This window comes from Streptomyces sp. Y20, from assembly GCF_043195475.1.
Lineage (GTDB): Bacteria > Actinomycetota > Actinomycetes > Streptomycetales > Streptomycetaceae > Streptomyces.
The window spans coordinates 1-55743 of the sequence record NZ_JBIDDP010000014.1 but is presented as its reverse complement, the minus strand read 5'-3'; the positions used below and the strand labels follow the sequence as shown (position 1 = coordinate 55743).

General features: G+C 73.8%; 54 protein-coding genes and 1 riboswitch (1 of these 55 only partly in view). Of the genes, 31 read left to right on the top strand and 23 right to left on the bottom strand.

Going from position 1 to position 55743, the window contains the following annotated elements; translation table 11 throughout:
• From ACGFT1_RS28840 to ACGFT1_RS28820, 5 genes are all read left to right on the top strand, one after another.
• A protein-coding gene (locus ACGFT1_RS28840; RefSeq protein ID WP_356820636.1) for a hypothetical protein crosses the window boundary here: on the top strand, nt 1–77 show its final stretch. It extends 163 nt beyond the left edge of the window; 77 of the gene's 240 nt are visible here — the last part of the coding sequence; its start codon lies off the left edge, out of view; its stop codon occupies nt 75–77.
• Between the two features lie 44 nt (nt 78–121).
• Nucleotides 122–1465 carry an NYN domain-containing protein gene (locus ACGFT1_RS28835; RefSeq protein ID WP_373911912.1) on the top strand — a complete coding sequence of 448 codons (1344 nt, stop codon included), beginning with the start codon at nt 122–124 and terminating at the stop codon, nt 1463–1465.
• A 211-nt stretch (nt 1466–1676) separates the two neighbouring features.
• Nucleotides 1677–2714, top strand: coding sequence for an NlpC/P60 family protein (locus tag ACGFT1_RS28830; protein ID WP_373911911.1), 1038 nt, complete (start codon nt 1677–1679; stop codon nt 2712–2714).
• Nucleotides 2715–2955: 241 nt separating this feature from the next.
• Nucleotides 2956–3966: an NlpC/P60 family protein gene (locus tag ACGFT1_RS28825; protein WP_373911910.1), complete on the top strand. Its 1011-nt coding sequence runs from the start codon at nt 2956–2958 to the stop codon at nt 3964–3966.
• Between the two features lie 26 nt (nt 3967–3992).
• Nucleotides 3993–5195 carry a hypothetical protein gene (locus tag ACGFT1_RS28820; protein WP_373911909.1) on the top strand — a complete coding sequence of 401 codons (1203 nt, stop codon included), beginning with the start codon at nt 3993–3995 and terminating at the stop codon, nt 5193–5195.
• Here the strand turns inward: ACGFT1_RS28820 and ACGFT1_RS28815 are convergent.
• Nucleotides 5176–5709 (bottom strand): PadR family transcriptional regulator, encoded by a 534-nt coding sequence (locus ACGFT1_RS28815; protein WP_373911908.1) that lies wholly within the window; start codon nt 5707–5709, stop codon nt 5176–5178. The genes ACGFT1_RS28820 and ACGFT1_RS28815 overlap by 20 nt on opposite strands.
• A gap of 91 nt (nt 5710–5800) precedes the next feature.
• Between ACGFT1_RS28815 and ACGFT1_RS28810 the strand changes: the two genes are divergently transcribed.
• Nucleotides 5801–7123, top strand: coding sequence for an MATE family efflux transporter (locus tag ACGFT1_RS28810; protein ID WP_373911907.1), 1323 nt, complete (start codon nt 5801–5803; stop codon nt 7121–7123).
• On the opposite strand, the gene ACGFT1_RS28805 is transcribed toward ACGFT1_RS28810, so the two are convergent.
• Nucleotides 7084–8319 (bottom strand): glycosyltransferase 87 family protein, encoded by a 1236-nt coding sequence (locus ACGFT1_RS28805; RefSeq protein ID WP_373911906.1) that lies wholly within the window; start codon nt 8317–8319, stop codon nt 7084–7086. The two genes, ACGFT1_RS28810 and ACGFT1_RS28805, sit on opposite strands and share 40 nt — an antisense overlap.
• Nucleotides 8320–8462: 143 nt before the next feature.
• Here ACGFT1_RS28805 and ACGFT1_RS28800 point away from each other — a divergent pair, with 143 nt between their 5' ends.
• Complete coding sequence (locus ACGFT1_RS28800) at nt 8463–9605, top strand: glycosyltransferase family 4 protein (RefSeq protein WP_373911905.1); 1143 nt, start codon at nt 8463–8465, stop codon at nt 9603–9605.
• Nucleotides 9606–9764: 159 nt separating this feature from the next.
• Here the strand turns inward: ACGFT1_RS28800 and ACGFT1_RS28795 are convergent, their stop codons facing one another.
• Nucleotides 9765–11561 (bottom strand): long-chain fatty acid--CoA ligase, encoded by a 1797-nt coding sequence (locus ACGFT1_RS28795; protein ID WP_373911904.1) that lies wholly within the window; start codon nt 11559–11561, stop codon nt 9765–9767.
• 340 nt (nt 11562–11901) lie between these two features.
• Between ACGFT1_RS28795 and ACGFT1_RS28790 the strand changes: the two genes are divergently transcribed.
• From ACGFT1_RS28790 to ACGFT1_RS28765, 6 genes are all read left to right on the top strand, one after another.
• The gene (locus tag ACGFT1_RS28790; RefSeq protein ID WP_373912064.1) at nt 11902–12657 is read left to right on the top strand and encodes a metallophosphoesterase; all 756 of its coding nucleotides are present in this window, start codon (nt 11902–11904) and stop codon (nt 12655–12657) included.
• A 123-nt stretch (nt 12658–12780) separates the two neighbouring features.
• A complete protein-coding gene (locus ACGFT1_RS28785) occupies nt 12781–13224 on the top strand; it encodes an SRPBCC family protein (RefSeq protein WP_373911903.1) in 444 nt (147 codons plus the stop codon).
• A 44-nt stretch (nt 13225–13268) separates the two neighbouring features.
• On the top strand, nt 13269–14441 hold the full coding sequence (locus ACGFT1_RS28780; RefSeq protein ID WP_373911902.1) for an ArsA family ATPase: 1173 nt from the start codon (nt 13269–13271) through the stop codon (nt 14439–14441).
• A 57-nt stretch (nt 14442–14498) separates the two neighbouring features.
• The gene (locus ACGFT1_RS28775; RefSeq protein ID WP_373911901.1) at nt 14499–14996 is read left to right on the top strand and encodes a DUF5304 domain-containing protein; all 498 of its coding nucleotides are present in this window, start codon (nt 14499–14501) and stop codon (nt 14994–14996) included.
• A gap of 67 nt (nt 14997–15063) precedes the next feature.
• Complete coding sequence (locus ACGFT1_RS28770) at nt 15064–16017, top strand: ROK family glucokinase (protein WP_356820662.1); 954 nt, start codon at nt 15064–15066, stop codon at nt 16015–16017.
• Between the two features lie 481 nt (nt 16018–16498).
• Complete coding sequence (locus tag ACGFT1_RS28765; protein ID WP_373911900.1) at nt 16499–17251, top strand: endonuclease/exonuclease/phosphatase family protein; 753 nt, start codon at nt 16499–16501, stop codon at nt 17249–17251.
• Nucleotides 17252–17270: 19 nt separating this feature from the next.
• Here the strand turns inward: ACGFT1_RS28765 and ACGFT1_RS28760 are convergent, their stop codons facing one another.
• On the bottom strand, nt 17271–17894 hold the full coding sequence (locus ACGFT1_RS28760) for a hypothetical protein (protein WP_373911899.1): 624 nt from the start codon (nt 17892–17894) through the stop codon (nt 17271–17273).
• On the bottom strand, nt 17887–18666 hold the full coding sequence (locus tag ACGFT1_RS28755; RefSeq protein WP_373911898.1) for an alpha/beta hydrolase: 780 nt from the start codon (nt 18664–18666) through the stop codon (nt 17887–17889). Before ACGFT1_RS28755 ends, ACGFT1_RS28760 begins: the two co-directional genes overlap by 8 nt.
• A 105-nt stretch (nt 18667–18771) precedes the next feature.
• Here ACGFT1_RS28755 and ACGFT1_RS28750 point away from each other — a divergent pair, with 105 nt between their 5' ends.
• The 4 genes from ACGFT1_RS28750 to ACGFT1_RS28735 all read left to right on the top strand — a co-directional run bounded on the left by ACGFT1_RS28750 (nt 18772) and on the right by ACGFT1_RS28735 (nt 22663).
• Nucleotides 18772–19557 carry a lysophospholipid acyltransferase family protein gene (locus tag ACGFT1_RS28750; RefSeq protein ID WP_373912063.1) on the top strand — a complete coding sequence of 262 codons (786 nt, stop codon included), beginning with the start codon at nt 18772–18774 and terminating at the stop codon, nt 19555–19557.
• Nucleotides 19558–19616: 59 nt separating this feature from the next.
• Nucleotides 19617–20852: a MacS family sensor histidine kinase gene (gene macS, locus ACGFT1_RS28745; protein WP_373911897.1), complete on the top strand. Its 1236-nt coding sequence runs from the start codon at nt 19617–19619 to the stop codon at nt 20850–20852.
• On the top strand, nt 20849–21526 hold the full coding sequence (locus tag ACGFT1_RS28740; RefSeq protein WP_373911896.1) for a response regulator: 678 nt from the start codon (nt 20849–20851) through the stop codon (nt 21524–21526). Before macS ends, ACGFT1_RS28740 begins: the two co-directional genes overlap by 4 nt.
• 108 nt (nt 21527–21634) lie before the next feature.
• Entirely contained in the window at nt 21635–22663 is a 1029-nt protein-coding gene (locus tag ACGFT1_RS28735; protein WP_373911895.1) for a 6-phosphofructokinase, read from the top strand.
• Nucleotides 22664–22751: 88 nt separating this feature from the next.
• On the opposite strand, the gene ACGFT1_RS28730 is transcribed toward ACGFT1_RS28735, so the two are convergent.
• Together ACGFT1_RS28730 and ACGFT1_RS28725 are read right to left on the bottom strand one after the other, a co-directional pair.
• A complete protein-coding gene (locus ACGFT1_RS28730; protein WP_373911894.1) occupies nt 22752–24641 on the bottom strand; it encodes an anthranilate synthase family protein in 1890 nt (629 codons plus the stop codon).
• A gap of 99 nt (nt 24642–24740) precedes the next feature.
• The gene (locus tag ACGFT1_RS28725) at nt 24741–24797 is read right to left on the bottom strand and encodes a trp operon leader peptide (RefSeq protein WP_373912062.1); all 57 of its coding nucleotides are present in this window, start codon (nt 24795–24797) and stop codon (nt 24741–24743) included.
• A gap of 105 nt (nt 24798–24902) precedes the next feature.
• On the opposite strand from ACGFT1_RS28725, the gene ACGFT1_RS28720 reads away from it, so the two are divergent.
• Together ACGFT1_RS28720 and ACGFT1_RS28715 are read left to right on the top strand one after the other, a co-directional pair.
• Nucleotides 24903–26255, top strand: coding sequence for a class II 3-deoxy-7-phosphoheptulonate synthase (locus ACGFT1_RS28720; protein WP_373911893.1), 1353 nt, complete (start codon nt 24903–24905; stop codon nt 26253–26255).
• A 118-nt stretch (nt 26256–26373) separates the two neighbouring features.
• Nucleotides 26374–26640 (top strand): bacterioferritin-associated ferredoxin, encoded by a 267-nt coding sequence (locus tag ACGFT1_RS28715; RefSeq protein WP_373911892.1) that lies wholly within the window; start codon nt 26374–26376, stop codon nt 26638–26640.
• Between the two features lie 12 nt (nt 26641–26652).
• Here ACGFT1_RS28715 and bfr read toward each other — a convergent pair whose 3' ends face one another.
• The gene (gene bfr / locus ACGFT1_RS28710) at nt 26653–27132 is read right to left on the bottom strand and encodes a bacterioferritin (RefSeq protein WP_373911891.1); all 480 of its coding nucleotides are present in this window, start codon (nt 27130–27132) and stop codon (nt 26653–26655) included.
• Nucleotides 27133–27306: 174 nt separating this feature from the next.
• Here bfr and ACGFT1_RS28705 point away from each other — a divergent pair, with 174 nt between their 5' ends.
• Nucleotides 27307–27939 (top strand): sulfite oxidase-like oxidoreductase, encoded by a 633-nt coding sequence (locus ACGFT1_RS28705; protein WP_373911890.1) that lies wholly within the window; start codon nt 27307–27309, stop codon nt 27937–27939.
• A 20-nt stretch (nt 27940–27959) separates the two neighbouring features.
• On the opposite strand, the gene ACGFT1_RS28700 is transcribed toward ACGFT1_RS28705, so the two are convergent.
• From ACGFT1_RS28700 to thiO, 6 genes are all read right to left on the bottom strand, one after another.
• Entirely contained in the window at nt 27960–28463 is a 504-nt protein-coding gene (locus ACGFT1_RS28700; protein ID WP_373911889.1) for a DUF4396 domain-containing protein, read from the bottom strand.
• Between the two features lie 75 nt (nt 28464–28538).
• Complete coding sequence (locus tag ACGFT1_RS28695) at nt 28539–29420, bottom strand: deoxyribonuclease IV (protein ID WP_373911888.1); 882 nt, start codon at nt 29418–29420, stop codon at nt 28539–28541.
• A 57-nt stretch (nt 29421–29477) separates the two neighbouring features.
• Nucleotides 29478–31406, bottom strand: coding sequence for a Stk1 family PASTA domain-containing Ser/Thr kinase (pknB, locus tag ACGFT1_RS28690; protein WP_373911887.1), 1929 nt, complete (start codon nt 31404–31406; stop codon nt 29478–29480).
• Between the two features lie 149 nt (nt 31407–31555).
• The gene (locus tag ACGFT1_RS28685) at nt 31556–32350 is read right to left on the bottom strand and encodes a thiazole synthase (RefSeq protein WP_373911886.1); all 795 of its coding nucleotides are present in this window, start codon (nt 32348–32350) and stop codon (nt 31556–31558) included.
• Nucleotides 32351–32353: 3 nt separating this feature from the next.
• On the bottom strand, nt 32354–32566 hold the full coding sequence (gene thiS, locus ACGFT1_RS28680) for a sulfur carrier protein ThiS (protein WP_373911885.1): 213 nt from the start codon (nt 32564–32566) through the stop codon (nt 32354–32356).
• Nucleotides 32563–33732, bottom strand: coding sequence for a glycine oxidase ThiO (gene thiO, locus ACGFT1_RS28675; RefSeq protein WP_373911884.1), 1170 nt, complete (start codon nt 33730–33732; stop codon nt 32563–32565). Before thiO ends, thiS begins: the two co-directional genes overlap by 4 nt.
• A riboswitch (TPP riboswitch) is annotated at nt 33730–33841 on the bottom strand. (Overlaps the previous gene by 3 nt.)
• 53 nt (nt 33842–33894) lie before the next feature.
• Here thiO and ACGFT1_RS28670 point away from each other — a divergent pair.
• From ACGFT1_RS28670 to ACGFT1_RS28645, 6 genes are all read left to right on the top strand, one after another.
• On the top strand, nt 33895–34245 hold the full coding sequence (locus tag ACGFT1_RS28670) for a hypothetical protein (protein ID WP_373911883.1): 351 nt from the start codon (nt 33895–33897) through the stop codon (nt 34243–34245).
• A 32-nt stretch (nt 34246–34277) separates the two neighbouring features.
• Entirely contained in the window at nt 34278–35525 is a 1248-nt protein-coding gene (locus ACGFT1_RS28665; protein ID WP_373911882.1) for an NAD(P)/FAD-dependent oxidoreductase, read from the top strand.
• Nucleotides 35526–35634: 109 nt separating this feature from the next.
• Complete coding sequence (locus ACGFT1_RS28660) at nt 35635–36000, top strand: Rv2175c family DNA-binding protein (protein ID WP_361984823.1); 366 nt, start codon at nt 35635–35637, stop codon at nt 35998–36000.
• A gap of 88 nt (nt 36001–36088) precedes the next feature.
• On the top strand, nt 36089–36739 hold the full coding sequence (gene thiE / locus ACGFT1_RS28655) for a thiamine phosphate synthase (RefSeq protein ID WP_373911881.1): 651 nt from the start codon (nt 36089–36091) through the stop codon (nt 36737–36739).
• Nucleotides 36740–36884: 145 nt separating this feature from the next.
• Nucleotides 36885–37808: a methylenetetrahydrofolate reductase [NAD(P)H] gene (gene metF / locus ACGFT1_RS28650; RefSeq protein WP_373911880.1), complete on the top strand. Its 924-nt coding sequence runs from the start codon at nt 36885–36887 to the stop codon at nt 37806–37808.
• Nucleotides 37809–37861: 53 nt separating this feature from the next.
• The gene (locus ACGFT1_RS28645) at nt 37862–38821 is read left to right on the top strand and encodes a hypothetical protein (RefSeq protein ID WP_373911879.1); all 960 of its coding nucleotides are present in this window, start codon (nt 37862–37864) and stop codon (nt 38819–38821) included.
• Between the two features lie 46 nt (nt 38822–38867).
• Here the strand turns inward: ACGFT1_RS28645 and ACGFT1_RS28640 are convergent, their stop codons facing one another.
• From ACGFT1_RS28640 to ACGFT1_RS28620, 5 genes are all read right to left on the bottom strand, one after another.
• Entirely contained in the window at nt 38868–40379 is a 1512-nt protein-coding gene (locus ACGFT1_RS28640; RefSeq protein ID WP_373911878.1) for a phytoene desaturase family protein, read from the bottom strand.
• A 58-nt stretch (nt 40380–40437) separates the two neighbouring features.
• Entirely contained in the window at nt 40438–41040 is a 603-nt protein-coding gene (locus ACGFT1_RS28635; protein ID WP_373911877.1) for a DUF4126 domain-containing protein, read from the bottom strand.
• A gap of 407 nt (nt 41041–41447) precedes the next feature.
• Nucleotides 41448–42077, bottom strand: a complete 630-nt coding sequence (locus ACGFT1_RS28630) for a TetR/AcrR family transcriptional regulator (protein ID WP_361984805.1) — start codon at nt 42075–42077, stop codon at nt 41448–41450.
• Nucleotides 42078–42124: 47 nt separating this feature from the next.
• Entirely contained in the window at nt 42125–44209 is a 2085-nt protein-coding gene (locus ACGFT1_RS28625) for a YhgE/Pip family protein (RefSeq protein ID WP_373911876.1), read from the bottom strand.
• Nucleotides 44181–45068, bottom strand: coding sequence for an ATP-binding cassette domain-containing protein (locus tag ACGFT1_RS28620; protein WP_373911875.1), 888 nt, complete (start codon nt 45066–45068; stop codon nt 44181–44183). Before ACGFT1_RS28620 ends, ACGFT1_RS28625 begins: the two co-directional genes overlap by 29 nt.
• A gap of 145 nt (nt 45069–45213) precedes the next feature.
• On the opposite strand from ACGFT1_RS28620, the gene ACGFT1_RS28615 reads away from it, so the two are divergent.
• The 3 genes from ACGFT1_RS28615 (at nt 45214) to ACGFT1_RS28605 (ending at nt 47515) form a co-directional block, all read left to right on the top strand.
• Nucleotides 45214–45798, top strand: coding sequence for an SAV_6107 family HEPN domain-containing protein (locus ACGFT1_RS28615; protein WP_373911874.1), 585 nt, complete (start codon nt 45214–45216; stop codon nt 45796–45798).
• A gap of 233 nt (nt 45799–46031) precedes the next feature.
• Nucleotides 46032–46859, top strand: a complete 828-nt coding sequence (locus ACGFT1_RS28610; RefSeq protein ID WP_373911873.1) for a class I SAM-dependent methyltransferase — start codon at nt 46032–46034, stop codon at nt 46857–46859.
• A gap of 278 nt (nt 46860–47137) precedes the next feature.
• Nucleotides 47138–47515 (top strand): DUF3040 domain-containing protein, encoded by a 378-nt coding sequence (locus ACGFT1_RS28605; RefSeq protein ID WP_356820718.1) that lies wholly within the window; start codon nt 47138–47140, stop codon nt 47513–47515.
• A 614-nt stretch (nt 47516–48129) separates the two neighbouring features.
• Here ACGFT1_RS28605 and ACGFT1_RS28600 read toward each other — a convergent pair.
• From ACGFT1_RS28600 to ACGFT1_RS28585, 4 genes are all read right to left on the bottom strand, one after another.
• Complete coding sequence (locus ACGFT1_RS28600) at nt 48130–50511, bottom strand: DUF3488 and DUF4129 domain-containing transglutaminase family protein (protein ID WP_373911872.1); 2382 nt, start codon at nt 50509–50511, stop codon at nt 48130–48132.
• Complete coding sequence (locus tag ACGFT1_RS28595; protein WP_373911871.1) at nt 50508–51866, bottom strand: DUF58 domain-containing protein; 1359 nt, start codon at nt 51864–51866, stop codon at nt 50508–50510. Before ACGFT1_RS28595 ends, ACGFT1_RS28600 begins: the two co-directional genes overlap by 4 nt.
• Nucleotides 51866–52942: an AAA family ATPase gene (locus tag ACGFT1_RS28590; RefSeq protein WP_373911870.1), complete on the bottom strand. Its 1077-nt coding sequence runs from the start codon at nt 52940–52942 to the stop codon at nt 51866–51868. Before ACGFT1_RS28590 ends, ACGFT1_RS28595 begins: the two co-directional genes overlap by 1 nt.
• 259 nt (nt 52943–53201) lie before the next feature.
• The gene (locus ACGFT1_RS28585) at nt 53202–53813 is read right to left on the bottom strand and encodes a beta-class carbonic anhydrase (protein ID WP_373911869.1); all 612 of its coding nucleotides are present in this window, start codon (nt 53811–53813) and stop codon (nt 53202–53204) included.
• Between the two features lie 355 nt (nt 53814–54168).
• On the opposite strand from ACGFT1_RS28585, the gene rsmH reads away from it, so the two are divergent.
• Both rsmH and ACGFT1_RS28575 read left to right on the top strand, forming a co-directional pair.
• Entirely contained in the window at nt 54169–55125 is a 957-nt protein-coding gene (gene rsmH, locus ACGFT1_RS28580) for a 16S rRNA (cytosine(1402)-N(4))-methyltransferase RsmH (RefSeq protein ID WP_373911868.1), read from the top strand.
• Between the two features lie 97 nt (nt 55126–55222).
• Nucleotides 55223–55743, top strand: a 521-nt coding sequence (locus ACGFT1_RS28575; protein ID WP_373911867.1) for a septum formation initiator family protein, incomplete at its 3' end; no start/stop codon positions are given.

Here is a 55743-nt window from a genome sequence, read left to right as displayed (position 1 = left end):
TCGAGTCGGTGCGCTGCCGCTGGTGCAACGCGGTGGACCAGGTGGAACTCGTGGACAGGCCGGGCAACGGCTCCTGAGCGGAGCGGTCCCGGGGTGGCTTTTTCGGTTTGGGGTGTGACGGATGGCGGAGACCGCAGGCGGGGGGCCGGGCGACGGCACCGCCGAGGTGCTTGACCGTCCGCTGCCCGACGGCGTGCGCCGGCGGGTCGTGCAGATCGTCTCGGACGCCTTCGGCGGGCTGACCGTGGCCGAACTTCCCGCCCAGCTGCGGCAGTACGCCCGGTTCGCCCCGAACCGCCGGGCCAAGTTCGCCGGCAACGCGATGGCGGCGGCGCTGGAGACCGATCCGCTGTTCCGGCAGCGGATCGGGGAGAAGTTCAGAGAGACGCAGCCGGAACTCGCCGGCGCCCTCGACTCCGGATCGCCGCCCCCGGCCGCGGACCCGCTCGACGTGGCGGCCGCGGCCTACGTACTGCGCCCGGCGGGCTGGGTGAAGCTGGTCACCGCGGCAGGCGAGGAGGCCCAGCGCGCGGACGCCGAGCGGGCCGGCGAGGAGAGCCGCGCCGAGCTGGAGCGGCTGCGCGCGGAGCTGGCGCAGGCCCGCGACCACACCCGCGCCGAGACCGAACGGCTGCGTACGGAGCTGGAGTCGGCGAAGAAGGAAGCCGACTCGCTGCACCGCAAGCTGCGGGCCGCGCTCAGCGACGTCAAGCGGGGCGAGGCCGCGCTGCGCAAGGCGCACGGCGAGATCGACGCCGCGCGCGCCGAGGCGCACGCGCGGGTGTCGGCCGCGGACAGCGAGTCCCGGCGGCTCAAGGCCCGGCTGAGCGAGGCCGAGGCCGCGCTGGAGGCCACCCGGCGGGCGGCCCGGGAGGGCCGCAGCGTGGAGGACATGCGGGTACGGCTGCTGCTCGACACCCTGCTGGAGGCGACCCAGGGCCTGCGGCGCGAACTCGCCCTGCCCCCGGTTTCCGTGCGGCCGGCCGAGACGGTCGACGCGGTGGAACCGGGCCGGATGACCCCGAAGGACATCGCGGCACGCGCCCTGTCCGAGCACGATCCGGCCATCCTTGACCAGCTCCTGGCACTCCCGCAGGCTCATCTGGTCGTCGACGGCTACAACGTGACCAAGACCGGCTATCCGCAGATGCCGCTGGAGAAGCAGCGGCTCCGGTTGCTGGGCCAGCTCTCCGCGCTCGCCGCGCAGACCGGGGCCGAGGTGACGTGCGTCTTCGACGGCGCGGAACTGGCCGCGCCGGTGCTGCTCGCGCCGCCGCGCGGGGTGCGGGTGCTGTTCTCCAAGCCGGGCGTGACGGCCGACGAGCTGATCCGCCAGCTGGTGCGCGCGGAGCCGCCGGGGCGTCCGGTCATCGTCGCCTCCACGGACCGCGAGGTGGCCGACGGGGTCGCCAGGGCGGGCGCCCGTCCCGTGGCTTCTGCGGTACTTCTGAAGCGGCTGTCCTGAAGGTCCAACGGACGCCGGCTGTGCCCGAATTGGGCGTTGTGTCGCACAACGCTGCGTCAATCCGCTCTCACTACAGGTGAGTTAGTGTAAAGAATGCACGGCGTGACAGGGTTTTTTCCTGTGAGGATTTGAACTGATCACAACTGTGTCACTAGGGTCTGGGCTCGAACCTCCGAACGGGTGATCACTCACAAGAAGGAGTTCGTCCTCCGTGGCGTCCCACCGTCGACCCAAGCAGCCCAGTCGCACCCGTGTGACCGTGCTGACCACCGCAGCCGCCGCTGCCGTCGCGCTCAGCGCGAACGCCGCCAACGCCGCCCCCAGCGAGAAGCTGAGCAAGGACGAGGTGAAGGCCAAGGTCGACAAGCTCTACGAGCAGGCGGAGCAGGCGACCGAGAAGTACAACGGCGCCAAGGAGAAGCAGCAGAAGCTGCAGAAGGACATCTCCACCATCCAGGACGACGTCGCCCGCGGCCAGGAGGAGCTCAACAAGCTGCGTGACGGCCTGGGTTCGCTGGCCACCGCCCAGTACCGCTCCGGCGGCATCGACGCCTCCGTCCAGCTCTTCCTGTCCTCCAACCCGGACGACTACCTCGACAAGGCGTCCACCCTCGACCAGTTGAGCAGCCAGCAGGTCGACGCGCTGAGGAAGATCCAGGACAAGCAGCGCGAACTCGCCCAGGAGCGGGCCGAGGCCACCGAGAAGCTCAAGGACCTCGCCGCCACCCGCACCGAGCTGGGCAACAAGAAGCAGGAGGTCCAGGGCAAGCTCGCCGCCGCGCAGAAGCTCCTGAACACCCTGACCACCAAGGAGAAGGCGCAACTCGCACAGGAGCAGCAGCGCGCCAACCGCTCCTCCACCGAGCGCGTGGACCTCGGCGACAAGACCCCGCCCGCCTCCGGACGCGCCTCGGCGGCCTTCTCCGCCGCACAGAGCCAGATCGGCAAGCCGTACGTCTACGGCGCCACCGGCCCCTCCTCCTTCGACTGCTCGGGCCTGACCTCCTGGGCCTACGCCCAGGCCGGTGTGTCCATCCCGCGCACCTCCGAGGCGCAGGCGAACATCGGCACCCGGATCGGCTCGGTCGGTGACCTGAAGGTCGGCGATCTGGTCTTCTTCTACGGCGACCTGCACCACGTGGGCCTGTACGCCGGCAACGGCCAGGTCCTGCACGCCCCGCACACCGGTGCCGTGGTCCGCTACGAGGCCATCGGCAACATGCCCTTCCAGTTCGGCGTCCGGGTCTGACCCCGCACGACGCGGACACGGGGGCGCCCGAACGGGCGAATCCCGGTGACCGGAACTGACGTCACGCCCCGCCCATGACCTGCGTCAGCGGCGGGGCGTCACTCTGTGTTGACTCCGCGGTCTTTGGTCCGGACCCCTCCGCACGGCTACTGTCTGCCGCGTTTCCCCGGCGCCGGGGTTTCCCCGTCCCCGGCGCCGGGCGGACGCGTCCTGTAGGCCAGCGGAAGGAACACGGCTTCTCGTGGGCTCTCATCGCCGTCTTGCCCCGCCCGGCTTCGACCGGGGCTCCGTCGCCCTGTGCGTGGTGTCGGCCGCGGCAGCCGCGCTCGGCGCCGTACCGGCGCACGCGACACCGGACGCCGACACCCGCGCCGAGGTGGACCGTCTGTACGAGGCCGCCGAGAAGGCCACCCAGGCCTACGACCGGGCCGGGGAGCGGGCCGGGGTGCTGCGCCGGGAGGTCCGTGACGCGCAGGACCACATCGCCCGCCAGCAGCAGCGCATCAACGGCCTGCGGGAGCGGCTGGGTTCGCTGGCCGGCGCCCAGTACCGCGCGGGCGGCATCGACCCGGCCGTCGCCCTGCTCTTCTCCGACGACCCCGACGACTACCTCGACAAGGCCTCCACGCTCGACCGCATCGGCAGCCGGCAGGCGGGCCAGCTGAGGCAGTTGCAGTCCGCGCTGCGCGATCTGGCCCAGGAACGCGCGGAGGCGACCGGCAAGCTCGCCGAACTGGAGCGCAGCCGCAGGGCCGTGGCCGCCCACAAGCGGACCGTGGAGCAGAAGCTCGCCCGGGCCCGGCAGCTGATCAACGCCCTGCCCGCCGCCGCGCGCGCCGCCTACGACCGGGCCTCCCGGGGCAGCCGCGCGGGCCTGCCCGACCCGGCCGGTGCCGTCGCCGCCGACGGCCGCGTCGCCGCCGCCCTGGCCGCTGCCCGCTCCGCCCTCGGCCGGCCCTACGTGTGGGGTGCCAACGGCCCCTCCGGATTCGACTGTTCGGGCCTGATGCAGTGGTCGTACGCGCACGCGGGCATCCACCTGCCGCGCACCTCGCAGGCGCAGCGCTTCGCCGGCCGGCAGGTCCCGCTCTCCCAGGCCCGCCCCGGCGACCTGGTCGTGTACCGCTCCGACGCCAGCCACGTGGCGATGTACGTGGGCAACGGCCAGGTCATCCACGCGCCCTACCCCGGCGCCCCGGTGCGCTACGACCCGGTCGGGATGATGCCCGTCTCCTCGGTCACCAGACCCTGACCGCCCGCTCGCCGTACGATCGGGAAGTGGCTGGTCGCAGGCGGGCGTGGGGTGTCGGAGCGGTGGGACTGGCTCTGCTGCTGCCCCTTGCCGGGTGCCGCGGCGGGCCGGCGGCCGACCCGGCCCGGGCCGAGGTGCAGCGGGTGCTCGACCGGCGGGCGGCGGCCCTGCTGGGGCACGACGAGACGGCGTACGGCGCGACGGGCGCCCGCACGGAGTACGCCCGGTTGCGTGCCCTTCCGCTGGCCTCCTGGAGCTACCGGGTCACCGGCCTGCGCCGCACCGGCGCCGGCGCCACCGCCGACGCCGACCTGCGGTACCGCGTCGCCGGCTACGACCGGGCCCCCGTCGGCGCCCGCCGTACCCTCACCCTCTCCCGCACCGCCGGCGGCCGCTGGTACGTCACCGCCGACAGGCCCGCCGGCAGGGCCGGGCAGCAGCTGTGGGACCAGGGCACGGTGACCGCGGTCCGGGGCGCGCACAGCCTGGTGCTCGGCGCCGGCGGGTCCGCCGCCGGCCTGCGGACGTACGCCCGGCTGGCCGACCGCGCGGTCCCGGCCGTCTCCGGGGCCTGGGGCGCCGGCTGGAGCCGCCGGGTCGTCGTCCTGGTCCCGCGGTCCCTGGCGGGGATGGCGGCCCTGCTGGGCTCGCCGGCCGCCACCTACCGGGGCATCGCCGCCGTCACCACCGGCGAGGTGAGCGCGACCCCGGCCGGGCCCGCCGGCGCGGCCCCCGCCGACCGGGTGGTGGTCAACCCGGAGGCGTACGCCGTCCTCGGTGACCTCGGCAAGCAGGTCGTGCTCACCCACGAGACCACCCATGTCGCCACCCGGGCGCAGACCACCGCCGCCACCCCGCTGTGGCTCTCCGAGGGCTACGCCGACTGGATCGGCTACCTGGACACCGGGCGCACCCCGGCCGAGGCCGCCCCGGAACTCGCCCGGGCCGTCCGGCAGGACGAGCTGCCGGCCACCCTCCCCGCGGACCGGGACTTCGGCTTCACCAGCGATCCCACCGAGCTGGCGCGCGCCTACGAGGGCGGCTGGCTGGCCTGCCGGATGATCGCCGGGCAGTGGGGCACGGCCCGGCTCGGCGCCTTCTACCGGGCCGTCGGCGCCCACGGGAAACGGCCGGGGGCGGTCGAGGAGGCGCTGCGGGAGGTACTCGGCACGACCCGGCGGGACTTCACCGCACGTTGGCGGCGGTACGTCACGGCACAACTGGACTGAGCCGCCCCACAACCTCCCGCAACCACTCCCGCTCGGCGTTCCCACCGGCCCGGGCCACCCGCAGCATGCCCTCCCGGAACAGATCCCCGGCCTCCTCGGCCCGTACCGGCTTCCCCTCCCGGTAGAAGAAGCTGGCCGGGGTCTCCAGGAACGCCAGCCGGCGGCGCAGCACCGCGGCCTGGCCGGCGGGGTCGTCCAGGTGCCGCAGGAACGCCAGGACCGTGTTGAAGCGGACGTGGTCGGTGATCTCGGTCTGCTTGGGATTGCGCAGCCGCCGCAGCAGCTCGGCGCGGCCCTGTTCCGTGAGGGAGAGCACCCGGCGCGGGGCGGCGCCCGCGCCCTCCTCGGTGTGCTGGTCGAGCAGTCCGGCGGCGAGGAGCCGGTTGATGGCGGGGTAGAGGGCGCCGTCGCTGACCGGGCGGACATGGCCGCTGAGCGCCTTGATGCGCTCCTTGAGCTCGTACCCGTGCAGTGGTTCCTCGGCGAGGAAACCGAGGATCGACAGCTCCAGCACGCGCGTTCCTCCTGCTTGCCGTGGACCGGAGAACCATGTTACCTCTTATCGTGCTACCTCGAAACGAGGTAACACGTTTCGAGGAGTCCCAGTGAGTGCCCACCGCAAGCAGCTCGTCGCCCTCGCCCGCCCCGTCTACTTCTCCCTGCTCGCCCCGGTCGCTTCCGGGGTCATCAACACCCTCTGGGTCTCCCGGCTCGGCGGGGCCGCCGTCGCGGCCGTGGCTGTCGCCGGCAACACCGAGAACGTGCTGCTCGGCGTGGCGCTGATCTTCGCCTCCGGCACAACTGTGCTGGTCGCTCACGCCCGCGGAGCCCGGGACCCGGCCGCCGTCCGGGCCGCCGTGCGCGGCGGCTGGGCCCTGTGCGCGGTCGTCACCCCCGTGGTCGCGGCCGGCGGCTTCCTGGTGCGCGCCCCGCTGGCCCGCCTGGTGCTCGGCTCGGGCGACGACGCGGCCTTGCGCCTGACCACCGCCTACTTCGCGATCTCCCTGCCCGGCATGACCGTCTTCTTCGCCCAGCAGCTGGTCGACGGCATCCTCAAAGGTGCCGGTGACACCCGCACGCCCTTGCGGCTCGCCCTGCTGGCCAACGGGCTGATCCTGCTGTGCGACCCGGTGCTGATCCACCGCTACGGCGTCCGAGGCGCCGCCGCCTCCACCGTGCTGTGCCGGGCGGTGGCCCTCGTGGCCGGTCTCCTCGCCGTGCGCCGCACCGCCCTGCTGCGCACGGCCGGCCGGGTCCGCCCCGCCGGACCGGCCGGGGCCGCCCCTCGCCGCACGTTCACGACCGGGCTGCCCATGTCCGCCGACTTCACGGTGCGGCAGGGCGGCGCCCTGGTACTGGTGGCGATCGTCGCCCGGCTCGGCGTCACCGCGGTGGCCGCCTACTCCATCGCCTACAAGGTCCTCTACGTCGCCACCATGGCCTTCTACGCGGTACGGCAGGCCGCCGCCATCCACACCGCGCACGCCCGGGGTGCGGGCGACGACGCCCGCCGGGACATCGGCCGGCAGGCGGTCCTCGTCTCCGGCGCCCTGGGCCTCACGGCCACCGCCCTGTTCGCCGTCACCGCCCCCTGGGTGACAACCGTGTTCGGCGCCGGTCCCGAGGTCGCCCATCAGGCCGTGCTGTTCCTCCGCTGCATCGGTCCCTACTTGCTGCTGATGGCCTGTTTCATCGCCCTCGGCGGGGTCTTCGAAGGCAGCGGGTCGGCGTCCGCGCTGCTGCGGGTCACCCTGCTCGGCACCGCCGTCCAGCTGCCGCTCGCATACGCCCTCTCCGGACTCGGGCTGCCCGGCATCTGCCTGGCGCTGGCGCTCGCGATGGCCGTGCAGTGCGCGGTCGTGGCGGCGCTGATCTGGCGCGCCGGGCGTCAGGGGGTGACCGGGGTTTCCTCTGTGCGGGTGGTCTGAGGGGGGACGGGGGCGGTGGGTGTGGTGTGGGGGACGGTCGAGGACCACAGGCGGCGGGCCGCCGTCAGGGCGGCCGCGAGCAGCAGGCCGTCGCGGACCGCCAGCAGCGCGACGCCGTACCAGTCGCTCGCCACCACGTGCGAGAAGCCGAGCGGGAACTCCAGGACCGTCACGAAGGATGCGAGGACGACCAGCAGCGCGGGCGCCGTCATGCGGCTGGCCCGGTGCGACAGGCACACGGCGGCCAGGCCGACCAGCCACACCAGGTACTGCGGGCTGATCACCCGGCTGGTCACCGTGAACAGCAGCACCGCCGGGAGGGCCGCCTCGGCGAGGACGTGCGCGGGGAACCGGCCCGCCCGCAGCCGCCACAGCAGCAGCCAGCCGAACGCGGCCACGGTCAGCGCCAGCGCGGCCGTGCTGACCCGGGCCACGTACGGGCCGAGGAACTCGATCGAGCCGTAGTTCGGCAGCACCTGACCCTCCCAGCCGAAGTGCCGGGCCACATGGAAGACCAGCGCGCCCAGCGACTCCACCTCGGTGCCCCGCTCCCGCTGGAAGGACAGGAACGCGAACGCGCCCGGCATGGACACCGCGAACAGCGCCGCGAGGCCCGCCGCGGTCACCGCCGCCGTCCGCCAGGCGCGCCGCACGGCCCCGGCCAGCAGCAGCACCGGCCACACCTTCAGCAGCGCGCCGAACGCGGCCAGCGCGCCCAGCATCCGTGGGCGCCGGGCCCCGGCGAGCAGCGCCGCCACGGCCACCGCGGTCACCATCACGTCGTAGCGGGCGTACACCGTCGGCCCGAGCAGCGGTACGCCCGCCACCCACACCCAGGCCCCGCGCGGCGACCGGCCGGGGCGCCGGCCCGCGACGAGCAGCGCGGCCAGCACGGCGGCGTCGGCGAGGAAGGCCAGCAGGAAGAAGGCGTGCGGGTAGGACAGGAACGGCAGGACGGCGGGGGAGAGGACGGCGAGAGCGGCGGCGGGCGGGTACTGCCAGGTGACGTCGTCCAGCGGAAACGTGCCGTGGCGCAGCACCTCGTACCAGCCGCGGTAGATCACCGACACGTCCGAGGTGACGTCCGGGCCCGGGAAGGCGTACACCCCGAAGACGAACAGCAGCAGCACCGCGCGGGTGACGCCCCAGGCCGCGAGCGGCCGGGCCAGGGACCACCGGACGGCCTTCGTCTCCACGTGAACCCCTGTCGTCCGTCCCCGGCACCCGGGCGCGCCGTTCGATTCCGCCTCGGGCGACCATGATGTCCTGCGCACCTGTGCGATGCCACAGACCCGGCCGCGCCCGGCGCCGGACGGGCGATTCGGTAGGGTCGGCGGCGATGCGCAAGACCCTGATCGTCACCAACGACTTCCCGCCCCGCCCGGGCGGGATCCAGGCCTTCCTGCACAACATGGCGCTGCGCCTGGAACCCGACCGGCTCGTCGTGTACGCCTCCACCTGGAAGCGCGGCCCGGAGGGCGCCGAGGCCACCGCCGCGTTCGACGCCGAGCAGCCCTTCACCGTCGTCCGCGACCGTACGACGATGCTGCTGCCCACCCCGCGGGTGACCCGGCGGGCGGCCGGGCTGCTGCGGGAGCACGGCTGCACCTCGGTGTGGTTCGGGGCCGCGGCGCCGCTCGGTCTCATGGCGCCCGCGCTGCGCGGGGCCGGCGCCGAGCGGCTGGTGGCCACCACCCACGGGCACGAGGCCGGCTGGGCCCAGCTGCCCGCCGCCCGGCAACTGCTGCGCCGGATCGGGGAGAGCACCGACACGGTCACCTACCTCGGCGAGTACACCCGCTCCCGGATCGCCACCGCGCTCACCCCGGCGGCGGCCCGGCGGATGGCGCAGCTGCCGCCCGGGGTCGACGAGAAGACCTTCCACCCGGGCTCCGGCGGCGGCGAGGTCCGCGCGCGGCTCGGCCTCACCGACCGGCCGGTCGTGGTCTGCGTCTCCCGGCTGGTGCCCCGCAAGGGCCAGGACACCCTCATCCGGGCCATGCCCCGCATCCTCGCCGCCGAGCCGGACACCGTGCTGCTCGTCGTCGGCGGCGGCCCCTACGAGCAGGACCTGCGCCGCCTCGCCCACGAGACGGGGGTCGCCGCCTCGGTCCGCTTCACCGGGGCCGTGCCCTGGGCCGAGCTGCCCGCGCACTACGGCGCCGGGGACGTGTTCGCGATGCCGTGCCGCACCCGCCGCGGCGGCCTGGACGTGGAGGGCCTCGGCATCGTCTACCTGGAGGCGTCCGCCACGGGCCTGCCGGTCGTCGCGGGCGACTCGGGCGGCGCGCCGGACGCGGTGCTGGAGGGGGAGACGGGCTGGGTCGTCCGAGGCGGCTCGGCCGAGCAGACCGCGGAGCGGATCGTCGTCCTGCTCCAGGACCCCGAGCTGCGCCGCCGCATGGGCGAGCGCGGCCGCCGGTGGGTGGAGGAGAAGTGGCGCTGGGACCTGCTGGCGGAGAGGCTGAAAGCCCTGCTGTGAACCGCCCGCCCGCCCGGCCGTGATCCCCGGTCCCGCCCGCCCGGCTGGGAACGGGGACCCGCCGCCGACGCGCGTGCCACCGACCGGAGCCGACGCGCCGTCAGCCGGGCAGCGTGACGGCGCGGGTCCTCACCGGGGACACCGCGCCGTCGAGCGGGCTCACTTGGCGTAGATGGCCTCGATCTCGTCCGCGTAGTCCTTCGCCACCACGTTCCGCTTGAGCTTCAGTGACGGGGTGAGATGGCCCGACTCCTCCGTGAACTGGTACGGCAGGATGCGGAACTTGCGTACCGACTCCGCCTTCGACACCGCGGCGTTGCCGTCGTCCACGGCCGCCTGGACCGCGGCGATCAGATCCGCGTCCGCGCGCAGCGACGCCGCGGTCGAGCCCGCCGGCTTGCCGTGTTCGGCGCACCAGCGGTCCAGGAACTCCTCGTCGAGGGTGACCAGGGCGCCCACGAACGGTCGCCCGTCGCCCACCACCATGCACTCCGCGACCAGCGCGTGCGCCCGGATCCGGTCCTCGATCACGGCCGGGGCCACGTTCTTGCCGCCCGCCGTGACGATGATCTCCTTCTTCCGGCCGGTGATCCGCAGATAGCCGTCCTCGTCGAGGGTGCCGATGTCACCGGTGTGGAACCAGCCGTCCGCCAGCGCCACCGCGGTCGCGTCCGGGTTGTTCCAGTACTCCTTGAACAGGTGCTCGCCGTGCAGCAGCACCTCGCCGTCGTCCGCGATCCGCACCACCGAGCCGGGCAGCGGCTGCCCGACCGTGCCGATCTTCTGCCGGTCCCACGGGTTGAACGCGGTCGCCGCGCAGGACTCGGTCAGGCCGTAGCCCTCCAGCACGGTGAAGCCGATGCCCCGGAAGAAGTGTCCGAGCCGCTCGCCCAGCGGGGCGCCGCCGGAGATGGCGTACTCGCCCCGGCCGCCCAGGACCGCGCGCAGCTTGCCGTAGACCAGCTTGTCGAACACCTTGTGCTTGATCTTCAGGCCCAGCGGCGGACCCGACGGGCTGTCCAGCGCCTTGCTGTAGGCGATCGCGGTGTCGGCGGCCTTGTCGAAGACCGCGCCCTTGCCGTCCGCCTGCGCCTTGGCCCGCGCCGAGTTGTAGACCTTCTCGAAGACCCGCGGGACACCGAGGATCAGCGTCGGCCGGAACGCGGCCAGCTCGTCCGTGAGGTTCTTGATGTCCGGGACGCAGCCCAGCTTGATCGGCGCCATCATGGGCGCGATCTGCACCAGCCGCCCGAAGACGTGCGCGAGCGGCAGGAAGAGCAGGACGGAACACTCCCCGGTGCGGAACAGCGGACGCAGCCGCTCCACGACGTTCCCGCACTCGGCGAAGAAGCTGCGGTGGGTGAGGACACAGCCCTTGGGCCGCCCGGTCGTACCGCTCGTGTACACGATGGTCGCCGGGTCGTCGGCCCTGGCCAGTGAGCCGCGCTCCTCGACCGTCTGCTCCGACACGTCCTGGCCGAGCCGCCCCAGTTCCTCCACGCCGCCGGCCTCGATCTGCCAGACGTGCTTCAGCGCGGGCAGGGACTCGCGCACCGACTCGACGGCCGCCGCGTGGCTGTCCAGCTCCACGACGCAGGCGGTGGCGCCCGAGTCGGACAGGATCCACCGCACCTGCTCCGGCGAGCTGGTCTCGTACACCGGCACGGTGACCGCGCCCGCGCTCCAGATCGCGAAGTCCAGCAGCGTCCACTCGTAGCGCGTGCGGGACATCAGGCCCACCCGGTCGCCCGGCTGCACCCCGGCGGCGATGAGTCCCTTGGCGGCGGCGTGCACCTCGGCGAGGAACGTCCGGGCGGTCACGTCCTGCCAGACACCTCCCGTCTTGCGGGCGATCACGGCGACGTCGGGATGCTGCGCGGCGTTTCTGCGGACGATGTCGGTCAGATTCCCGTCCGCGGGGACCTCGTACAAAGCCGGAAGGCTGAACTCGCGCAAGACTGCTGCTCCTCATAGGGCGCCGGCGCCACGACGTTGTGCGATGCGACGGTGCGGTCCAAGGCTCGGGCAAGTGCTCACGGAATTCACATGTTGAAATCCTGAGCACGACTGGACTGCCCGGACGTTACCCGCCGGTATGCCGTCTAGGACAGGGGGGCCAGGGCAGATGTTCGCTGCGTCACACACGGGGGCGTTCCTTCGCGCACATTAGTCGACGGCCGATCCGACCGGCGAGTAACCGAGCGCCTGACCGGCACTTTTCACAGGTGCGGCGCTCCGCCTACGCTTGATCGCCATGGCATCCACACGCACCGGCAGCCGGCGAACCCGCGTCCACGTGGTCAGCGACGTCCACGGCAACGCCCGTGACCTGGCCCGGGCCGGCGAGGGGGCCGACGCCCTGATCTGCCTGGGCGACCTCGTCCTCTTCCTCGACTACGCCGACCACTCCCGCGGCATCTTCCCCGACCTGTTCGGCACGGAGAACGCCGACCGCATCGTCGAGCTGCGCACCGCCCGCCGCTTCGAGGAGGCCCGCGCCTTCGGCGCCCGGCTGTGGGGCGGCATCGGCACCGACCGGGCCACCGCCATCGAGCGGGCGGTGCGCAAGCAGTACGCCGAGCTGTTCGCCGCGTTCCCCACCCCCACCTACGCCACCTACGGCAACGTCGACATGCCGGCCCTGTGGCCGGAGTACGCCCGGACCGGCACCACGGTCCTCGACGGCGAACGCGTCGAGATCGGCGGCCGGACCTTCGGCTTCGTCGGCGGCGGCCTGCGCACCCCGATGCGCACGCCCTACGAGATCGGTGACGAGGAGTACGCCGCGAAGATCGAGGCGGTCGGCGAGGTCGACGTCCTGTGCACCCACATCCCGCCGGAGGTGCCCGAGCTGGTCTACGACACCGTCGCGCGCCGCTTCGAGCGGGGCAGCCGGGCCCTGCTGGACGCCATCCGCCGCACCCGGCCGCGGTACGCGCTGTTCGGGCACGTGCACCAGCCGCTGGCCCGGCGGATGCGGATCGGCGCCACCGAGTGCGTCAACGTGGGGCACTTCGCCGGCACCGGCACGCCCTGGGCACTCCAATGGTGAGGCCACGCAGGCGGGATGAAGGATGCGGGGCGGTGGCGCGGTAGCCTTCACGCTGCACACACGTGCGCAGTCCGGCGCACACATACCTCTCCACACGGCCCGCATCCGCAAGGAGCCACGACGATGGCGGAACACACCAGTTCGAGCATCACGATCGAGGCGGCCCCCGCCGACGTCATGGCGGTGATCGCCGACTTCGGGCGCTACCCGGACTGGACCGGCGAGGTGAAGGAGGCCGAGGTCCTCGGGACCGACGGGCAGGGCCGCGCCGAGCGGGTCCGCCTCGTCATGGATGCCGGCGCCATCAAGGACGACCAGACCCTCGCCTACACCTGGACGGGTGACCGCGAGGTCTCCTGGACCCTCGTCAAGTCCCAGATGCTCCGCTCACTGGACGGCTCCTACCTGCTCAAGCCGGCCGGCGCGGGCGCCACCGAGGTCACCTACCGGCTGACGGTCGACGTGAAGATCCCCATGCTGGGCATGATCAAGCGCAAGGCCGAGAAGGTCATCATCGACCGCGCGCTCGCGGGACTGAAGAAGCGCGTCGAGTCCGGGGACGCGTAGGCACCCAGGCGCCCGCCGCGCGCACGACGGTAGCGTTCACCTCCATGCGCACCATCCTGATCACGGGCCCCGGCGGCAGCGGCCGTACGACGATCGCCGCCGCCACCGCGCTCACCGCCGCCCGCGAGGGACACCGCACCCTCCTGCTGAGTGCCGACCGCACCGACACCCCGGGCGCGGCACTGGGCGCCGCGACAGGACCGGATCCCGCCGGGGCCGCCGAGCGCCTCACCGTCTGGCGGCCCGACGCCTCCGCCCGCTTCCGCGAGGACCTCACCGCCTTCCAGACCCGCGCCGCGAACGTCCTCGACCTCCTCGGCGCCGCCCGCCTGGACGCCGAGGAGGTCACGCCGCTGCCCGGTGCCGAGGAACTGTCCTTCCTGCGCGCCCTGCGGGACGCGGCCCTCTCCGAGCGCTACGACGCCCTCGTCGTCGACCTCCCACCCCTCCCGCAGGCCCTCGCCGTGCTCGCCCTGCCCGAGGAACTGCGCCGCTACCTGCGCCGCCTGCTGCCCCCCGAGCGGCGGGCCGCCCGCGCCCTGCGCCCGGTCCTCGGCCGGCTGGCCGGCGTCCCCATGCCCGCCGAATGGCTGTACGAGACGGCGGCCCGCTGGGATGTCGAACTCGCCGCCGCGCAGGCCGTCCTCGCCGACCGGAACACCGCCGTGCGCCTGGTCGCCGAACCCGGCCCGGCCGGTGCCGACGCCGTCCGCGCCGCATGCCTCGGTCTCGCCCTGCGCGGCCTGCGCACCGAGGCCCTGATCGCCAACCGGGTCCTGCCCGAGGCCGGCGGCGACTGGCTCGCCGGGCTCCACGCCCAGCAGCGCAAGACCCTCGACGGCTGGCGGGAGGAGCCGTACGGCGTCCACCCCGTGCCCCACCTCGGACGCGACCCGCACGGCACCGACGACCTGGAAGCCCTCGACGTACCCGGCGTCAACCCGGCGCCCACCCCGGTCGAGTGGCCCGTCACCGACCGGACCGCCGAGGACGGCGTACTGGTCTGGCACCTTCCGCTGCCCGGCGCGATACGGGAGGAGCTGGACCTGGTCCGGCGCGGTGACGAACTCCTGATCACCGCGGGGCCGTTCCGCCGGATCGTGCCGCTGCCGTCCGCCCTGCGCCGCTGCACCGTCGCCGGGGCCGCGCTCCGCGAGGGTGAGCTGCGCGTCCGGTTCGCCCCCGATCCCGGCCTGTGGCCCGCCGCCGGACGGTGAACGGGGCACGTCCGTTCGGGTAACGTCGTAAGGGCGAACCGTCGTCAGGAGTCCGCCATGAGCGAAGAGCGCCCCGCACCCGAACCGGACGAGCCGCGGGCGACCGACGCCGACGCCTGGGCCACGGCCTGTGCCGAGGACCTGGCCGCCGAGAAGGCCCGCCGCCACACCGGACACGGCCCGCCGCCGGGCTCCGCGGCCGAGGAGCTGAGGAAGCTCATGGACACGGTCGCCGACAAGCTGTCCGGCCTGCGTTCCCCCCTGCTCGGCCCCCTCGCCGGACCCGCCGCGCAGCAGGTGGTGCGGCAGGTCGTCGAGCAGGCGAAGGCCGCCGTCGAACCCGTCGTGGAGCGCAACCCGGACGTGTTCGACCATCTCGCCGCGGCCGGCGGTGAGCTGCTCGCCGCCTACCGCTCGGCCGTACAGGCCCAGGAGCACCGCTGGACCGCCCGCTCGGCCGGACGGGCCGACGACCGGCCCGACGGGCCCGACCGGCCGGGCCGGCCCGGCGGGGACGAGGGCACCGGTCCGGGAGAACGCATCGACCTGGACTGAAGCCCTGCCACGGCAGGGCCTCGGGTACGGTTGGCCGTAGCGGGGCTCGACCGGAACTGAGGGATTCATGGGACTCACCATCGGCGTCGACATCGGCGGCACGAAGATCGCGGCCGGCGTGGTCGACGAGGAAGGCAACATCCTCTCGACCTTCAAGGTGCCGACCCCCACCACGCCCGAGGCCATCGTGGACGCCATCGCCTCGGCGGTGGAGGGTGCGCGTGCCGGGCACGACATCGTCGGTGTGGGCATCGGCGCGGCCGGATACGTCAACCGGCAGCGCTCCACGGTGTACTTCGCGCCCAACATCGACTGGCGCAACGAGCCGCTCAAGGAGAAGGTCGAGGCCCGCACCGGCCTGCCCGTCGTGGTCGAGAACGACGCCAACGCCGCCGCCTGGGGCGAGTACAGGTTCGGGGCCGGCAAGGGCCACCGCAACGTCATCTGCATCACGCTCGGCACCGGCCTCGGCGGCGGCATCATCATCGGCAACAAGCTGCGCCGCGGCCACTTCGGCGTGGCCGCCGAGTTCGGCCACATCCGGATGGTCCCGGACGGCCTGCTGTGCGGCTGCGGCTCGCAGGGCTGCTGGGAGCAGTACGCCTCCGGCCGCGCCCTGGTCCGCTACGCCAAGCAGCGCGCCAACGCCACTCCCGAGCGTGCCGAGGTGCTGCTGTCGCTCGGCGACGGCACCCCCGACGGCATCGAGGGCAAGCACATCTCCATGGCCGCCCGCCAGGGCTGCCCGGTGGCCGTGGACTCCTACCGGGAGCTGGCCCGCTGGGCCGGCGCCGGTCTCGCCGACCTGGCCTCCCTCTTCGACCCCTCCGCCTTCATCGTCGGCGGTGGTCTCTCCGACGAGGGTGACCTGGTCCTCGACCCGATCCGCAAGTCGTACAAGCGCTGGCTGGTCGGCGGCAACTGGCGGCCGGTGGCCGACGTGATCGCGGCCCAGCTCGGCAACAAGGCCGGCATGGTCGGCGCGGCTGACCTGGCCCGCGAGCCCGACCCGATCATGTAGCACCCCCCCGTCCGAGCCACGGCGCCCGCGTCCGACCCAGGAACGCGGGCGCCGACCCAGCCGGACACCGCCCCATCCCATCCGGGGCCCCGTCCCCTGCGCCGGATCCCGGCACCGGGATCTCACCCCGGCCCCGCTCCCGGCCTGCCGCCCGGGGCTCGTCCGGGGTGCGCGCCGGGGCCTGGCAGCGGCGTTGGCGCCCGGGTCTCGCCTTCGGACCCGCTCCCGGCCCGGCCCCCGGGCCTCACCCGGGTTTCGCGCTCGGGCCCGGCACCGGAGTTCGGCGCTCGGTCCCGGGTCCGGACCCGCTCCCGGCCCGACACCTCAGCCTCGCCCGAGGCTCGCCCTGGACCGTTCCGGAGTCCGGCCGCGGGCTCACCCCGGTTCGCGCGCGGTCGACTCATGCGGCGCGCGGCGGCCCGAGCCGCACGCCCCCGAGCCACAGGCGCCCCGCGTTCCCCATGCGGCGTAAATTGACGGCATGGCAACTCCGCTGCTTCCCAACTCGCGCACGGAGCCCGATGGTTCCGCGGTCATCCGGGTCCTGAGCTACAACATCCGGTCGATGCGCGACGACACGGACGCGCTCGCCCGTGTCATCACCGCCTGCGCCCCCGACCTGGTCCTCGTGCAGGAGGCCCCCCGCTTCTTCCGCTGGCGCAAGAAGCTCGCCCGGCTCGCCGCGGCCTCCGGCCAGGTCGTCCTGACCGGTGGTGCCACGGCCGCGGGGCCGGCGGTCCTGTGCACGCTGCGGGCCACGGTGGAGCGCACGGAGGACGTCCTGCTCCCGCTCACCCCCGGCCTGCACCGCCGCGGTCTGGCCACGGCGGTGGTCCGGTTCGGCGGCGTCCGTCTCGGCGTGATCAGCTGCCATCTCAGCCTGAACCGGAAGGAGCGCCGCGAGCAGGGCGCCCAGCTGCTGGAACGTCTCGACGGGCTCGGTGTGGAACACGCCGTCGCGGGCGGCGACCTCAACGAGCGCCCCGACGGCGACACCTTCCGCGCTCTCGCCGCCCGCCTCCAGGACTGCCGCACCACGGCACCCTGGGGCGGCGAGTTCACCTCCACCCCGGCCGATCCCCGGCAGCGCATCGACGCGGTCTTCGCGACCGGAGGCATCGAGGTGCTCGGCTGCGGCGTACCGCTGGACCAGCCGGGCGTCACGCACGCCGACCTCACCGCGGCCACCGATCACCTCCCGGTGCTGGCCGCGCTGCGGGTCCCGGCCGCCTGAGGCGGGACCCGCGCCGGTGTCAGACCACGGCCCCGCGCCCGGGGCCGTCCTCCTCTTCGTCGTCCGTCCGCATCCGCGTCACCAGGGTCGCGAAGCCGCCGAGGAAGCCGCCGATGCCGAGGGTCGCCAGCCACCAGGTCATGTCCCAGCCGAGCAGCACCGCCAGCAGGAGCAGTACCGGGCCGCCGACGACACCCAGCCAGGCGAACCTGGACGTGGTGTCGGCGGCCGGCAGCGGCGGCGGCTCCGGCGGCACGAAGTGGCCCTCGTCGTCCTCGTCGAAGTCGTCGTCGGACGGCTCGGCGGGCGTGTGGTCGCGCGGGCCGATCCCGACCGCGAAGGAGACCGAGCCACCCAGCGGCCGGGCGGGCCGCCGCCCCGCGTCGTCGCCCTCGCCGTCCTCGGCGGTGTCCGTACCGGTGTCCGGACCCGCGTCCGTCCCGGCGTTCCCCGCGGTGTCCGGCCCGCCGTTCTTCTCCAGCAGCGCCAGGTCCTCCACCGCCTTGAAGGGCCGTGCGCCGGGCGGATCCGGCGGCTCCTGGCCGAACCCGGCGACGATGGCCCGCCAGGCGGCGTCCTCGTCGAAGGGCACCCCCTGCTCGTCCGGCTCCCGGTCCTCCCGGCCGGAGTCGTGCTCAGCCAACTGCGGCCGTCCCTTCCTTGCCGACACTGGGTGCGAGCCGGCCGATGAAAGCGAGGCTCTCCTCGAAGATCCGGTCCGCGTCAAGGTCCAACGTCGCGACGTGGTAGCTGTGTTCCAGCACGCTCTCCGTCACGTCCGTGGACGACACCCGGCTCAGGACCCGGGCCGGGTCGGCCGCCGGCACGACGTGGTCCCGGGCGCTGCGCAGCAGCAGCAGCGGCTGGGTGACCTGCGGCAGCTCGCCGTCCAGCCGGCGCAGGAACACCCGCAGCGAGTGCGCCGCGTGCAGCGGCACCCGGTCGTACCCCAGTTCGGCCGCGCCCTCCTTCGCGATGTCGCTGGCGATTCCCTTCGTCGTCCGCACCAGGTGCCGGGCCACCGGAAGGGCGTACGCGGACAGGCCGTGCACCTTGTTCGCGGGGTTGACGACCACCACTCCCGTGACCCGCTCGCCGTGCAGCGCGGCGAGCCGGAGGGCCAGCGCACCGCCCATCGACAGGCCGGCGACGAACACCTGGGAGCACCGGTCGGTGAGGACGCGCAGTTCGCGGTCCACCTCCGCGTACCAGTCCTGCCAGCCCGTGAGCTGCATGTCCTCCCAGCGGGTGCCGTGGCCGGGCAGCAGTGGAAGGGAGACGGTCAGGCCATGGGCCGCGTGGTGCTCCGCCCACGGGCGCAGCGACTGGGGTGAGCCGGTGAAGCCGTGGCAGAGGAGAACCCCCACCTCCCCGCCCTGGTGGCGGTACGGCTCGGCTCCGGGGAGAACTGGCATGTGCTTCACCGTACGCGACCGCACTGACACCGACCAGGGTCGTCGGGCCCATTGACGGTCCCCCGGGTTATGGTCTGTTCGACGGAAACGGGAGGCACACGGGTGTTGTACGGCACGATGAAGGTCGCCATCGGAGGCCCGCTGAAGGTCGCCTTCAGGCCCTGGGTGGAGGGCATGGAGAACATTCCGGCCGAGGGTCCCGCCATCCTGGCCAGCAACCACCTGTCCTTCTCGGACTCGTTCTTCCTGCCGGCCGTGCTGGACCGCAAGGTCACCTTCATCGCCAAGGCCGAGTACTTCACCACCCCGGGCGTGAAGGGCCGCCTCACCGCGGCCTTCTTCAAGGGCGTGGGCCAGCTGCCGGTGGACCGCTCCGGGTCGCGGGGCGCCGGCGAGGCGGCGGTCAGGAGCGGCATGGAGGTCCTGGAGCGCGGCGAGCTGTTCGGCATCTATCCCGAGGGCACCCGTTCGCCCGACGGGCGGCTGTACCGGGGCAAGCCCGGCGGCCTCGCGCGCGTGGCGCTCGCCACGGGTGCGCCCGTCATCCCGGTCGCCATGATCGACACGGAGAAGATCCAGCCGCCCGGCAAGGTCGTGCCGAAGCTGATGCGGCCCGGCATCCGCATCGGGCGGCCCATGGACTTCAGCCGCTACCAGGGCATGGAACACGACCGGTTCGTGCTGCGCGCGCTGACCGACGAGGTCATGTACGAGATCATGAAGCTGTCCGGCCAGGAGTACGTCGACATGTACGCCACCGCCGCCAAACGGCAGATCGCGGAGGCGGCGAAGGCTGCGAAGGCCGCCAGGGAGAAAGCGGAGAAGGCCGAGAGGGCCGAGACGGCCGAGAGGGCGGAGACAGCGGAGAGGGCCGAGACGGCCGAGAAGTAGCCGGGCGGTTCCTGGACGGGGGGTCCGGGAGCCGGGGGACATCGGGGGGACCGGGGGACATGCCCAAGCGCGAGCGCGTCGTACGGATGTCGGTCGAGCTGCCGCTGTGGCGCGCGCTGGCCGGCTACCGCGTCCTGACCACGCTGTACGCCATCGGCCTGTGCGCCACCGCGTACGGCCAGTTCGTCCGGCCCTGGATCGCCGTCGGCTACTACGCCGTCCTGGTGGTGTGGACCCTCGCCACCCTGCCCAGGGTGGCGAACGCGGCGAGCTGCACCCGGGGCTTCTTGGGTGCCGACCTGGCCGTCGCCCTCGCCGGCATCCTGCTCACCCCGCTCGCCGACAGCCACGAGCGGATCGCTGGCGGCGGTCCCACCCTGCCGTCGATATGGACGGCCGGCGCGGTGCTGGCCTTCGCCCTCAAGGGCGGCTGGCGCTGGGCGGCCGTCGCCTCCACGGCCGTGGCCGCCGCCAACCTGGCCGAGCGGGGCCGCCCCGCCCGGGACACCGTGCACAACGTGATCCTCGTCTGGGTCGCCTCCATCGCGATCGGCTACGTGGTGGAGGTGGCCCGCGCCTCCGAACGCACCCTCGCGCGCGCCCTGGAGATCGAGGCCACGACCCGGGAGCGCGAGCGGCTGGCCCGGGACATCCACGACGGCGTGCTCCAGGTGCTGGCGATGGTGAAGCGGCGCGGCACCGCCCTCGGCGGCGAGGCGGCCGAGCTGGGCCGGCTGGCCGGTGAGCAGGAGGTGGCGCTGCGCACGCTGGTGTCGGGCGGTCCGGCGCCCGTGTCCCGGGTGTCGCGGGACGCGGCGGCCGGAGCCGTCGTCCGTGCCGTCGAGGTCGCGGACGAGGACGGCCCGCCCGGCCCGGTCGACCTGCGCTGCCTGCTCGCTCCGTACGCCTGCGCCCGGGTCGCCCTCGCCGAGCCCGGCGCCCCGGTGCCGCTGCCGCCGGCCGTGGCCCGGGAGGTGGCCGCCGCCGTCGGCGCCGCCCTGGACAACGTGCGCCGGCACGCCGGGCAGGAGGCGCGGGCCTGGATCCTGGTGGAGGACGAGCCGGCCGAGGTCGTCGTCACCGTCCGGGACGACGGCCCCGGCGTCCCCGCGGGCCGGCTCGCCCAGGCCGAGGGCGAGGGACGGCTCGGAGTGGCCCTGTCGATCCGGGGCCGGCTGCGCGATCTCGGCGGCAGCGCCGAGATCGTCTCCGTCCCCGGGCAGGGCACGGAAGTGGAACTGAAGGTACCGAAGGGCGCCGTGCGGGCGCGGGGGAAGAAGGCGGAGCAGCGATGACGGAGCAGCGGGACCCGATCAGGGTCATGGTGGTGGACGACCATCCGATGTGGCGGGACGCGGTCGCCCGGGACCTGGCCGAGTCCGGCCTGGAGGTGGTCGCCACCGCCGGCGACGGCGAGCAGGCGGTCCGCCGCGCCAGGGCCGCCGCTCCCGACGTCCTGGTCCTGGACCTCAACCTGCCCGCCAAGCCCGGTGTCCAGGTGTGCAGGGAACTGGTCGCCCACAACCCGGCGTTGCGGGTCCTCGTGCTCTCCGCGAGCGGCGAGCACGCGGACGTGCTGGAGGCCGTGAAGTCCGGCGCGACCGGCTACCTGCTGAAGTCCGCCTCCACGGGGGAACTGCTGGACGCGGTGCGCCGTACCGCCGCCGGCGACCCGGTGTTCACGCCCGGCCTCGCCGGTCTGGTCCTCGGGGAGTACCGGCGGCTGGCCGCCGAGCCCGCGTCCGCCCCGGACGCCGGTGAGCCGGGTGCGCCGCGTCTGACGGACCGGGAGACGGAGGTGCTGCGGCTGGTGGCGAAGGGCCTGAGCTACAAGCAGATCGCCGAGCGCCTCGTCATCTCCCACCGCACGGTGCAGAACCACGTCCAGAACACCCTGGGCAAGCTCCAGCTGCACAACCGGGTGGAGCTGGTGCGGTACGCGATCGAGCGCGGGCTCGACGACGCGTAGCGCGCGCGGGGCCGTGCGCCGGAATCACTCGTCCCCGCCCCTCCCGTGTGACCTGACTCACCATTAGCGTGACAGGTCGTCAGGCAACCGCGGAGAAGGGACTTCCCCATGCGCGTCGGAGTACTGACGGGAGGCGGCGACTGCCCCGGGCTCAACGCCGTCATCCGGGGCATCGTCCGCAAGGGCGTGCAGGAGTACGGCTATGACTTCGTCGGCTTCCGGGACGGCTGGCGCGGCACCCTCGAAGGCGGCACCGTGCCCCTCGGCATCCCCGCGGTGCGCGGCATCCTGCCCCGCGGCGGCACCATCCTCGGCTCGTCGCGGACCAACCCCCTCAAGGAGGAGAACGGCATCCGCCGGATCAAGGACAACCTGGCCGAGCTGGACGTCCAGGCCCTCGTCGTGATCGGCGGCGAGGACACGCTGGGCGTCGCCGCGCGACTGTCCGACGGGTACGGGGTGCCCTGCGTCGGAGTGCCCAAGACGATAGACAACGACCTGTCCGCCACCGACTACACCTTCGGTTTCGACACCGCCGTCAACATCGCCACCGAGGCCATCGACCGGCTGCACACCACCGCCGAGTCCCACATGCGGGTCCTGGTGGTGGAGGTGATGGGCCGGCACGCCGGCTGGATCGCCCTGCACTCGGGCCTGGCCGGCGGCGCCAACGTCATCCTCATCCCCGAGCAGCGCTTCGACATCGAGCAGGTCTGCGCCTGGGTGACCTCCCGCTTCCGGGCGTCGTACGCGCCGATCGTGGTCGTCGCCGAGGGCGCCATGCCCAAGGACGGCGCCATGGTGCTCAAGGACGGGTCGCTGGACTCCTTCGGGCACGTCCGGCTGTCCGGGGTGGGCGAGTGGCTGGCCAAGGAGATCGAGCGCCGTACCGGCAAGGAGGCCCGCACCACGGTCCTCGGGCACGTCCAGCGCGGCGGCACCCCCAGCGCCTACGACCGCTGGCTCGCCACCCGCTTCGGGCTGCACGCCGTCGACTGCGTCCACGACGGCGACTTCGGCACGATGGTCGCCCTGCGCGCCACCGACATCGTCCGCGTCCCCCTCGCCGAGGCGACGGCCAGGCTGAAGACGGTGGACCCGGAGCTGTACCGGGAGGTCGGCGTGTTCTTCGGCTGAGGCCCGGCCGGGCCCGGGAACCGCGTACGGTCCCCGGGCCCGCCCGGTCCACGCCGTCCTGCTCGCGTCCACGCCGTCCTGCTCGCGTCTACGGCGTCACGCGCGCCCCGCGCAGCCCGCCGAGCAGCTCATGGATGACCGCCGCGCCGTTCAGGGTGAGGACCGACTCCGGATGGAACTGCACCCCGGCGAACCCGGGACCCCGCAGCGCGTGCACCTCGCCGTTCGCCGCCCGGCTCACCTCGACGCCGCGGGCGGCCAGCCCGCGGGCCGCCCCGTCGTCGCAGCGGGCGGCGAAGCTGTTGTAGAAGCCGGCGGTCTCCGGCCGCCCGAACAGGTCGATCACCGTCTGCGCCCCCTGGTGGGGCACCTCCTTGCGGACGAGTTCCAGGCCCAGCTCGGCGGCGATCAGCTCATGCCCCAGGCAGACACCCAGTACCCCGTGCCGGCGCGTCCGCAGGACATCGGCGGTGAGCGCCCGCAGGAACCGCATCTTCGGATCGGCCGCGTCGCGGGGGTCACCGGGGCCGGGACCGAGCACCACCGGTCCCCCGTGCGCGAGCACAGCCGCCCGCAGCCCCGGCTCGTCGTAGCGCCGCACACTCACCCCGAGGCCGCCCGAGCGCAGCACGTGCGCCAGCATCGCGGTGAACGTGTCCTCGCCGTCGACCACGAGGGCGTGCCCGGTGGGCTGCGGGGCGCGGTCCTGCATCCGCAGCCAGAACGGGGCGAGCGCGGCCCGCCTCCCGTCCAGCGCGGCCCGCACCCGCGGGTCGTCGGCCAGCCGGGGCCGCCCGTGCTCCGTGCGCGGCGGGGCCGGCCGGACCCCGAGGGCGGCCAGCACGCCCGCGGCCTTGGCGTGGGTCTCCGCGACCTCGCCGGCCGGGTCCGAGCCGCGCACCAGCGTGGCCCCGACCGGGACGCGCACCCGGCCGTCGGCCCCGATGTCGGCGGTGCGGATCAGGATGGGGGAGTCGAGGGTCTGGGCGCCTGCGGAGTCCCGGCCGAGCAGCGCCAGCGCACCGGCGTAGTACCCGCGGCCCGTGCCGTCCGGCCCGAGGGGCTCGTACCGCTCGATCACCCGGCAGGCGTTCTGCACCGGCGAGCCGGTGACGGTCGCCGCGAACATGGTCTCCCGCAACACGTCCCGCGCGTCCAGTGACGACCTGCCGCGCAGCTCGTACTCGGTGTGCGCCAGGTGCGCCATCTCCTTCAGCCGCGGGCCGACGACGACTCCGCCCATGTCGCCGACGGTGCACATCATCTTCAGTTCCTCGTCGACGACCATCGACAGTTCCTCGGTCTCCTTGCGGTCGCCGAGGAAGGAGAGCAGGTGCTCCGGCGTGGGGCCCCCGGCGGGATAGCGGTACGTCCCGCTGATCGGGTTCATCACGACCGTCCCCCCGGACATCCGGACGTGCACCTCGGGGCTGGCGCCGACCAGCGTCCGGCCGCCCGCCCGCGGCCCGGTGTGCACCACGAACGTCCAGTACGCGCCGCGTTCGCCCGCGAGCAGCCGCCGGAACAGCGCGAGCGCGTCGGCGCGGCCGAAGCCGGGGATGCGGCCCTCGTACGTGCGCCGGATCACGAAGTTCGCGCCCTCGCCCCGGCCGATCTCCTCGCGCAGCACGCGGCCGACGATCCGCGCGTACTCCTCGTCGGGCACGTCGAATCCGCCGTCCTCGACCCGCACGCCGTGCGCGGGCAGCTGCGCGAGGACCTCGTCCAGGGGCAGGGTGTGCGTCTCCTCGGGGGTGAGGACGAGCAGCGGGGTGCCGTCGTCGCGGACGTCGAAGCCGCGCTCGCGGATCTGCCCGAACGGAACGAGGGCGAGCCCCTCGTCCGGCAGGTCGGCGAGCCGCTCGCGGCGGGTCACCGGCCCGAGCAGCACCTCCACCGTCCGCTCGTCACGGCCGGGGGTGCGGCGGCGGAGCAGGGCGAAGGGGCGGGGGTCGAGGAGCAGGTCCTTCAGACGCACGGGTCGGCTTCCTTCTCGATCGTGTGACGGAGAGGAACGGCCCCGGGAACGCCGAAGGCCGCCCCTCGGGCGGCCTTCGCGAAGTGTGGGTACGCGCGATCAGCGGGCCGCCGGAGAAGCGGTCCACCACCAGTTTCGGATCGACGGCGCGAACATGCGAAAAACCCTACCCCACCCCCACGGTGTCCAGGGCGTGATCCTTGCGTCTCATTCTTCGAGCCGGAGCAAAATCATTCGACGCGACCCCGTAGTGTTTATGGGGTGACCGTGAACGCTAAGACCAGCCCGAGCGCTGGCAACACCTGGCGAGACCTGCCCGCGGCGCAGCAGCCCGAGTACCCCGACGCCGAGGCCCTGCGCGCAGCGATCGCGGACCTCGAGTCGTATCCGCCGCTCGTCTTCGCGGGCGAGTGCGACCAGCTGCGCGCCCGGATGGCGGCCGTCGCCAAGGGAGAGGCGTTCCTCCTCCAGGGCGGCGACTGCGCCGAGGCCTTCGACGGGGTGTCGGCCGACCACATCCGCAACAAGCTGAAGACGCTGCTCCAGATGGGTGCCGTCCTCACCTACGCGGCCTCCGTGCCGGTGGTGAAGGTCGGCCGTATCGCGGGGCAGTACTCCAAGCCCCGTTCGAAGCCCACCGAGACCCGCGACGGCCTCACCCTGCCGGTGTACCGGGGCGACTCCGTCAACGGCTTCGACTTCACCCCCGAGTCCCGCATCCCGGACCCCGAGCGGCTGAAGCGCATGTACAACGCCTCGGCCTCCACGCTGAACCTGGTCCGCGCCTTCACCACCGGCGGCTACGCCGACCTGCGCCAGGTGCACGCCTGGAACCAGGACTTCGTGCGGACCTCGCCGTCCGGCCAGCGCTACGAGCAGCTCGCGCGGGAGATCGACAACGCGCTGAACTTCATGCGGGCCTGCGGCACGGACCCGGAGGAGTTCAAGACCGTCGAGTTCTTCTCCTCGCACGAGGCGCTGCTGCTGGACTACGAATCCGCCCTGACCCGGGTCGACTCCCGCACCGGCAAGCTGTACGACGTCTCGGCGCACATGGTGTGGATCGGGGAGCGCACCCGGCAGCTGGACGGTGCGCACATCGAGTTCGCCTCGCAGATCCGCAACCCGATCGGCATCAAGCTCGGCCCCACCACCACGGCCGAGGAGGCGCTGCGGTACATCGACCGCCTCGACCCCGAGCGGGAGCCGGGCCGGCTGACCTTCATCGTCCGTATGGGCGCCGACAAGATCCGCGACCGGCTCCCCGAGCTGCTGGAGAAGGTCACGGCGTCCGGGGCGACGGTGGCCTGGGTGACCGACCCGATGCACGGCAACACCTTCGAGGCGGCCTCCGGGCACAAGACCCGCCGCTTCGACGACGTGCTCGACGAGGTCAAGGGCTTCTTCGAGGTCCACAAGGCGCTCGGCACCCACCCGGGCGGCATCCATGTGGAGCTGACCGGCGACGACGTCACCGAGTGCGTGGGCGGCGGCGACGAGATCTTCGTCGACGACCTGCACCAGCGCTACGAGACGGCCTGCGACCCGCGGCTGAACCGCAGCCAGTCGCTGGACCTGGCGTTCCTCGTGGCCGAGATGTACCGGGACCAGTGACCGGGGAGCACTGACCGGGAAGCACCGGTCTCGTGGGGCGCGGATCACATGCGATCCGCGCCCCCGCTCTTTCACGGGCCCCGCGGGTATGGGTAAGGTTAGGTTTGCCTCACCGGGAATGGGGGGCAGGAGGACAGCGATCCCGTCGGGAGGTGACCGCGTGTACGTGTGCAGCTGCTTCGGCATCACCGAGGCCCAGGTCGAGCGGCACGCGGCGAACGGCGCCTGCACCCCGCGCCAGGTCGCCTCCGCCTGCAAGGCCGGCACCGACTGCGGTTCCTGTGTCCGCCGCATCCAGGCCCTTCTCGGCCGGGGCGCCGCCCCGCGTCCCGAGCCGGCCGGCCGGGGCCTGCCCGCACCGGCGGAGGTGGCGGACGCCGCGTAGCCGCGACGCGGCTCAGCTCTCCGGCTGCTCGATCACCTGGGCGATGTAGAGGGCCTCGCCGAGTTTCTCCAGCAGTTCCAGCTGGGTGTCCAGGTAGTCGATGTGCTGCTCCTCGTCGGCGAGGATGTCCTCGAAGATGTTCGCGGACGTGATGTCACCCTTTTCGCGCATCACCCGGATGCCCCGCCTGAGGCGGTCGATCGCCTCCACCTCGACCTGCCGGTCGGCCTCGAACATCTCCCGGACCGTCTGCCCCACCCGGACGTGGAACAGCCGCTGGTAGTTGGGCAGCCCCTCCAGCAACAGGATCCGGTCGGTGAGCACCTCGGCGTGCTTCATCTCGTCGAACGACTCGTGCCGCGTGTACTTGGCGAGCTTCGTCCAGCCGAAGTTCTCCTGCATCTTCGCGTGCAGGAAGTACTGGTTGATGGCGGTCAGCTCGGCGGTGAGCTGCTCGTTGAGGAACTCGATGACCTCGGGGTCGCCCTGCATCGCGGCGGCTCCTTCCACACGGGGGACGGGGGAGTGTGCGGCGGCATGATTGCACCGGCGACGATGATCGTCCAGTAAGTGCGTACTTAGTGAGTACGTACTGAGTTGTCCGTGATTGTTCGGTTCGTGTGCGGGTGGTCAAGGGCATCGCCCGAGGTCTGTCAGGATGGATACATGGGTCATCCGGTCGAGCGAGAGTCTGAGGCGGCGGCAGGGTCCGAGCTTCCGCCGGGTCAGCGGCTCCAGCGCGGCTGGCCGGTCACGCACTACGGGCCGGTGCCCAAGTTCCGGCCCGAGCGCTGGGAGTTCCGGATCTTCGGCGCCACCGCCGACGGTGACAAGCACACCTGGGACCACGAGGAGTTCACGGCGCTGCCGTACACCACCGTGGTGGCCGACCTGCACTGCGTGACGAAGTTCAGCATGCCCGGTGCGGAGTGGGGCGGCGTCCCCGCCCGCACGATCCTGGACCTCGCGCCGCCGGCGCCCGACGTCACCCATGTGATGGTCTGGGCGGAGTACGGCTTCAGCTCGAACCTGCGCCTCGCGGACTTCGCCTCCGACCGCACGATCTTCGCCACCCACAAGGACGGCGAGCTCCTCACCGCCGAGCACGGCTTCCCGGTCCGCCTCATCGTGCCGCACCTGTACGCCTGGAAGGGGCCCAAGTGGGTCCGGGGCGTGGAGTACATGACCGCCGACCGGCGCGGCTTCTGGGAGGAGCGCGGGTACCACAACATCGGGGACCCCTGGAAGGAGCAGCGCTACTCCTACCAGGAGGAGCCCGGCGACGGCCCCGAGCTGTGACCCCCGGCCCCCCCCGGGGGTCAGTGACGGTACTGGTGCACCACCGCGTGCCCCTTGCCCCGCCCGATCGTCCACCGGTTGACCGGCGTGGTCACGACGAAGGCGAGCGTGAGCGAGACCGCGAGCGAGATCCAGAACAGCGGATCACCGAGCGCCGCGTCCATCGCGGACGGCCAGAGCACGATCACCCCGTTGTCGATCAGCTCCATCACGGCGATGGACAGGGTGTCGGCGGCCAGCGCCACCCGGACGGCCGTACGAACGTCCACCCCGGCGCGCAGGACCCCGCGCAGGGTCAGCGCGTAGCCGAAGAAGAAGGCCAGGACGATCGCCAGCAGCGTGGTCGGGAGGTTGCCCCAGCCGAACGCGGTGCCCACGACCATGCCGAGCACCTCGCCGATCGCGCAGCCGGTCAGGCAGTGCAGCGTGGCGCGTACGGCCGCCGGCCAGGTGGCCGAGGTGCCGGTGTGTCCTCGGTGCTGGTGCTGGTGCTGGTGTCCGTGGCCGGTGCGGGTCTGGTCCATGGATTCCCCCGAGCCGAGTGACGGTTCCTGCCGTCCTAAGGAACCAGGTACCCCCAGGGGGTATTCCTGAGCGGGTCAGGAATCCCGGAGTCTCTTCAGCCGCTCCACGTCCGCCGCGTGGCCCTCCCGGCCGCCCGGCGTCTCGATGACCAGCGGGACGCCCGCCGTCGCCGGATGGGTCATCAGGGCGCGGAAAGGATCCTCGCCGATGTGGCCGGCGCCTATGTTCTCGTGTCGGTCCTTGTGCGCGCCCGCCACGTCCTTGGAGTCGTTGGCGTGGATCAGCTTCAGCCGGCCCTCGCCGACCGTGTCCACGAGCGCGTCCAGGGTGCGGTGCATGCCGTCCGGGCCGGCCAGGTCGTGCCCGGCGGCGAAGATGTGGCAGGTGTCCAGGCACACGCCCAGTTTCGGATGTGCGTCCAGCGCCTCGAAGTACGGCCCGAAGTCCCAGGTCCGCGAGCACAGCGAGGCGCCCTGTCCGGCGGTCGACTCCAGCAGCAGGAACGGATCGTCGTCGTGGGTCAGCTCGTCCAGCAGCGGCAGCAGGTGCTCGCGCACCTGCTTCAGCGCCACCTCCCGCGCCCGTCCGCCGGTCGCGCTCCCGGTGTGCACGACCACGCCCAGCGCGCCGATCTCCCGGCCGCGCCGCAGCGAGTGCCGCAGCGACTGCGCCGACAGCTCCACGGTCGCCTCGGTGTGCGAGCCGAAGTTGATCAAGTAGGGGGCGTGGACGTACGCCGGTACCGACTCCTCGGCGCACGCCGCGCGGAACGCCTCGTCCTGACGCGGGTTCCCGGCGGGCGTGGCCCAGCCGCGCGGGTTGGCGACGAAGACCTGCACGGTCTCGGCCTTCAGCTCACGGGCGTAGGACAGGCCCACGGAGTGCAGGCCGCCCGCCACGGGCACATGGCTGCCGACCGGATTGCGGGGGAGGGGGGACGACGGATCGGGACTCACCCGTTCAGGGTGTCATGCCCGGCGCGGCGCCCGGACCGCGGTCCGCGGTGACTCCGCTCACCGGATCGTGATCGTGATCGTCGCTCCCTTGGGCGCCCTGTCGCCGCCGGCCACCGACTGCTTCTTCACGGTGTCGCCGAACAGTCCGAGCAGCCCGCGGTCGTCGTCGACCTCGAAGCCGGCCGCCTCCAGCCGCGCGTGCGCGTCGTCCACGCTGTCCCCGACCACGTCCGGGACCTTGATCATCTCCGGGCCCTTGGACAGCGTCAGCGTGACCGTGTCACCCTCGGCGGCCCTCGCGCCGTCCCGGGGGCTCTGGGCGGCCACCTCGCCCTTGTCGTACGAGGAGTTGACCCGCCCGGTGGCGATCCGCACGGCCAGCCCCGCGTCCGTCAGCTCCTGCTTCGCGCCGTCCACGTCCTCGCCGGTGACGTCCGGCACGTCGATGGGGCTGCCCTTGCTGACGGTCAGCGCGATCGCCGACCCGGCGTGCCGCTCGGTGCCCGCGTCCGGGGTCGTACCGATCACCGAGCCCCTGGGTACGTCGTCGCTGAACGCGCGCGTCACCATGCCGGGCTCCAGACCGTCCGCCTTCAGCCGCGCCCGCGCCTTCGCCAGCGGCCGGCCCGCCACGTCCGGCACCTTCACCGTCTTCGGGCCCAGCGACACGGTCAGGGTCACCGCGTCGTGGTCCCGGATCCGGCCGCCGGCCGCCGGGTCGCTGCTGATGACCGTGCCGCGCCTGATGGTGTCGTTGTAGGCGTGCTTGACCTGCCCGACGTCGAGCCCGGCGTCCTTCAGCCGCGCCCTCGCCTGCGCCTCGGTCTTCGCCAGCAGCGGCGGGACCTCGGTGAACTGGCCGGAGTTGATGTACCAGATCCCGGCGCCCACGCCGAACACCACCAGAACCGCCGCGACGACCGCCAGCACCGTGCGCCGCGGCCGCGCCGGGCGCCGCCGGGGAAGAGGCGGCGGCGGGCTCGCGAAGCGGGCGGTGCGGTCGGTGACGTCCGCGGGGGCGTCGCCGTCGACGGGCCGCGGCCGGGGCACGGTCAGTGAGCGCGGGATCACGCTCGTGCGGTCACCGGCGTTGTCGTGCTCCGCGGTCAGCGCCTGCGGCGGCAGCGCGTCCAGCTGCTCGTCGGTCAGCCCCTCGCGGGCCTCGCGCACCTGGAGGAGCAGCGCCACGGCGTCGTGCGGCCGGAGGTCCGCGGTGCGCGCGGTGGCCGACGCCACCAGCTCGTCCAGCTGGTACGGCAGCGCGGGCACGAGCGCCGAGGGCGGCGGCACGTCCTCGTGGATGTGCCGGTAGAGCACCTGGGCCGCGGATTCACCGGCGTGCGGCTTGCCGCCGGTCAGCATCTCGTACAGGACCACACCGCACGCGTACACATCGACGCGGGGGTCCGCGGTGCCCTGCTCGATCTGCTCCGGGGCGAGATAGGAGACCGTCCCGAGGACGGCGCCCGTCGTGCTGGTCACCGTGTCCACGGAGCGCACCAGCCCGAAGTCGGCGACCTTGACCCGGCCGTCGTCCCCTATCAGCACGTTCTCCGGCTTCATGTCCCGGTGCACGAACCCGGCCCGGTGGGCGGCGCCCAGCGCGGCCAGCACCGGCTCCAGGATGTCCAGCGCGGCCCGCGGCTGCACGGCGCCCCGCTCGCGCAGCACGTCCCGCAGGGTGCACCCGGCGACGTACTCCATCGCCAGGTACACGTACGACCCGTCGGTGCCCTGGTCGAAGACCTGCACCACGTTGGGGTGGTCGAGCCGGGCGACGGACTTCGCCTCCCGGATGAACCGCTCGACGAAGGACCCGTCGACCGCGAGCGCCGGGTGCATCACCTTCAGCGCGAGGACGCGGTCCAGGCGGGTGTCCAGGGCCCGGTAGACCGTGGCCATCCCGCCGGCCGCGACCCGCGCGTCGACGCGGTAGCGGCCGTCGAGCAGCTGACCGACGAGGGGGTCCTGAAGGGTCGTATCCACGCAGGGGAGTCTACGAGGACCCACCGGCACCACCGCCGGCCACGGTGGCCCCGGCGGCGGAATGCAGCAGAGCTGTGACCGTCACGCGCGCGTGACCCGGCGGCGGGCGGGGGCCGCCCGGAGCCGGTCCCCGCTCCGTGCGGAAGAGCCTAGAAGGCGGGCCGCTCCGGGTCGAGGCGGGCGAGGCCCGCGGCCGGGGAGGAGGCCTCCGCGAAGTGGCGCCGCGGGATCCGCCCGGCCCGCCGGGCCAGCCGCCCCGCCTCCACGGCGTGTCTCATGGCCGCGGCCATCAGCTCCGGCTCCTGCGCCCGCGTCACCGCGGACGCCAGCATCACCCCGGCACAGCCCAGCTCCATCGCGAGGGCCGCGTCGGACGCCGTACCCGCCCCCGCGTCCAGGATCACCGGCACGCGCGCGTGCTCCACGATCAGCTGGAAGTTGTGCGGGTTGCGGATGCCGAGCCCGGACCCGATCGGTGAGCCCAGCGGCATCACCGCCGCACAGCCGGCGTCCTCCAGCTTCCGCGCGAGGACGGGGTCGTCGCTGGTGTACGGCAGCACCGTGAACCCCTCGTCGACCAGGGTCTCCGCGGCGTCCAGCAGCTCCACCGGGTCCGGCAGCAGCGTCCGCTCGTCGGCGATGACCTCCAGCTTGATCAGGTCCGTGCCCAGCGCCTCCCGGGCCAGCCGGGCCGTCAGCACGGCCTCGCCGGCGGTGAAGCAGCCCGCCGTGTTCGGCAGCACCCGGATGCCGAGCCGCTCCAGCACGGACAGCACCGAGCCGTGCACGCCGAGGTCCACCCGGCGCATCGCGACCGTGGTCAGCTCCGTGCCGGAGGCGACGAGCGAGCGCTCCAGCACGTCCAGACTGGGCGCCCCTCCCGTGCCCATGATCAGCCGGGACGACAGGGTCAGCCCACCGAGGACCAGGGGATCGTCGGCCATGACTCAGCCTCCCTGCACGGCGGTGAGGACCTCGACGCGGTCGCCCTCGGCGAGCGCGGTCGCCGCCCACCGCGCGCGTGGGACGACGGTCTCGTTGACGGCGGCGGCCACTCCGCGCGGCGCCGCGGTGAGGGACCCCACCAGGGTGTCCAGCGCGGTGCCCGCGACGATGCGGCGGGGTTCGCCGTTGACGGAGACGGTGACACAGACGCTCATGCGGGCTGCTCCAGTTGCTCCACGGGTGCGGCGCCGAACCGCCGCGGGGTGAACGGACGTGCCTCCGGAGGAAGGGCGCCGGTGACCAGGGTGTGCGCCAGCACGTCCCCGGTGACCGGCGTGAGCAGCACCCCGTTGCGGTGGTGCCCGGTGGCCAGCAGCAGTCCGTCCAGGCCGGACGGGCCGAGCAGGGGGGCGTTGTCCGGGGAGGCGGGCCGCAGCCCGGCCCGGGTCTCGGTGAGCGGCAGCTCGGTGATGCCGGGCACCAGCTCGTGGGCGTCGCGCAGCAGCTCGTACACGCCGCCCGCCGTGACCGTCGTGTCCCAGCCCAGCTCCTCGCTGGTGGCGCCGACGACCAGCTCGCCGTTCTCCCGGGGCACCAGATAGACCTGGCTGCCGCGGACCACCGCCCGCACGGTACGGCTCAGGAACGGCGCGAACCGGCGCGGCACGCTCAGCCGCAGCACCTGCCCCTTGACGGGCCGGACGGGGGGACGCAGCTCCTCCGGCAGGCCCGCGAGCCGCCCGCTCAGGCTCCCGGCCGCGAGCACCACCTGTCCGGCGCTCAGTGCGGTCCCGTCCGCCGTGGTGACCCCGGCGGCCCGGCCCCCCGCGAGGTCCAGCCGCTCGGTCCACGCGCGGTGGAACACCACGCCGGCCCGCTCGCACGCCGCCATCAGGGCCGCCGACAGCCGCCGCGGGTCGACCTGGTGGTCGCCGTCGACCCGCAGGCCGCCGCGCACCCCGGGTGCCAGCATCGGCTCCAGGCGCCGGCACTCCCGCCCGGACAGCCACTCGGAGGCGAGCCCCGAGCGCTGCTGCAAGGCGTGCAGGTCCCGCAGGTGGGCGCGGTCGTCGGCGTCGAGCGCGACGGCGAGGGTGCCGCAGGGGCGGTAACCGGGGTCGTGGCCGGTCAGCTCGGTCAGCTCGGCCACGAAGTCGGGGTAGCGGCGGGCCGACTCCAGGTTGAGGGCGAGCAACGTCTCCTCGCCGTAGTGCAGTTCGGTGACCGCGGCCAGCATTCCGGCCGCGACCCGGGCGGCCCCGCCACCCGGCTCGGGGTCCACCACGGCCGCGGCCAGGCCGCGTTGCGCGGCCCGCCAGGCCGTGACCAGGCCGATGATCCCGCCCCCGATGACGAGGACGTCGGACGTACGTGACGACATGGGCGTCCAGCCCCTCCCTTCGCCGGCATGACCCGGATCAGGTTCGTACGGTCGGAGGCCGCCAGCCTCCCTCTCAGCCCGGTGCGTCCGGGCTCCCGCGAGTGCTTGTACGGTGGCCACCCTAGCCCGCCCCCCTCGCCACGCGTAAGGGAGTCCTCCGCCATGTCCCGTTCGCTCGACGGCCTGCATTTCGCCCCTGTGGCGGACCAGGCCCCAGGTCAGGTGGGCACCCGCACCCGGTTCGCCTACCGCGAGGACGACGGCGCGATCTGGGCCGGGTACGCGGGCGGCGACGTCGTGCGGGGCCACCTGGTCGGCACCCGCGAGGGCGACCGGCTGGACTTCCGCTACGTGCAGCTGAGGACCGACGGGACGACCGCCTCGGGGCACTGCGTGTCCACGGTCGTGGAGCTGCCCGACGGGCGGCTGCGGCTGGAGGAGACCTGGGAGTGGGAGTCCCGGCCCGGGTCCGGCACCAGCGTTGTGGAACAGGTCACCGAGCACGCCCCCTGACTGACGGAACGTCACCTGACTAAGGTGATCGGGTGAGCGAGCAGACAGCGCAAGAGGGCACGTCGCAAGGACCCCGCGTGGTGGTCGTCGGTGCGGGCATGGCCGGGGTCCAGACCGCGGTCGCCCTGCGCGAACAGGGCTTCCGGGGCACGGTGACCGTCATCGGGGCCGAGGCCCACCAGCCCTACGACCGGCCGCCGCTGTCGAAGGCCGTCCTGCTCGGCAAGGCCGAGGGATCCGCCTTCGACGTGGACTTCGAGTCCCTCGGCGTCGAGCTGCGCCTCGGCTGCGAGGTGCGCGGTCTGCGCCCCGCCGACCACGAACTGGACACCGGCACCGGCCCGGTGCCGTACGACGTCCTGGTCCTCGCCACCGGCGCCGAACCGGTCACCCTGCCCGGCACCGAGGACCTGCCCGGCGTGCACCTGCTGCGCACCCTGGACGACGCCGAACGGCTGCGGCCCGTCCTCGCCCGGCAGCACGACGTCGTGGTCGTCGGCGCCGGCTGGATCGGCGCCGAGTTCGCCACCGCCGCCCGCGAGGCCGGCTGCGCGGTGACCGTCGTCGAGGCCGCGGACCGGCCGCTCGCCGGTGCCCTGCCCGCCGAGGTCGCCGCCCCCATGGCCGCCTGGTACGCCGACGCCGGCGTGGAACTGCGCACCCACGCGCGCGTGGAGCGCGTGGAGCCCGGCGCGGTGGTGCTCGCCGACGGCACGCGGCTGCCCGCCGGCGCCGTCGTCGTCGGCATCGGGGCCCGCCCCGCCACCGCCTGGCTGGCCGGCTCCGGCATCGAGCTGGGTGCGCACGGCGAGGTCCTCGCCGACGCCCGCCTGCGCACCTCCCTGCCGGATGTGTACGCCGTCGGCGACTGCGCCTCGTTCCCGTCGGCCCGCTACGGTGAACGGCTGCTCGTCCACCACTGGGACAACGCCCTCCAGGGCCCGCGCACGGTCGCCGCGAACATCCTCGCCGCCGACCACCTCGGTGACACCCCGCAGACCTACGACCCGGTGCCGTACTTCTGGTCCGAGCAGTTCGGCCGGTTCGTGCAGCACGCCGGCCACCACGCCGCCGCCGACCGCCTGGTCTGGCGCGGCGACCCGGCGGGACCGGCCTGGACGGTGTGCTGGCTGCGCGAGGACCGGCTGGTGGCCCTGCTGGCGGTCGGCCGCCCCCGGGACCTGGCGCAGGGACGACGGCTGATCGAGGCGGGCCGGCGCATGGACGCCCGGGCACTGGCCGACCCGAGCCGCCCTCTGAAGGACGCCGGCACCGACTAGCCGGCCGCGCCCTTCGGGGCACGTCGGCGCCGGCCGGCCGGCCCGGCACATCGTCCCAGGTGGACCCACCTGGCTTCCGACTGTCGGTGGGGGATGGCAGGCTTGTCCTGTGACCGAGATTGACGCAAAGATCGAAGCTCTCGTCCCCGCCTGGCTCACCCTGCCCGACATCGCCGAGATGTTCGGTGTCGAGGTGACGCGTGTGCGGCAGCTGGTCAAGGACGGCCAGCTCATCGCCGTACGCCGAGGTGAAAACAGGGCGCTGCACGTCCCCGCCGCCTTCATCGACGAGGACAAGATCGTCAAGGGCCTGACCGGGACCCTGACGCTCCTGCGGGACGACGGCTTCACCGATGAAGAGATGATCGAGTGGCTCTTCACCCCCGACCCGACCCTGCCCGGCACCCCCGCGCAGGCCCTGAGTGAGAATCGCGGCACGGAGGTGAAGCGCCGCGCCCAGGCGCTCGCCGTCTGAGGCGGCCCGCACCAGGGGCCGGCGTGCGGGCCCGGCGCCCGCACGCCGCCCGCACCGTCAGACACACCGATCACGGGGGGACCCACGCATGCCCGACACCGCCCGCGCCGCGCTCGCCGACGCCCGGCTGTACCTGTGCACGGACGCCCGCAAGCGCCAGGGCGACCTGCCGGAGTTCCTGGACGCGGTCCTCGCCGGCGGTGTCGACATCGTGCAGCTGCGCGACAAGGGCATGGAGGCCGCCGAGGAGCTGGAACACCTCCGGGTCCTCGCCGACGCCTGCGCCCGGCACGGCAAGCTCCTCGCGGTCAACGACCGCGCGGACGTCGCCCACGCCGCTCGCGCAGGCGTGCTGCACCTCGGGCAGGGCGACCTGCCGGTCCCGGCCGCCCGCGCCATCCTCGGCGACGACGTGCTGATCGGCCGCTCCACGCACTCCGGGGCCGAGGCAACCGCTGCCGCCGCCCAGCAGGGCGTGGACTACTTCTGCACCGGCCCCTGCTGGCCGACCCCCACCAAGCCCGGCCGGCCCGCCCCCGGCCTCGACCTGGTCCGTCACACGGCGGCCCTCGGCACCGACCGCCCCTGGTTCGCCATCGGCGGCATCGACCTCGCCAACCTGGACGAGGTGCTGGACGCGGGCGCCCGCCGGGTCGTCGTGGTCCGCGCCCTCACCGAGGCCGGCGACCCGGGCGCCGCGGCGGCCGAGTTCGCGAAGCGGCTGCGCGAGAGCCGGTGAGGTGAGACCCGGTGGCGCGGGGCCCGGTGGCGGCCGTCCGGTTCGGCCCGCGTCCGCTGTCCACCTGCTGGACAGAAAGCAGATAATTCAGACGAATACCCCCTGACCGGTTGGGGGACCGCCCACCCCTGGTTAACCTGCGGGTATGGCCCTCGGAACCGCGTCCACCAGGACTGATCGCGCACGTACCGTGCGTGACATGCTCGCCACCGGCAAGACGGTCTACTCGTTCGAGTTCTCGGCGCCGAAGACTCCCAAGGGCGAGCGGAACCTGTGGAGCGCGCTGCGGCGGGTCGAGGCGGTCGCTCCCGACTTCGTCTCCGTGACCTACGGCGCCGGCGGCTCCACCCGCGCGGGCACGGTCAAGGAGACCGAGCAGATCGTCGCCGACACCACGCTGACCCCGGTCGCCCACCTCACCGCGGTCGACCACTCCATCGCCGAACTGCGCAACATCATCGGCCAGTACGCGGACGCCGGCATCCGCAACATGCTCGCCGTGCGCGGCGACCCGCCCGGCGACCCCATGGGCGAGTGGGTGCCGCACCCCCGGGGCCTGACCTACGCCGCCGAACTCGTCCGGCTCATCAAGGAGTCGGGCGACTTCTGCGTGGGCGTCGCCGCGTTCCCGGAGATGCATCCGCGCTCCGCGGACTGGGATACCGACGTCGCGCACTTCGTGGACAAGTGCCGCGCGGGTGCCGACTACGCCATCACGCAGATGTTCTTCCGGCCGGAGTCCTATCTGCGGCTGCGTGACCGGGTGGCGGCGGCGGCCTGCGAGACCCCCGTCATCCCCGAGATCCTGCCGGTCACCAGCGTGAAGATGCTGGAACGGTTGCCGAAGCTCAGCAACGCCCGCTTCCCGGATGCCCTGAAAGAGCGGATCCTCGCAGCGAAGGACGATCCGGCGGCGGTACGCTCCATCGGTATCGACTTCGCCACGGAGTTCTGCGCTCGGCTGCTGGCCGAGGGAGTGCCCGGACTGCACTTCATCACGCTCAACAACTCCACGGCGACTCTGGAAATCTACGAGAACCTGGGCCTGCACCACCCCCCGCAGGCCTAGACCGGCCGCACCGCGATAGGACACACTGCGGAGCCACTGGGAGAGGGGCGTACATGGGCTGGACGGTCCTCTACATCGCGTTCGGCGGCGTCGCGCTGTGGCTGCTCGGTGAGGTACTGCTGCAGTACAAGGCGCGCCTGCGCTGGCGGCTGCTCGCCTTCGCCGGCTTCGTCGGTGTCGTGCTCGGTGTACTGATCCCCTCCGTCGTCGTGATCGGACTGGGCGCGATCGCCTTCGCGGTCGGCCAGACCTACGTCACGCTGTCGTTCCGCCGCGGGTTCGCCTCCGGCTGGGCCGTCAAGCGCCCCGGGCCGGAGGCCGACGGCGGCAGCAAGCGTCGCCGCGGCCGGGCGGACCGGCGCGAACCGGACACGCAGGACACCGGCACGCGGTTCGACGGCACCGCCGACGACCGGGACGCCGACCACGGCGCCCTTGACGCCCATGACGGTTACGGCAGCCGGGGCCCGGCGTCCGGCGACTACGACGACTACGACCGCGACGACGTCTTCACCCCGCCCGCCTCCCGGCCGGCCGAGCCCACCGCCGCCGGGACCGGCGACGTGTACGCGCCGCAGCCCCTCCCCGACGACACCGGCAACTACGGCGTCTACGGCGGCCCCGCCTACGCCGAGACCGCCCAGTCCCAGGGCGGGGCCCAGCAGAACTACGCCTACGACTACTCCGGCTACGGCCAGCAGGGCTCCGGCTACGACGGCGCGGGCCAGCAGGCCTACGCCAACTACTCCGACCCGTACATCGGCAGCCAGCCCTACGGCGACGCCTCCTACGGCACCGACTACTCCCAGCAGTACGGCCAGCAGGGCTACGCCCAGGACCCGTACGCCGGTGGCGGATACGGCGAGCCCCCGGCCAACGGGGTGTGGGTGCCGCAGCAGCGCACCGACGAGACGTACGGCGGCGAACTCCCGCAGGAGCAGCCCCACCCGCACCAGGAGGGCGCCCAGCGGCCGCAGCCCGGCGCCGGGTACGACGAGCAGTACCGCTTCTGAGGGACGGGGAAGGGAACGGGGGCGGCCCCGTTCGACGGCGGGCCGGTCACTGCGAGCCGCGGAACTGCGGACCCTCCACGATCAGCCCGGCCACCAGCGCGCCCGACATGCCGGCGTGCGGGAGGCCGCCGCCCGGGTGGGACCAGCCGCCGACCCGGTAGAGGCCGGGCAGGCGCGTGGTGTTCCCCGGGCGCAGGAAACGCCCCCGGCCGGCGGCGAGCGCGGGCGCGGGCACGGCGCCGGAGGGCGCGCCCGTCTCGCCCTCGACGTGTCCGGGCACGCGGACCTCGTGCCACAGCAGGCGCTCCCGCAGACCGGGTATCACGCGCCCGGCGGCTTCGAGGAGCAGCTCGGTGTACCGCCGCACCGTGGCCTCCTGCGCCCAGAGGGCCTCGGGCGACACCACGGCGGAGAGCACCACGGACTCGTGCCCGTCGTCGGGCCGGAGCGCGGGGTCGTCGGGGCGCAGCACGGTCACCGTGGGCGGCGGAGGCACGTCACCGCCCGGCGAGACCAGGAAGTCCAGCTCCGACTCGGGATCCGCCGGGTGGACGACCGTGCGGTGCACGGCCCCGGGCTCCGGCGCGCCGCGCAGGGCGAGCAGCAGGGCGAACCGGGCGAACGGGGCGGCGAGGGGCTCGGCCCCCACGTCACCGGCGGCGTCCAGCTCACGCTCCGTCAGGGCCCGCAGCCGCGCCGGGTCCACGTCCGCCACGACATGGTCGGCGTCGGCCACCGTGCCGTCCGCCAGCTCCACCCCCGCGGCCCGGCCGTCCTTCTCCACGATCCCGGTCACCTCGGCGCCGAAGACGAACTCCACCCGCCGCCGCACACACCGCTCGTACACCGCGCGCGCCAGCTCCCGGATGCCGCCGCGCACGTACCAGGTGCCGAAGGCGTGCTCCATGTACGGCAGTACGGCCGCGCTCGCCGGGACGGTGCGGGGGTCCAGGCCGTACGCGAGCACCTCACTGTCCAGGAGGTCCGCCAGGCGCTCGTCGCGCAGCTCCCACCGGCCGATGTCGGCCGCCGTGCGTGCCGTCCGCGTGCGCAGCAGCCGCTTGTGCGGCACGGCCGGATACGGCTCCTTCCCGGCCAGCACCTGCCAGTCGGGCCACAGCGGCTCCTCCAGCAGCGGCCGGCGCGTGCGGTCCCAGGCTTCGCGGGCCCGCACCAGGAAGTCGCCCCAGCGCCGCCCCGCCCCCTCGCCCAGCGCCTCGTCCAGCGCCGCGACGACGCCCGCGCGCGACGCGTTCGGCAGGGACACCGCGGTGCCGTCCGCGAAGACATGCCGGGCCGACGGGTCGACCTGGACCAGCTCGACGCAGTCCTCCAGCGGCTCCTTGCCGGTCTTGACGAACAGATCGCGGTACACGGCGGGCAGCGTCAGCAGTCCCGGGCCCGTGTCGAAGCGGAACCCGTCCCTCTCGAACCGGCGCACCGCACCGCCGTACGTCTCCGTCCGTTCGTACACCGTCACCCGGTGGCCCGCGACGGCCAGCCGGGCGGCAGCCGCCAGCGCGCCCATCCCGGCGCCGATCACCGCAATCCGTGCCATGCCTGCGACTGTACCGAGGGCCACCGGCACTCCGTCCGCCGGGCGGCCGCGGCACCGGTCAGGGGGCCCGGGGCGCCGGCCGCCGCTCCGCGCGCCGCCGGGACCGGCGGCGCAAAAAGCGCCGGATGCGGGAGACGAGGAACACCAGGAGCAGCAGCCCGCCGGCCAGCAGGACGCCGGCGACGACCGCCGCCGCCTCGGGGTGGAACATCGCGAACGCGACGACGCCGCCGACCCCGAGGTCCTCGGCGAGGCTCAGCACGACGTTGCTGAACGGCTCCGGTGAGGTGTTGACCGCCATCCGCGTGCCGGCCTTGACGGTGTGGCTGGCCAGCGCCGTCGACCCGCCGATCAGGCCGGCCGCCACGTCCGGGAGCGAACCGCTGTGGCCGGCGAGCAGCGCCCCGACCCACGCGCCGGCGGCCGGCCTGATCACCGTGTGCACGGAGTCCCACGCCGAGTCGACGTACGGGATCTTGTCCGCGACGGCCTCGCACAGGAACAGCACGCCCGCGACGACCAGCACCTGGGGGCTCTGAAGGGCCTGCGGGACATCGTCGCTCAGTCCCGTCGCGCCGAACAGGCCGAGCAGCAGCACCACCGCGTAGGCGTTGATGCCGCTGGCCCAGCCGCTCGTGAAGACCAGGGGGAGTACGGACACGGAGGCGATCGTAGCCAGGAGGCGGGCGGGTGTCGCGGGCCTGTGCACGGCCGGCTGAGTACACGTACTCATCCCCGCGGATGAGTACGCGCGCGGATGGGATGCCGGCCGCGGAGGAGGGAGAGTGGTGCCCACGGCAGGGGGCGTGACCCGGCACCGCCGGCACGGGGCGGCGGAACGGTGCACGCCCGCCGCCGCTCCTTCCGCCGAGCCGTCGGCGGGAGCGAGGCACGGGGGTCCCGGGGAAGACCACCACGGGGGTCCGCACGGGGAACCGTACGGAACACCGTACGGGGGGCCGGAAAGCAAGTACGGGGGAGCACGGGGGAGCACGGGGGAAGGGGAAGGCGCCGGTCCGCAGACGGACCGGCGCCTTCCTCGTGCGCCCGGATGTGCTGCCGGAGGGCTCAGACCCTGCCGCTGACCCGGCCCTGGAGCAGCCGGGACAGGGCCGCGTGCACGTCGTCCAGGGATCGCTCCGGCTGGAAGGACTGCCAGTCCAGCGCGGCCACCAGCACCATGCCGACGAGCGCCGCCGCCGTCAGCTGCACGTCGATCTCCTCGCTGAACTCCCCGGCCGCCACGCCCTCGCGCAGCACGCCCTCCACCACCGCGACGGCCTCCTGCCGCACCACCATCAGGGTGGACTGCCAGGCCCGGTTGGTGCGCCACAGCTCGGCGACGTACAGCTGGGTGAAGGCCGGGTAGCGGTCGATGAAGACCAGGCCCGCGCGGATCATCGCGTCCAGCGCGTCCACCTTGCCGCCGCCCTCGGCCGCGGTCCGCTCGGCCGCCTCCTTCAGTGAGGCGGTGAGCAGGCCCACGCCGTGCCTCAGCAGCTCCTCGAAGAGGACGGACTTGCTCGCGAAGTTGTAGTAGACCGTGCCCTTCGCGACCCCGGCCCGCTCGGCGATCTCGTCCACCGTGGTCGCGGAGAACCCCTGCTCGGCGATGAGGGTGACGGCCGCCTCGTAGAGCTTCTGGCGGGTGGCCTCGCGGCGCGGGCTGCCGCCGGACCTGGCGCTGCTGCTTTCCATGGCCCCGATTCTCACAGGTACGCGCGTGTGCGGGGGCCCTCCGCCGATCACAGGCTCAGCTCCGGGTGCAGCCGGTCCAGCGTCCACACCTGGCGGCGCCGGGCCGCGAGGGCGGTGAGCGCGAGGGCGCCCGCGGTGAACGCGGTGAGCACCAGGCACGCCTGCCACACCGGGCCCAGCCCGCCGCCCGTGATCAGCCGCCGCAGTGCCGCCACGACGTAGCTCATCGGCAGGAACGGGTGGATCGCGTTGAAGAAGCCGGGGCTGGTCTGCACCGGATAGGTGCCGCCCGCCGAGGTCAGCTGGAGCATCAGCAGCGCGAGGACCAGGATCCGCCCCGCCGCGCCGAACTGGGCGTTCAGCCACTGCACGATCGCCCCGAAACAGGCCGTGACCAGGCACAGGAAACCGATCGTGCCGGCGGCCCGGAGCATCTGGAGGCCGATCGCCCAGTGCAATACGGCCATCAGCGCGGCCACCTGGAGCACCCCCACGGCGACCACGGGCAGCCAGCCCGCGAGCGCGATCCGCCAGGCGGGCGAGCCCGCCGCGAGGGCCCGCCGGTTGAGCGGCGCGATCAGCATGTAGGCCACCATCGCGCCGACCCACAGGGACAGCGGAATGAAGTACGGGGCGAACCCGGTGCCGTAGTTCGGCGCCTGGTGCAGGTCGTGGGCGGCCAGCTGGACCGGGTCGGCCATCACGCCGGTGCGCCGGTCGCGGTCCCGCTTGTCGTAGTCCGGGATCTTCTTCGCGCCGGAGTGCAGCCCGCCGGCCAGCTTGCCGGAGCCGTCGGAGAGCTTGTACAGGCCGGCGTTCAGCGTCTCGGCGCCGGACTTCGCCGTTCCGATGCCCTCGTCGAGCTTGTCGGCGCCGGTGTGCGCGGTGCCGAGCGCGGTGTGCAGCTTCTCGGCCCCGGCGGCGACCTGCTGCGCACCGGTGTTCAGTTTGTCGATCTTCTTGACGGCGTCCTCGACGTCCCCGGAGAGGTGCGGAGCGCGCGCGGCGAGGGCGTCGGCCTGCTTCTGGAGCGTGCCGAGGTTGGCCCGCATCGTCTTCAGGTCGCCGTCCTGGTCGGCGATGAGCGTGTTGAGGTCGTCGGCGACGGTGGCCACCTCGGCGGCGGCCCGCTTGACCCGCTTCAGGTCGGCGCAGGCCGGGTCGGGGACGGGCGCCTTCTCGCAGCGCGCCCGGTAGATGCCGTCGATGACGGCCGAGGACGCGTGGGCGGTCCTGGCGGCGCCCGGCGCGAGCTCCACCAGGACGTCGAGGTTGTCCTTGACCGTCCTGGCCGAGTCGGAGACCAGCCGGGCCGTGTCGCCGATGGTCTTCCCGTTGCTCTTCAGGAACGGTCCCGCCTCGGCATAGACCCCGTCGACCCGGTCGGCCAGTTGCCGGGTGCCGTCGGCGACCTGCCGCGACCCGTCCTGAAGGTCGCCGGAGCCCGCGTCGAGCTTCTTGAGGCCCTTGGCCAGCCTGCCGCTGCCGTCCTTGGCGGTCCTCAGCCCGTCGGCGAGCTCCTTGGAGCCCTTCTCCGCCTTTCCGATGCCGGTGTTCAGCCTGTCGGCGCCCTTGGCGGCCGTGACGGTCTTGTCGTGGATGTCGGAGAAGGAGACGAAGATCTTGTCGAGGAAGCCCCGCGAGGCCTTCTTCGACGCCGCCGAGCGCACCTCGTTGAAGACCGTGCGGGAGATCTGGCCGACGATGTAGTTGTTCGCGTCGTCGGTGCGCACCTGGAGGGCGCCGGTCTCCGGGGAGTCGCCCGAACTGGAGGCGATGCGCCGGCTGAAATCGGCGGGCATGGTCAGCGACAGGTAGTAGGTGCCGTCCTCGACACCCGCGTGGGCCTCCTCGGCGCTCACCTCGTGCCACTCGAAGGTCCGGCTGTCGCGCAGTCCGCCGACGATGTCGTCACCGGCGGTGATCTTCTTCCCGCCCGCCGTGGCGCCCTTGTCGTCGTTCACCAGGGCCACCGGGATGCGGTCCAGACGGCCGTACGGGTCCCAGAAGGACCACAGGTAGAGCGCGCCGTAGAGCAGGGGCAGCACGAGCAGCGCGACCAGGGCGGCGCGCGGCAGCTTCCCGCGGCCGAAGCGCCTCAGCTCAAGCGCGGCGAGCCTGGGTGAGCGCATCGCTCTCCTCCTTCGCGTCCTCGGGTGCGTCCTGCGGGTCGCTGCCGTCGCCGGTCCCGGCGTCGCTGTCGTCGTCGCCGGTGCGGAGGCCGGTCGCGTCGCCCTCCGCGGAGCCGGTCGTCTCGTCGCCGGTGCCGTCGCCGCGCAGGGTGGAGAGGGACACGCAGTCCACGGGAGCGGTGCGGCACACCGCCAGGACCGTCGTCCCCGCGCGCGTGAGGGACCGCAGCAGGTCCCACACCTCGGCGCGCTCGGCGTCCGAGAGCTTCATGTCCACGTCGTCGACGCCGAGCAGCCGGGGCCGGCCGATCAGGGCCAGGGCGACGGACAGCCGCAGCTCCTCCAGCCGTTCCAGGTCGCGGACGGCCGTGCGGGACCCCTTGGGCAGACTCTCCAGGTCGAGTCCCGCGGCGGCCAGGGCCGCGTCCACGCGCAGCCGCGCCTCGTGCGCGCGGCGGGCCCGGGGGTGCAGCAGCTCGCGCAGGGAGTCACCGAACCGGCGCTGGAGCAGGGACCGCTCCCGCAGGTGCTCCCCGACGGTCAGGGCAGGTTCCGGATCGGTCACGCCGGCCACGTTGGCCACCGCGCTGACGCGGCGCAGGGCCGCCATGTGCCGGGGAAGTTTGAGACCCCCGACGGCGGCCACTCCTTCAGTGGGCTTCATCCGTCCCGTGAGTGCGAGGAGCAGACACGTACGGCCGGAGCCGGACGGTCCCTCGATCGCGACCAGCGAGCCGGGCTCCGCGTCGACGGTGATGTCGCGGAAGGCCCACCCCCGCGGCCCCTTGAGCCCGAGGCTCCCGGCCCTGACGTCAGCGCCGGCCGTGCTGTCGCTGCCCTCCACGCGCCCCCCTGGCATTCATTTGAACTGACTGGTCAGTGCAAAAATACGCCCGAACTCACAGTCGAAGCAAAAGCGCAGGTCAGGACGGATTGTCAGTGGCACGCCTCACGATGGGTACATACGGCATACGTGCCGTCACCCAGACGACCGGAGGTTCGTCATGGCCCACCCGTCCGCAGCCGCCGCCCGCCGGCGCCGCGCCGCCGGCCCTGCACCCTCACTGACCGGCCCGGCGAGCGACGTGCACCCCGTGCTCCGCAGGGCCACGGCCCCGCCCGCCGCTTTAGACCTGCTCGCCCAGGCCCGTGCCGGACTGGACGAGGCCACCGTCCTCGACACGCCGAACGAGCGGTACGCGACGGCCCACCTCGCCGCGCTGCGCACCGCCGCGGCCGTGCTCGCCGCCCGGGGCCGCCCCGAGACCTCCTCGCGCCGCCGGGCCCGCATCCGCCCCGCCTGGGAGGTGCTTCCCGAGGTGGCGCCCGAGCTGACCGAATGGTGTGCGCTGTTCGCCTCCGGCGCCGCGCGCCGAGCCCGCGCCGAGGCGGGCATCCAGGGCGCGGCCGGCCAGCGGGATGCCGACGACCTCGTACGGGACGTCGCGATGTTCCTCCGCATAGTGGAGCGGATGCTGGTCCTCCAGCCGGTCCTGCCCGCACCGCGCGCAGACGCCGGCACCGGCCCCGGCGACCCGGCCGGTCCGGACGCCTCCGAAAGAGCGGGGGGTCTCCCGCCCACGGGCTGACCGACGGGGTGACTCACGGGCCGGCCTCCGGGCTGACCCACGGCGCCCACCGGACCGGGCCCCGGACCTCAGCCGGGACGCCGGCCGCCCGGCGGCCCCTGGACGGCCCGCCGGCCGGCTGCCGGGGCGAAGCGCGTCGTGGGGGCGGAGTTTCGTGCGGTGACCAGGGATGGTGCGGAGGCAATAGGGTGGAGGTCGCCTGAAGCGTTCGCCCTGCCGAGGAGTCAACTGCCGTGTCGGACCCGATGCGCCCGCCCGTCTCCCCCCACCATCCGCACACCGCGTCGCTGCGCTCCGACCCTCCTCGTCCCCGTGCCTCCGCCCGCACCGCCGTGGTCTGGGACGTCCTCCAGGAGGCCCTCGACCGCCGGGTCAAGGCCACCGGCCGGGACGCGCTGGACGTCCTCGACACCGGGGGCGGCAGCGGCAAGTTCGCCGTGCCCCTCGCCCGCCTCGGCCACCGCGTCACCGTGGTCGACCCCAGCCCCAACGCGCTGTTCGCGCTGGAGCGCCGCGCCGCCGAGGCCGAGGTCGCCGACCGGGTCAGGGGCGTCCAGGGCGACGCGCACGGCCTGTTCGACGTGGTCGAGCGCGGCGGCTACGACGCCGTTCTGTGCCACGGCGTCCTGGAGTACGTGGACGACCCGGCCGAGGGCATCCGCAACGCGGTCGCCGCGCTGCGCGCCGAGGGCGTCCTCAGCCTGCTCGCCGCCGGCCTCGGCGGCGCCGTGCTCGCCCGCGCCCTCGCCGGCCACTTCACCGAGGCCCGGCAGGCCCTCGAGGACCCCGACGGCCGCTGGGGTTCCGGCGACCCGATGCCCCGCCGCTTCACCGCCGAGCAGCTCACCGGGCTGGTGGAGGGCGCCGGTCTGCGTGTCGGGGCGGTGCACGGCGTGCGGGTCTTCGCCGACCTCGTGCCCGGCGTCCTCGTGGACACCGAGCCCGGCGCGCTCGACGCACTGCTGAAGCTGGAGGCCGCGGCGGCCGAGCTGCCCGCGTTCCACTCCGTCGCCACCCAGTTGCACGTACTCGGTGAGACCGCAGGGGCCGCACAGGCCTGAGCGGCACCGCCGTGACCGGCCGCTGATCAGGCCCTCGGCGGCGGATGGAGTACGCCACAAGCCCCCCGAACGAGGGGTTTGCGCCGTATGATCGAGGTACACCGCCCGGCATGACGGGTCGGCCGCCGGGGCATGCAAGCCTCAGTGGGCCGGGACAGCCATGACGGTCTCCGGTTGGCCAGTTGGCGTAGAGGGGCGGGTTTCACGGGGGCGATTCCCTGCCTATCCTGAAGGGACCCCCCGGGTCGCCCCGGCGACTGCACGATGAGGAGGACTCCGTGCCGCTCTCGGAGCACGAGCAGCGCATGCTCGAGCAGATGGAGCGAGCGCTGTACGCCGAAGATCCGAAGTTCGCGTCAGCGCTTGAGGGAAACGGGCTGCGGACGTACACCCGGCGGCGGGTCTACCAGGCGGTCGCGGGCTTCCTCGTCGGTATCGCGCTCCTCATGGCCGGAATGGTCGCCCAGCTGATCTGGATCAGCGTGGTGGGCTTCCTCGTCATGCTCGGCTGTGCCGTGCTCGCCGTCACCGGCTGGCGCAAGGCCCCGAAGCCGGGCGAGCAGCCCCCGGGCGTACGCCAGGTGCGGCCGAAGCGCTCCGTGATGGACCGGATCGAGCAGCGCTGGCAGCGCCGTCGGGACGAGCAGGGCCACTGACCGCCGCGCGGCAGCGGCGCCGGCCACAGCAGACAGACGGAGAGGGGGGGGCCCCCCCCCCGGGGGGCCCCCCCCCTCTCCATGTGCGCTCAGAGCCGCCCGCGGTGCGCGCACCCCCCCGGGGTGGCCGCCCCGCCAAGGTTGCCCTCGCCCCGTCGCCCCGTCGCCCCGACGGCCGCGGCTGCCCGGGCGGGACCGCCTCCCGGGCCCGCGGGCTCAGCCCAGCCCCGTGGGCTCAGCGCAGCCCCGTGGGCTCAGCGCAGCCCCGTGGGCTCAGCGCAGCCCCGTGGGCTCAGCCCAGCCCCGTGGGCTCGCCCAGCCCCGGGGGCCGGCGCGGCCTCGGGCGGAGGGGCACCCGGGCTCATGTGGACCTCTCCCTGCTGGGCCGACGGCCCCTGCGGCCCGGCCGGACTGTGCCATCCACGCCCACTGAGCCCTGCTGTGCCGACGGCCGCGGCCGCCTGGGCCGGGTTGCCCTCCGCACCCACTGAGCCCTTACCGTGCCGACGGCCCGCTGCCTCGGGCGGAGGGCCGCTCGGGCCCACGCGGGCTCACCCCACTCTCCCCACGGCAGCCGTACCCACGGCCGTACCGCCGGACGGGCCGTGCTGCCCTCAGCCCCGTTGTCCCGACGGTCGGCGCAGCCTGGGGCGGAGGGTCGACCGGGTCCGCAGGGCGGACCAGCGGGCCGACAGGTTCCAGAGCACGCGGACGGCCGAGCGGGGGAGGAGCAGCGCCCGCAGCCGTGTTCCGGTGCTCACCGTGGCCCGCAGTGCCTGAGTCGCCCGGCGCACGTCCTCCGCGGCACCCGGGGCCGGGCGCGGCCGGGGCGCGTACAGCGCCTGCTCCACCGCGTCCGCCAGCCGGTGCACGGCGGCCCCGGCCGCCGCATCGAGGTGCCCCAGCTGGATGACCCGGGCGGCGGCCCCGCGCGGGGTCAGCGACTCGTCGGGTGTGATGCCGTGGTCCCAGGCGCTGTCCGTCAGCTCCTGCCAGGCCGCCAGGGTGTGCGCCGCCGCGCCCTCCGGCGTCCGGGAGTGCCCGCCCAGCCGCAGCGCGCGCATCCGCATCCGCCACAGCGACGGCGACAACGCCGCCACCAGCACCAGCAGCCCGCCCAGCCCGGCCGGCAGCCACCACCACGGGTCGGAGCCGTCGTCCCCGGGATGTGTGGCCGCCGCTGCGGACGCGCCGGCGCAGGGCACCGGCCGGCGCAGCTCGCCGGCGCAGCTCGCGCTCGGCGAGGCCGCCGCCGAGGGGGCCGCGGAGGTTTTCCCGGAGGGCAGCGACTCCTGCGGCAGCGAGGTGCCGGGCGTGTCCGGCTGGGTGTACGACGGCGTGGTGCCGCGGGTCGGGGTCGGCTCGAAGCGGGTCCAGCCCACACCCTCGAAGTACAGCTCGGGCCAGGCGTGCGCGTCCTTCTGGCTCACCGCGACCGTGCCGTCGGCCTGCGGGGTGCCGGGCGCGAAGCCGACGGCCACCCGGGCCGGAATGCCGAGCGTGCGGGCCATCGCCGCCATGGTGAAGGAGAAATGGATACAGAAGCCCTGCTTCTTCTTCAGGAAGTTCGCGATGGCCCCGGGTCCGCGCCCGACCGCCACCTGGGTGTCGTACTGGAAGCCTCCGGTGACGGCGAAGTAGTCCTGGAGCTTGACGGCTTCCTCGTAGTGGCTGCCGGCGCCGGCGGTGATCTTCCGAGCGGTGCGGGCGACCACCTTCGGCAGCGCGGACGGCACGCTGGTGTACTCGCGCCGCAGGGCCGCCGGCGGCTGCGGCGCGGAAGCCAGCTGCCGCGCGGTCGGCCGTACGGCCAGGCTGGTCACCTGGTAGGTCTGGCCGCGCGTGGTCTGGCCGTGGTCGCCGACCAGGGCCATGCCGACCGGCTCGTACCGCCACCGCCCGGCGATCTTCACCCCGCTCGGCGGGTAGGGCATCGGCAGCCAGCCCTGGGCGTAGGTGTCCGCCGCGGTGACGGTCGTGCGCACCGTGCCGCGCCTGACGTCGCCGCCGAGCCCGACGGGGGTCGGGAAGGTGCCCGGCACGCCGACGACGTGCCGCTGGGCCGGCTTCCACGTGGTGCCGTCGAAGTCGTCCAGGGACACGATCCGCAGATACAGGTCGGAGGTGTCGTCGGTGTCGGTGCGCAGGGACAGCAGCCGGCGGTCGTCATCGGTGTTCAGGTCGTCGCGCAACGACACCAGCAGGCTGACCGCGGAGCCGCCGGTTCCCGGGCCATCGCCCAGCCCCACGCCCGTGCCGGCGCGGTCGAGCAGCCCGCCGTGCATCGCGGGCAGGGCGAGCGGCGCCGTCAGGGCCACACCGAGCGCGACCGCGCCGATCCGGCGTCCGGTGCGCGCCGGTGCGAGGGCCCCGCTCCCGGAGGCGCCCGGGGCGCGGGGCGCGCCGCCGAACACCCGGCCCCACTGCGCGAGCCGGTCCCGGCCCTCCGCGAGCAGCAGCATCAGATAGCCGGCCGCCGCGGCGAGGAACCACAGCCAGTCGGCGCCGCCCTCGGACAGGCCCGCGGCCACCGAGTACAGCGCGAGCAGCGGAAGGCCGGCCGGCGCGGCGCTGCGGAAGGTCACCGCCAGCGTGTCCACCAGCAGCCCGATCAACAGCACACCGCCGATCAGCATCAGCCGGATGCCGTCGTGCAGCGGCGCCGGTATCGCGTACCGGCTGATGTCGTCCGAGCCCTGCCGGAACAGGTCGGCGAAGTACCGGAAGGCGTCCGGGCCCGGGACCAGCCCCGCGAACGCGTGCTGCCGGGCGAACACCAGGGTGAGCAGCAGCAGGGTGGCCAGCGCCTGCGCCACCACCGTCAGCGGCCGGCCCAGTGGCACGCGCCGGGCCGCCGCGCCCACCCCGGTCTGCACCGCCAGCAGCGGCACCAGTTCGAGCAGCCAGGTCGGCTGGTCGACGAGGGGGAGCAGCGCGCAGGAGGTCAGCAGCGTGGCCGCCGCCGCGCTCAGCGCCAGCCGGGCCCGTCCGCTCATCCCCGTGCCTCCCCGCTCACGGCGGCCAGGCCCGAGCGTTCCCGGTCGGCCCGCCGCCACAGTCCGTCCAGCGAGGCGCCGCGCGGCACGCTCAGTGCCGTCCAGCCCGCCTCGCGCAGCATCCGCAGCCGCTCCCCGTGCGCCCCGCCCGGGCGGGGCACGTCGGTCGTCTCGCGGGTCCAGGTGTCGGGGTCCAGCACGAAGGCGACGGCGCCGCTGCGCCGGCTCATCCTGGCGACCGTCGTGGCCTGTTCCTCGTCCAGGTCGCCGAGGAAGGCGACCAGCAGCCCGTCGTCGCCGCCGCGCAGCGCGTCGTACGCCCGGGACAGACCGGTGCCGTCGGAGTGGTCGAGCACGGCGAGGGTGTCCATCATCAGCCCGGCCGCGTCCGCCGTCTCCTGGCCCGTGCCCGCGAAGCCGTCGGCGCCCTCGCCGGGCACCGCGCTGCCGCTGTCGGTCAGCAGCCGCACCGAGAAGCCGCGTTCGAGCATGTGCGCCAGGACCGAGGCGGCACCGGAGACCGCCCACTCGAAGGCCGAGTCCGGGCCGGCGCCCTCGTAGGCGCCGCCCCGGGTGTCCAGGAGCACGGTGCACCGGGCGCGCCGGGGCTGCTCCTCGCGGCGCACCATCAGCTCGCCGTAGCGGGCGGTGGACCGCCAGTGCACCCGGCGCAGGTCGTCGCCGTAGCGGTACCCGCGGGGGATCACGTCGTCCTCGCCCGCCAGGGCCAGCGAGCGCTGCCGCCCGTCGCCGTACCCCTGGGCCTCGCCGCTGAAGCGGACCGGGGTCAGCGGGTCCACGTGGGGGACGACCGTCAGGGTGTCGTACGCGGAGAAGGAGCGGGTCAGCTCGCACATGCCGAAGGGGTCGGTGAGCCGCAGCTGGAGCGGGCCCAGCGGATAGCGGCCCCGCAGGTCGGAGCGGACCCGGTAGGACACCTCGCGCCGCCCGCCCGGCTCGACCCGGTCCAGCACGAACCGGGGCCGGGGTCCCAGGACGTACGGCACCCGGTCCTGGAGCATGAGGAGACCGGTGGGCAGCCGGGAGACGTTGTCCATGCGCAGGTGCACCCGGGCCTCGGTGCAGGCCGGCACCCGCCCGGGGGAGAGCCGGCGGGCGGCGGCCACCCGGTGGCGCGTGCGGTACAGCACGGTGGCGCAGACCAGCGGGAGCACGGCGAGCAGCAGCCCGACCCGCAGCAGGTCGCTCTGGCCCAGCACGTAGGCGCAGACCGCGGCGGCGATCCCGGCCGCCAGGAAGGAGCGGCCGCGGGTGGTGAGCCCCGCAAGGGCCGTACGGACCCCGCCCGCCCCCCCGCTGCCGGTGTCCACCGGTACGGCCCCCCCGGCGTCCATCACAGCCTCCGCGGCGGCTGCTGGGGATAGGCCGGGATGGTCCGGCCCAGGCCGCCGAAGCCGCTCTGCTGACCGGGCACCGCGGGCACCGAGGTGTGCTGGAGGATCTCCAGCACCATCTGCTCGGCCGTACGCCGGTTCAGCTGGGCCTGAGCGGTGGGCAGCAGGCGGTGGGCGAGGACGGCGACGGCGAGTGCCTGGACGTCGTCCGGCAGCGCGTACTCACGGCCGGCGAGGGCCGCGGAGGCCTTCGCGGCCCGCAGCAGGTGCAGCGTCGCGCGCGGGGAGGCCCCGAGTCTGAGATCGGGGTGGTCGCGGGTGGCGGCGACCAGCTCGACCGCGTACCGCCGGACCGCCTCGGAGACGTGCACCTCGCGCACGGCCTCGGTCAGCTTCACGATCTCGTGCGCGTGCGCCACCGGCCGCAGGTCCTCCAGCGGGCTGACCCCGCCGTGCACGTCGAGCATGCGCAGCTCGGCCTCCACGCTCGGGTAGCCGACGGAGACACGGGCCATGAAGCGGTCGCGCTGTGCCTCGGGCAGCGGGTAGGTGCCCTCCATCTCGACCGGGTTCTGGGTGGCTACCACCATGAAGGGACTGGGCAGCTCGTACGTCTGCCCGTCGATGGTGACCTGCCGCTCCTCCATGGACTCCAGCAGCGCCGACTGGGTCTTCGGCGAGGCGCGGTTGATCTCGTCGCCGATCACGATCTGCGCGAAGATGGCACCCGGCTTGAACTCGAAGTCCCGGCGCTGCTGGTCCCAGATGGACACTCCGGTGATGTCCGAGGGCAGCAGGTCCGGCGTGAACTGGATGCGCCGCACCGAGCAGTCGATGGACCGCGCCAGCGCCTTGGCGAGCATCGTCTTCCCCACGCCGGGAACGTCCTCGAGCAGCAGGTGGCCCTCGGCCAGCAGCACGGTCAGCGCGAGCCGTACGACCTCGGGCTTGCCCTCGATCACGCTCTCCACCGAGGCGCGCACCCGCTCCACGGTGGCGGTCAGATCATCCCCCGCCCCCGCATACGTCCGGGCGGGGGCGCCCCCATGGCTCGCTGGATCGTCATAGGTCGACACCCGGCCCTCCTCGGCCCGTACTTTCCGGCCCGACGCTCTCGATGCGCGACCGGCCCACCCCGAAACACGGACACCACGCGGGAAAGGTTCCGCGTGACGTCACATCCCGCATTCTTGCTGCCGTTACGGATTCGTGTCACTCGCCTGTGGACAACTGCCCGCACGATGTCGGCCTTAGGGCGTTTTTCGACCACATTTTCGATACGTGCGCGGCGAGATGTGCTCCGGGATGGCCGGCCGGTGTCCGGGTGAGGCCGGGTCAGGCCGGGTCGACCTCGCGCAGACGGCCGGTGCGCACGTCGAAGACGAAGCCGCGGACGTCGTCGGTGTGCTGCAGGAAGGGTGAGGTGCGCACGCGCTGCATGGACTGGCGCACGTCCTGGTCCACGTCCCGGAAGGACTCCACCGCCCAGGCCGGCCGCTGGCCGATCTCCATCTCCAGCTCGGTGCGGAAGTCCTCGGTGAGGGCCTCCAGTCCGCAGCCGGTGTGGTGGATCAGCACCACACTGCGGGTGCCCAGCTTGCGCTGGCTGATGGTCAGGGACCGGATGACGTCGTCTGTGACCACACCGCCCGCGTTGCGGATCGTGTGACAGTCCCCGAGCTGGAGGCCGAGCGCCTTGTGCAGGTCGAGCCGGGCGTCCATACAGGCGACCACGGCGACACGGAGCACGGGACGGGCGTCCATGCCGGGGTCCGTGAAGGCCTCGGCGTACCGCTCGTTGGCCGCCACCAGGCTGTCGGTCACGTGGGCGCCCTCGGTTATGGCGCCTTCGGATCCAGTGGGCACTGCTGCGGAAGTCGTCATGACGACGACGTTACTGGTCACGTGGCGTCCCGGCCTGCTGTGAGAGGGGACAAAGAACGCCATCGCGGCTTGTTGTGAGCCAACCCACAGGGGGACGGACCCGTACCGGACGGATGAATCGGGCCGAACGGCCGCCCCCGTCCCGCCGCGGCGCACGACGCGCAGGCCGGTTGATTGACCGCGAGACACGGTGGACTAAAGTGGCGCGAAGCGGGAGGCGTGGCTCTCCCTGCTGGTGAAACACCCGAAGACCCCGGCACACGCCCGGACCGTCTCCCCACGTGCGCGGGCGCGTACGTACGGCTCGGCCTCCTCCCGCTCCCGGCCGGCCGACGCTTCCGGCGCCGGCAGGCCCCCCTCCACGAGCCGGCGGGGACCCGGCGGTGCGTACGGCCGTGCCGGATCCTGAGAGGCCCCCTTGAGCCAGAGTCGACACGTCCCGGTGATGCTCCAGCGGTGCCTGGACCTGCTGGCGCCCGCCCTGGAACGCCCGGGAGCGGTGGTCGTCGACTGCACCCTCGGGCTCGGCGGCCACAGCGAGGCGCTGCTGTCCCGGTTCCCCGGGGCGCGGCTGATCGGCCTCGACCGCGACAAGGAAGCGCTGCGCCTGTCCGGCGAGCGGCTCGCACCGTACGGCGACCGCGCCACCCTCGTGCACGCCGTGTACGACGAACTGCCCGACGTACTGGACCGGCTCCGCATCGCGCGCGTCCAGGGCGTGCTCTTCGACCTCGGCGTCTCCTCCATGCAGCTCGACGAGGCCGGCCGCGGCTTCGCCTACGCCCAGGACGCGCCCCTGGACATGCGCATGGACCAGACGTCCGGCATCAGCGCCGCCGAGGTCCTCAACACCTACCCGGCGGGCGACCTCGTGCGCATCCTGCGCGCGTACGGCGAGGAGAAGCAGGCCAAGCGGATCGTCTCCGCGATCGTCCGCGAGCGGGAGAAAGAGCCGTTCACGAACAGCGCCCGGCTCGTGACGCTGATCCGCGACGCCCTGCCGCAGGCCGCCAAGCGCACCGGCGGCAACCCGGCCAAGCGCACCTTCCAGGCGCTGCGCATCGAGGTGAACGGTGAACTGGCCGTCCTGGAGCGGGCCATCCCGGCCGCCGTGAAGGCCCTGGACGTGGGCGGGCGGATCGCCGTGCTGTCGTACCACTCGCTCGAGGACCGGCTCGTCAAGCACGTGCTCGCGGCCGGAGCGGCGTCCACCGCGCCGCCCGGACTGCCGGTCGTGCCCGAGCGTTACCAACCGCGGCTCAAGCTGCTCACCCGCGGTGCCGAACTTCCCACCGAGGACGAGATCACCGAGAACCGCCGCGCCGCCCCGGCGAGACTGCGGGGCGCCGAGCGCATCAGGGAGGACGCCGAGTGAGCCAGACGGGTCGGTGGGTCCCTCCCACGCACCGGGAACCGGTTCCCGTCACGCACCCGGGGACCGGTCACCCACGGGCACGGGCACGGGGAGAGCGGTGAGCAGGGAACCCCAGCTGAAGGGGAGGGCGGCCCGGCTCGCCCGGCTCTTCCCGGCCGGCCGCGCCCGGGCGGCCCGCACCCCGTTCGTGCTCCTCGTCGTCCTGCTCCTGGGCGGCGGCCTCATCGGGTTGCTGGTCCTCAACTCCGCCCTCAGCGAAGGCTCGTTCAAGCTGGCAGACCTCCAGAAACAGACCAAGAACCTCACCGACGAGGAGCAGTCCCTCCAGCGGGACATCGACGCCTACTCGTCCCCCGACGCCCTCCAGCGCCGCGCCCAGGAGCTCGGCATGGTCCCCGGCGGCGACCCGGCCTTCCTCGGTCCCGGCGGCACGGTGCGCGGCGTCCCCAGCCCCGCCCCCGAGTCCGCCGTCTTCTCCGACCCCCTCGACCCCGGGGCGGTGCCCCCGGCCGCCGGCCTCCCCGCCGCCCCGCCCCAGCAGCCCACGGCGGCGCCGGCGCGGCCCCCGGTGGGCGACCCCCTGGCTCCCGCCCCCGCGGCCGCGCCGCCCCTCACCCC

Bases quoted from the DNA above. Each gene is read 5' to 3' on its own strand.
- ACGFT1_RS28755 (WP_373911898.1), bottom strand. From the start codon at position 18,666: ATGCCAGTTCTCCCCGGAGCCGAGCCGTACCGCCACCAGGGCGGGGAG.
- ACGFT1_RS28780 (WP_373911902.1), top strand. From the start codon at position 13,269: ATGCGCACCATCCTGATCACGGGCCCCGGCGGCAGCGGCCGTACGACG.
- ACGFT1_RS28640 (WP_373911878.1), bottom strand. From the start codon at position 40,379: ATGGCACGGATTGCGGTGATCGGCGCCGGGATGGGCGCGCTGGCGGCT.
- ACGFT1_RS28715 (WP_373911892.1), top strand. From the start codon at position 26,374: ATGGGGGGCAGGAGGACAGCGATCCCGTCGGGAGGTGACCGCGTGTAC.
- bfr (WP_373911891.1), bottom strand. From the start codon at position 27,132: ATGCAGGGCGACCCCGAGGTCATCGAGTTCCTCAACGAGCAGCTCACC.
- ACGFT1_RS28595 (WP_373911871.1), bottom strand. From the start codon at position 51,866: ATGGACGCCGGGGGGGCCGTACCGGTGGACACCGGCAGCGGGGGGGCG.
- ACGFT1_RS28735 (WP_373911895.1), top strand. From the start codon at position 21,635: ATGCGCGTCGGAGTACTGACGGGAGGCGGCGACTGCCCCGGGCTCAAC.
- ACGFT1_RS28770 (WP_356820662.1), top strand. From the start codon at position 15,064: ATGGGACTCACCATCGGCGTCGACATCGGCGGCACGAAGATCGCGGCC.
- ACGFT1_RS28765 (WP_373911900.1), top strand. From the start codon at position 16,499: ATGGCAACTCCGCTGCTTCCCAACTCGCGCACGGAGCCCGATGGTTCC.
- ACGFT1_RS28630 (WP_361984805.1), bottom strand. From the start codon at position 42,077: ATGGAAAGCAGCAGCGCCAGGTCCGGCGGCAGCCCGCGCCGCGAGGCC.
- ACGFT1_RS28705 (WP_373911890.1), top strand. From the start codon at position 27,307: ATGGGTCATCCGGTCGAGCGAGAGTCTGAGGCGGCGGCAGGGTCCGAG.
- ACGFT1_RS28740 (WP_373911896.1), top strand. From the start codon at position 20,849: ATGACGGAGCAGCGGGACCCGATCAGGGTCATGGTGGTGGACGACCAT.
- thiS (WP_373911885.1), bottom strand. From the start codon at position 32,566: ATGAGCGTCTGTGTCACCGTCTCCGTCAACGGCGAACCCCGCCGCATC.
- ACGFT1_RS28585 (WP_373911869.1), bottom strand. From the start codon at position 53,813: ATGGCGTTCTTTGTCCCCTCTCACAGCAGGCCGGGACGCCACGTGACC.
- ACGFT1_RS28775 (WP_373911901.1), top strand. From the start codon at position 14,499: ATGAGCGAAGAGCGCCCCGCACCCGAACCGGACGAGCCGCGGGCGACC.
- ACGFT1_RS28685 (WP_373911886.1), bottom strand. From the start codon at position 32,350: ATGGCCGACGATCCCCTGGTCCTCGGTGGGCTGACCCTGTCGTCCCGG.
- ACGFT1_RS28625 (WP_373911876.1), bottom strand. From the start codon at position 44,209: ATGCGCTCACCCAGGCTCGCCGCGCTTGAGCTGAGGCGCTTCGGCCGC.
- ACGFT1_RS28670 (WP_373911883.1), top strand. From the start codon at position 33,895: ATGTCCCGTTCGCTCGACGGCCTGCATTTCGCCCCTGTGGCGGACCAG.
- ACGFT1_RS28800 (WP_373911905.1), top strand. From the start codon at position 8,463: ATGCGCAAGACCCTGATCGTCACCAACGACTTCCCGCCCCGCCCGGGC.
- thiO (WP_373911884.1), bottom strand. From the start codon at position 33,732: ATGTCGTCACGTACGTCCGACGTCCTCGTCATCGGGGGCGGGATCATC.
- ACGFT1_RS28700 (WP_373911889.1), bottom strand. From the start codon at position 28,463: ATGGACCAGACCCGCACCGGCCACGGACACCAGCACCAGCACCAGCAC.
- ACGFT1_RS28620 (WP_373911875.1), bottom strand. From the start codon at position 45,068: ATGCCAGGGGGGCGCGTGGAGGGCAGCGACAGCACGGCCGGCGCTGAC.
- ACGFT1_RS28785 (WP_373911903.1), top strand. From the start codon at position 12,781: ATGGCGGAACACACCAGTTCGAGCATCACGATCGAGGCGGCCCCCGCC.
- metF (WP_373911880.1), top strand. From the start codon at position 36,885: ATGGCCCTCGGAACCGCGTCCACCAGGACTGATCGCGCACGTACCGTG.
- thiE (WP_373911881.1), top strand. From the start codon at position 36,089: ATGCCCGACACCGCCCGCGCCGCGCTCGCCGACGCCCGGCTGTACCTG.
- ACGFT1_RS28645 (WP_373911879.1), top strand. From the start codon at position 37,862: ATGGGCTGGACGGTCCTCTACATCGCGTTCGGCGGCGTCGCGCTGTGG.
- ACGFT1_RS28615 (WP_373911874.1), top strand. From the start codon at position 45,214: ATGGCCCACCCGTCCGCAGCCGCCGCCCGCCGGCGCCGCGCCGCCGGC.
- macS (WP_373911897.1), top strand. From the start codon at position 19,617: ATGCCCAAGCGCGAGCGCGTCGTACGGATGTCGGTCGAGCTGCCGCTG.
- ACGFT1_RS28835 (WP_373911912.1), top strand. From the start codon at position 122: ATGGCGGAGACCGCAGGCGGGGGGCCGGGCGACGGCACCGCCGAGGTG.
- ACGFT1_RS28600 (WP_373911872.1), bottom strand. From the start codon at position 50,511: ATGAGCGGACGGGCCCGGCTGGCGCTGAGCGCGGCGGCGGCCACGCTG.